The 57,671-nt window shown below is 33.0% G+C and carries 43 protein-coding genes and 1 tRNA gene (1 of these 44 running past the window's edge); 30 read left to right on the top strand and 14 right to left on the bottom strand.

Annotation, left to right across the window (positions count from 1 at the left end; translation table 11 throughout):
* Nucleotides 1–1,693: the 5' portion of a ferrous iron transport protein B gene (gene feoB / locus ACIQZ1_RS00220; RefSeq protein ID WP_396157906.1), read on the bottom strand. It extends 410 nt beyond the left edge of the window; the window shows 1,693 of its 2,103 coding nt (coding positions 1–1,693); it begins with the start codon at nt 1,691–1,693; its stop codon lies beyond the left edge, outside the window.
* Nucleotides 1,694–1,933 carry a FeoA family protein gene (locus ACIQZ1_RS00215; protein WP_291241673.1) on the bottom strand — a complete coding sequence of 80 codons (240 nt, stop codon included), beginning with the start codon at nt 1,931–1,933 and terminating at the stop codon, nt 1,694–1,696.
* Between the two features lie 124 nt (nt 1,934–2,057).
* On the opposite strand from ACIQZ1_RS00215, the gene ACIQZ1_RS00210 reads away from it, so the two are divergent.
* From ACIQZ1_RS00210 to ACIQZ1_RS00195, 4 genes are all read left to right on the top strand, one after another.
* Complete coding sequence (locus ACIQZ1_RS00210; protein WP_396157904.1) at nt 2,058–2,795, top strand: metallophosphoesterase family protein; 738 nt, start codon at nt 2,058–2,060, stop codon at nt 2,793–2,795.
* Nucleotides 2,796–2,849: 54 nt separating this feature from the next.
* The gene (locus ACIQZ1_RS00205) at nt 2,850–3,425 is read left to right on the top strand and encodes a PhnA domain-containing protein (RefSeq protein ID WP_396157902.1); all 576 of its coding nucleotides are present in this window, start codon (nt 2,850–2,852) and stop codon (nt 3,423–3,425) included.
* A gap of 146 nt (nt 3,426–3,571) precedes the next feature.
* A complete protein-coding gene (locus ACIQZ1_RS00200; RefSeq protein WP_396157900.1) occupies nt 3,572–5,380 on the top strand; it encodes a DUF1800 family protein in 1,809 nt (602 codons plus the stop codon).
* Nucleotides 5,381–5,385: 5 nt separating this feature from the next.
* The gene (locus ACIQZ1_RS00195; RefSeq protein ID WP_396157898.1) at nt 5,386–6,999 is read left to right on the top strand and encodes a DUF1501 domain-containing protein; all 1,614 of its coding nucleotides are present in this window, start codon (nt 5,386–5,388) and stop codon (nt 6,997–6,999) included.
* A 108-nt stretch (nt 7,000–7,107) separates the two neighbouring features.
* Here ACIQZ1_RS00195 and ACIQZ1_RS00190 read toward each other — a convergent pair whose 3' ends face one another.
* From ACIQZ1_RS00190 to ACIQZ1_RS00180, 3 genes are all read right to left on the bottom strand, one after another.
* A complete protein-coding gene (locus ACIQZ1_RS00190) occupies nt 7,108–8,661 on the bottom strand; it encodes an aldehyde dehydrogenase family protein (RefSeq protein WP_396157896.1) in 1,554 nt (517 codons plus the stop codon).
* Between the two features lie 70 nt (nt 8,662–8,731).
* Nucleotides 8,732–9,265 (bottom strand): 3-hydroxyanthranilate 3,4-dioxygenase, encoded by a 534-nt coding sequence (locus tag ACIQZ1_RS00185; protein WP_396157893.1) that lies wholly within the window; start codon nt 9,263–9,265, stop codon nt 8,732–8,734.
* A 69-nt stretch (nt 9,266–9,334) separates the two neighbouring features.
* Nucleotides 9,335–10,429, bottom strand: coding sequence for an endonuclease/exonuclease/phosphatase family protein (locus ACIQZ1_RS00180; RefSeq protein ID WP_396157891.1), 1,095 nt, complete (start codon nt 10,427–10,429; stop codon nt 9,335–9,337).
* A gap of 135 nt (nt 10,430–10,564) precedes the next feature.
* Here ACIQZ1_RS00180 and ACIQZ1_RS00175 point away from each other — a divergent pair, with 135 nt between their 5' ends.
* Genes ACIQZ1_RS00175 through ACIQZ1_RS00165 form a run of 3 tightly spaced genes read left to right on the top strand, consistent with a single transcriptional unit; the run spans nt 10,565 to nt 15,358 of the window.
* Nucleotides 10,565–13,330 (top strand): carboxypeptidase-like regulatory domain-containing protein, encoded by a 2,766-nt coding sequence (locus ACIQZ1_RS00175; RefSeq protein WP_396157889.1) that lies wholly within the window; start codon nt 10,565–10,567, stop codon nt 13,328–13,330.
* Between the two features lie 10 nt (nt 13,331–13,340).
* A complete protein-coding gene (locus tag ACIQZ1_RS00170; RefSeq protein ID WP_396157887.1) occupies nt 13,341–13,967 on the top strand; it encodes a choice-of-anchor J domain-containing protein in 627 nt (208 codons plus the stop codon).
* Nucleotides 13,968–13,972: 5 nt separating this feature from the next.
* On the top strand, nt 13,973–15,358 hold the full coding sequence (locus tag ACIQZ1_RS00165; RefSeq protein ID WP_396157885.1) for a DUF5689 domain-containing protein: 1,386 nt from the start codon (nt 13,973–13,975) through the stop codon (nt 15,356–15,358).
* 124 nt (nt 15,359–15,482) lie between these two features.
* On the opposite strand, the gene polA is transcribed toward ACIQZ1_RS00165, so the two are convergent.
* Nucleotides 15,483–18,317: a DNA polymerase I gene (gene polA / locus ACIQZ1_RS00160; RefSeq protein WP_396157883.1), complete on the bottom strand. Its 2,835-nt coding sequence runs from the start codon at nt 18,315–18,317 to the stop codon at nt 15,483–15,485.
* A gap of 124 nt (nt 18,318–18,441) precedes the next feature.
* Between polA and ACIQZ1_RS00155 the strand changes: the two genes are divergently transcribed.
* Nucleotides 18,442–19,671, top strand: coding sequence for a metallophosphoesterase (locus tag ACIQZ1_RS00155; RefSeq protein WP_396157881.1), 1,230 nt, complete (start codon nt 18,442–18,444; stop codon nt 19,669–19,671).
* A gap of 74 nt (nt 19,672–19,745) precedes the next feature.
* Nucleotides 19,746–20,042 (top strand): co-chaperone YbbN, encoded by a 297-nt coding sequence (locus ACIQZ1_RS00150; protein WP_291241685.1) that lies wholly within the window; start codon nt 19,746–19,748, stop codon nt 20,040–20,042.
* Here the strand turns inward: ACIQZ1_RS00150 and ACIQZ1_RS00145 are convergent.
* Nucleotides 20,039–20,668 (bottom strand): polysaccharide deacetylase family protein, encoded by a 630-nt coding sequence (locus ACIQZ1_RS00145; protein WP_396157879.1) that lies wholly within the window; start codon nt 20,666–20,668, stop codon nt 20,039–20,041. The genes ACIQZ1_RS00150 and ACIQZ1_RS00145 overlap by 4 nt on opposite strands.
* Before the next feature lie 37 nt (nt 20,669–20,705).
* Complete coding sequence (locus ACIQZ1_RS00140; protein WP_396157877.1) at nt 20,706–23,933, bottom strand: protein O-mannosyl-transferase family; 3,228 nt, start codon at nt 23,931–23,933, stop codon at nt 20,706–20,708.
* A 140-nt stretch (nt 23,934–24,073) separates the two neighbouring features.
* Here ACIQZ1_RS00140 and ACIQZ1_RS00135 point away from each other — a divergent pair.
* A tRNA-Gln gene (locus ACIQZ1_RS00135) sits at nt 24,074–24,144 on the top strand.
* A 55-nt stretch (nt 24,145–24,199) separates the two neighbouring features.
* On the opposite strand, the gene ACIQZ1_RS00130 is transcribed toward ACIQZ1_RS00135, so the two are convergent.
* Nucleotides 24,200–25,024 carry a universal stress protein gene (locus ACIQZ1_RS00130; protein ID WP_396157875.1) on the bottom strand — a complete coding sequence of 275 codons (825 nt, stop codon included), beginning with the start codon at nt 25,022–25,024 and terminating at the stop codon, nt 24,200–24,202.
* Between the two features lie 178 nt (nt 25,025–25,202).
* Here ACIQZ1_RS00130 and rimP point away from each other — a divergent pair, with 178 nt between their 5' ends.
* The 11 genes from rimP to ACIQZ1_RS00075 all read left to right on the top strand — a co-directional run bounded on the left by rimP (nt 25,203) and on the right by ACIQZ1_RS00075 (nt 38,960).
* Entirely contained in the window at nt 25,203–25,670 is a 468-nt protein-coding gene (gene rimP / locus ACIQZ1_RS00125; RefSeq protein ID WP_396157873.1) for a ribosome assembly cofactor RimP, read from the top strand.
* Between the two features lie 14 nt (nt 25,671–25,684).
* On the top strand, nt 25,685–26,926 hold the full coding sequence (gene nusA / locus ACIQZ1_RS00120) for a transcription termination factor NusA (RefSeq protein ID WP_396148008.1): 1,242 nt from the start codon (nt 25,685–25,687) through the stop codon (nt 26,924–26,926).
* A 52-nt stretch (nt 26,927–26,978) separates the two neighbouring features.
* Nucleotides 26,979–29,819 (top strand): translation initiation factor IF-2, encoded by a 2,841-nt coding sequence (gene infB, locus ACIQZ1_RS00115; protein WP_396157869.1) that lies wholly within the window; start codon nt 26,979–26,981, stop codon nt 29,817–29,819.
* Between the two features lie 184 nt (nt 29,820–30,003).
* Entirely contained in the window at nt 30,004–30,606 is a 603-nt protein-coding gene (locus tag ACIQZ1_RS00110; RefSeq protein ID WP_396157867.1) for a flavin reductase family protein, read from the top strand.
* Nucleotides 30,607–30,645: 39 nt separating this feature from the next.
* Nucleotides 30,646–32,937: a bifunctional salicylyl-CoA 5-hydroxylase/oxidoreductase gene (locus ACIQZ1_RS00105; protein WP_396157865.1), complete on the top strand. Its 2,292-nt coding sequence runs from the start codon at nt 30,646–30,648 to the stop codon at nt 32,935–32,937.
* A 6-nt stretch (nt 32,938–32,943) separates the two neighbouring features.
* Nucleotides 32,944–34,524 carry an AMP-binding protein gene (locus ACIQZ1_RS00100; RefSeq protein WP_396157863.1) on the top strand — a complete coding sequence of 527 codons (1,581 nt, stop codon included), beginning with the start codon at nt 32,944–32,946 and terminating at the stop codon, nt 34,522–34,524.
* A 23-nt stretch (nt 34,525–34,547) separates the two neighbouring features.
* Nucleotides 34,548–34,958, top strand: coding sequence for an acyl-CoA thioesterase (locus ACIQZ1_RS00095; protein ID WP_396157861.1), 411 nt, complete (start codon nt 34,548–34,550; stop codon nt 34,956–34,958).
* Between the two features lie 63 nt (nt 34,959–35,021).
* Nucleotides 35,022–36,002, top strand: coding sequence for a carbon-nitrogen hydrolase family protein (locus ACIQZ1_RS00090; RefSeq protein WP_396157859.1), 981 nt, complete (start codon nt 35,022–35,024; stop codon nt 36,000–36,002).
* A gap of 48 nt (nt 36,003–36,050) precedes the next feature.
* Complete coding sequence (locus ACIQZ1_RS00085; RefSeq protein WP_396157857.1) at nt 36,051–37,163, top strand: cupin domain-containing protein; 1,113 nt, start codon at nt 36,051–36,053, stop codon at nt 37,161–37,163.
* 72 nt (nt 37,164–37,235) lie between these two features.
* On the top strand, nt 37,236–38,144 hold the full coding sequence (locus ACIQZ1_RS00080) for a fumarylacetoacetate hydrolase family protein (RefSeq protein WP_396157855.1): 909 nt from the start codon (nt 37,236–37,238) through the stop codon (nt 38,142–38,144).
* A 69-nt stretch (nt 38,145–38,213) separates the two neighbouring features.
* On the top strand, nt 38,214–38,960 hold the full coding sequence (locus tag ACIQZ1_RS00075) for an Asp/Glu racemase (RefSeq protein ID WP_396157853.1): 747 nt from the start codon (nt 38,214–38,216) through the stop codon (nt 38,958–38,960).
* 73 nt (nt 38,961–39,033) lie between these two features.
* Here ACIQZ1_RS00075 and ACIQZ1_RS00070 read toward each other — a convergent pair whose 3' ends face one another.
* Both ACIQZ1_RS00070 and ACIQZ1_RS00065 read right to left on the bottom strand, forming a co-directional pair.
* Complete coding sequence (locus ACIQZ1_RS00070; protein WP_396157850.1) at nt 39,034–41,232, bottom strand: TonB-dependent receptor plug domain-containing protein; 2,199 nt, start codon at nt 41,230–41,232, stop codon at nt 39,034–39,036.
* Nucleotides 41,233–41,283: 51 nt separating this feature from the next.
* On the bottom strand, nt 41,284–41,676 hold the full coding sequence (locus ACIQZ1_RS00065; RefSeq protein WP_396157848.1) for an SPOR domain-containing protein: 393 nt from the start codon (nt 41,674–41,676) through the stop codon (nt 41,284–41,286).
* Between the two features lie 208 nt (nt 41,677–41,884).
* Between ACIQZ1_RS00065 and ACIQZ1_RS00060 the strand changes: the two genes are divergently transcribed.
* From ACIQZ1_RS00060 to ACIQZ1_RS00025, 8 genes are read left to right on the top strand one after another with little or no spacing between them, the layout of a single operon-like run.
* Nucleotides 41,885–43,216 (top strand): cytochrome c3 family protein, encoded by a 1,332-nt coding sequence (locus ACIQZ1_RS00060; protein ID WP_396157846.1) that lies wholly within the window; start codon nt 41,885–41,887, stop codon nt 43,214–43,216.
* A gap of 31 nt (nt 43,217–43,247) precedes the next feature.
* Nucleotides 43,248–46,313 (top strand): TAT-variant-translocated molybdopterin oxidoreductase, encoded by a 3,066-nt coding sequence (locus tag ACIQZ1_RS00055; protein WP_396157844.1) that lies wholly within the window; start codon nt 43,248–43,250, stop codon nt 46,311–46,313.
* Between the two features lie 24 nt (nt 46,314–46,337).
* Nucleotides 46,338–47,777 carry an NrfD/PsrC family molybdoenzyme membrane anchor subunit gene (gene nrfD / locus ACIQZ1_RS00050; protein ID WP_396158033.1) on the top strand — a complete coding sequence of 480 codons (1,440 nt, stop codon included), beginning with the start codon at nt 46,338–46,340 and terminating at the stop codon, nt 47,775–47,777.
* 11 nt (nt 47,778–47,788) lie between these two features.
* Entirely contained in the window at nt 47,789–48,313 is a 525-nt protein-coding gene (locus tag ACIQZ1_RS00045; protein WP_396157842.1) for a DUF3341 domain-containing protein, read from the top strand.
* A 5-nt stretch (nt 48,314–48,318) separates the two neighbouring features.
* Nucleotides 48,319–48,879, top strand: a complete 561-nt coding sequence (locus tag ACIQZ1_RS00040) for a c-type cytochrome (RefSeq protein WP_396147991.1) — start codon at nt 48,319–48,321, stop codon at nt 48,877–48,879.
* 27 nt (nt 48,880–48,906) lie between these two features.
* Nucleotides 48,907–50,454: a quinol:cytochrome C oxidoreductase gene (locus ACIQZ1_RS00035; RefSeq protein ID WP_396157840.1), complete on the top strand. Its 1,548-nt coding sequence runs from the start codon at nt 48,907–48,909 to the stop codon at nt 50,452–50,454.
* A 23-nt stretch (nt 50,455–50,477) separates the two neighbouring features.
* Nucleotides 50,478–51,638, top strand: a complete 1,161-nt coding sequence (locus ACIQZ1_RS00030) for a cytochrome c oxidase subunit II (RefSeq protein ID WP_396147989.1) — start codon at nt 50,478–50,480, stop codon at nt 51,636–51,638.
* A gap of 29 nt (nt 51,639–51,667) precedes the next feature.
* Nucleotides 51,668–53,434 (top strand): cbb3-type cytochrome c oxidase subunit I, encoded by a 1,767-nt coding sequence (locus ACIQZ1_RS00025; protein ID WP_396157838.1) that lies wholly within the window; start codon nt 51,668–51,670, stop codon nt 53,432–53,434.
* Nucleotides 53,435–53,645: 211 nt separating this feature from the next.
* Here the strand turns inward: ACIQZ1_RS00025 and mgtE are convergent, their stop codons facing one another.
* The 3 genes from mgtE to ACIQZ1_RS00010 are packed head-to-tail and all read right to left on the bottom strand — an operon-like array spanning nt 53,646 to nt 56,145.
* Nucleotides 53,646–54,998 (bottom strand): magnesium transporter, encoded by a 1,353-nt coding sequence (gene mgtE, locus ACIQZ1_RS00020; protein WP_396157836.1) that lies wholly within the window; start codon nt 54,996–54,998, stop codon nt 53,646–53,648.
* The gene (rsmA, locus tag ACIQZ1_RS00015) at nt 54,988–55,764 is read right to left on the bottom strand and encodes a 16S rRNA (adenine(1518)-N(6)/adenine(1519)-N(6))-dimethyltransferase RsmA (RefSeq protein WP_396157834.1); all 777 of its coding nucleotides are present in this window, start codon (nt 55,762–55,764) and stop codon (nt 54,988–54,990) included. Before rsmA ends, mgtE begins: the two co-directional genes overlap by 11 nt.
* Before the next feature lie 54 nt (nt 55,765–55,818).
* On the bottom strand, nt 55,819–56,145 hold the full coding sequence (locus ACIQZ1_RS00010) for a DUF4286 family protein (protein ID WP_396157832.1): 327 nt from the start codon (nt 56,143–56,145) through the stop codon (nt 55,819–55,821).
* 285 nt (nt 56,146–56,430) lie between these two features.
* On the opposite strand from ACIQZ1_RS00010, the gene ruvB reads away from it, so the two are divergent.
* Nucleotides 56,431–57,453: a Holliday junction branch migration DNA helicase RuvB gene (gene ruvB / locus ACIQZ1_RS00005; RefSeq protein ID WP_353078414.1), complete on the top strand. Its 1,023-nt coding sequence runs from the start codon at nt 56,431–56,433 to the stop codon at nt 57,451–57,453.
* Nucleotides 57,454–57,671 lie beyond the last annotated feature (218 nt).

The following is a 57,671-nucleotide window of genomic DNA, read 5'->3' as shown; positions in this document are numbered from 1 at the left end:
AGGCAGAAACATTATTTTCAATCACAGAAGGATTTATTTTTTTTGGGCTAGAATATACTTGCTTTTCAACGATTTCTTGTGCGTTATTAAAATTTTCTCCAGGTCCGTGTGAGCCTAAAAACCATAAAATTACTGATAAAGCTAAAATTATTTTTCCAGCTCCCGTTACAAATGCTTTTGTTTTTTCAAGAACATTTAGGGCTACATTTTTTAATAGAGGCACTTTATAACTCGGCATTTCTACAATAAAATATGATTTGCATTTTAATTTTAGTGCCTTATTTAGCAAATATGCCGATCCAATTGCCACCACAAAAGCCAATAAATATAACGCCATTAAGGTTAAACCTTGTAAACTGAACCCTAAAAACCGTTTTTCTGGAATGATTAATGAAATTAATATGGCGTAAACTGGTAATCTTGCGGAACAAGTAATAAAAGGTGTGATTAAAATTGTAATTAATCGTTCTTTCCAATTTTCAATATTTCGAGCGCTCATAATGGCAGGAATAGCACAAGCCGTTCCAGAAATTAAAGGCACAATACTTTTTCCTGACAAGCCGAATTTTCGCATAATTTTATCCATTAAAAATACCACACGACTCATATATCCGCTTTCCTCTAAAACAGAAATAAACAAGAACAAAAAGGCAATTTGCGGAATAAAAATGATAATGCCTCCAATTCCAGGAATGATTCCGTCAGAAAGTAAATCCGTAAATTTTCCTTTCGGAAGACTTTCTTTCGTTAATGCACTAAATTTTGAAAAAGTAGTATCTATAAAATCCATTGGAATGCTACTCCAATCGAAAATAGATTGAAAAATAAGTAATAATATTCCAAAGAAAATTAAGTAACCAAAGACTTTATGTGTTAAAATATTATCTAATTTACTTTGAAAATCGGTCGCTTTAGATTTGTCAATTTTTTGGGTAATCTTCAGCGTGTCGTTAATAAATTGATACCTTTTTATGGTTTCTTTTTGTTGCAGTTTTTTTAAATCAGAGTGCGATCGGGTAAAATTATTTTCTATTGCGTTTCGCTCTAAATTAAGGAAGTTTACATCTTGCGTAATAACCAGCCATAATTTGTAAAGCAACTGATTTGGGAATGCTTTTTTTAGTCTATTAAAATATTCTTCATCTATAGAACTCGCATTTAAACAAGCTTCTGTAGAAAGATTTTTGTAATTTAAAATTAATTCTTTTATATACTCAATTCCAATATTTTTTCTGGAACTTATTAAGGCAATTTTAGTTTTTAATTCTGTTTCGAGTAACGGAATGTTTAATTCAATTCCTTTTTGTTTCATTCGGTCACTCATATTTATTACAAGCAACGTAGGAATTTCTAAGTCTTTTATTTGTGTAAAAAGTAATAAATTTCGTTTTAAATTTTCCACTTCTGTAACCACAACAGCTACATCTGGAAAATCTTCATCATTTTTATTTAAAAGCAATTCAATTACTACGTTTTCATCAATTGAATTTGCGTTTAAACTATATGTTCCTGGTAAATCTATAATTTTAGCTTTTGTAATTTGATTGAGTTTACAAATGCCCGTTTTTTTATCTACAGTTATTCCAGGATAATTTCCCACTTGCTGATTTAATCCTGTTAACTGATTAAATACAGAAGTTTTTCCCACATTAGGATTCCCTATTAAAGCAACTTTTATGGTATTAGAATACATTTATTGAATAGATTCTTGTAAAATATAAATCTCTTGAGCTGTTTTCTTTCTAATTGCCACTTTTGAATCATTTATATTAAAAAATAAAGGGTCACCCATTGGTGCCACCTGAATTAATTCGATAGTATTACCAGGTAAACATCCCATTTCAATAAGTTTCAATGGAATTTCATCGATATTAATATCTGAAATTTGAGCCATTTGTCCCTTTTTCAATACAGTAGCATTACTATTTTTCACAAACTTATTTAGATTGAATTAAAATACAAAGATAACATATTCCGAAAACAAAAACCTAACAAATATCATGTTTTACAATTGAACAATTATTTGTATATTAGTACTCGTATTTTAAAAGAAATAAATGAGCAGAACATTAGTTATTGGCGACATACATGGCGGATTAAAAGCCTTAATTCAAGTACTACAAAAAGCAGAAATAAAACATAATGATATTTTAATATTTTTAGGCGATTATGTTGACGGTTGGAGCGAATCCCCAGGCGTTTTAGATTATTTAATTGCTTTATCGGAACAGCAAAAATGTATTTTCATTAGAGGAAATCATGACGAATTACTTTTAGATTGGTTAGAAAATAGACATGAAAATATTAAAGAAGAACTATGGTTTAAGCATGGAGGAAAGGCCACTGTTGATGCTTATTTTAATGTTTCAAATGAAACGAAACAAAAACATATTGCCTTTTTGAAATCATTGCGAAATTATTATTTAGATACTGAAAATAGGTTGTTCATTCACGCGGGTTTTACTAATATGAATGGCGTTTCACAGGAGTTTTTTCCAAAATTAATGTATTGGGACAGAACGCTTTGGGAAGTGGCTTTGTGTTTAGATGAAAATATGGATAAAAATTCGCCTTTGTATCCAAAAAGATTAAAAATTTATTCTGAAATATTTATCGGACATACACCTATTTCTAAAACTGAAATAGTCGCACCACTTTGTAAAAATTCTGTTTGGAATTTAGATACTGGCGCCGCTTTTTCAGGTGTATTAACTATAATGGATTGTGCTTCTAAAATGTACTGGCAAAGTAAATTGGTTTCAGAATTGTATCCAAATGAATCGGGAAGAAATTAATTCCTATATTTGCCCAAAATTTAAGAAAAAATAACAGCCATAAAAACAAAAATAATGAGTGTAATTGAAAGAAAATTAAAAGACAGAAGCGAGTCAAAATGTGAAATTAGTGGCGCGGAATTGGATTTAGTGGTGTACACTTTACCACCTTATACAGAAGAAAGTTTAGCACATTCAGTTTTATTGGCGAAACATCTAAAAGATCAAGTAGAAAACCCAGACACAATGAATCCAAATGATTGGAGAGGTTTGTCTGATAGTATGTGGAACGAAAATTTACCAGTTCAAATACTTTCTTGGAGAATGTTAGCACGTTTAAAAAATATTGATACATTAGAAATGATGTACTTAGACGAAGAAGCCTTAGAATGGGCAAAAGCAACTGGTGAAGGAGAAGAGGAAGACGAAAATAAAATTGTACATAAAGACAGCAACGGTGCTATTTTGAAAGATGGCGATTCAGTAGTATTAATTAAAGATTTAGATGTTAAAGGCGCTACGTTTACTGCAAAACGAGGTGCAGCAGTACATAATATAAAAGTAGTTTGGGATGATGCTAACTTGATTGAAGGTAGAGTAGAAAACCAACATATTTATATTTTAACGCAGTATGTGAAGAAAACGAAGTAAATATTCAACAGGTAAAAATAAAAAACCCTGCAAACAATTTATTTGCAGGGTTTTTTATTTTTACATAATTTATTTGTATTTTTATAAAAAATATTAAACCATTTACAGATTTAATAGTCTAATAATTAATGCGTTAAGTATAGTGTATGGAAAAAAAATATTCTAGAAGAAACTTGTTTAAAAAAGTGTTCCTTCGCAGAGAAGAAAGTCAAGATCCTCTTTTTGAAAAATATAAAAGAAAAAATTACGGCTTAAGAAGGTACCAATCTATTGAAGCAACTGCTGTAATCAATAGAATTGGAAACATCACAAGTGGTCTAACTCCCTATACAGGAGCTTGGAATACAGCATCAGTTTTACATTTACTACGAAGAACACAATTTGGTTTTAAATTTTCAGATGTTAATGGGTTAGTACAAGCGGGTTTTAATTCGAGTGTCAATTCGCTATTAACAATTCCAAATACAGTATCAAATCCGCCTGTTAATTATTATCAGAATGTATTTGCTGACGAAGGGAATATCCCTTACGGTAGTGATTGGACACAACACGCATTTAACTCAACCAGTATAGGAAACACTACAAATTTATACAGAATAAATAGTGTTACTTCATGGAATTTGGGCTTAGGATTAAACCAATCGCTAAATATTAGAGAAAAAATGACTTGGTTTTGGTATCATTTCATTCCAGTTGATTTTAATACGGTTAGAGTTTCTCAAAATACCTACTGTAATACAAATTCAGCAAGAATATCTCACGAATACATTCAAAATTTTAGGAATAATGCTTTAGGGAACTTTAAAAACCTAATACGAAATGTTGCTACACAACCTGCGATGATGTATTATTTAAATAATCAAGCTAATACCAGTAGTGCTCCTGATGAAAATTTTGCTCGAGAAATAATGGAGCTTTTTACGCTTGGAAAAGATCCTTTGAGTCAGTTTACAGAAGCCGATGTAGTGGCAGCAGCAAAAATTTTAACGGGTTGGCGTGTTCAAAATCTAAATGCACATCCAACTACAACAAGCTTTGTATCAACGCAACATAATACTAGTGCAAAACAATTTTCAGCTTTTTTTAATAACACTACAATTACAAATAGTGGTAGCGCAGAATTAGATGCTTTTATCGATATGATATTTTCTAAATCGCAAGTCGTATCCGAATACATTTGTAGAAGATTATACCGTTATTTTGTATATTATGATATTGATGCCAATATAGAAGCGAATGTTATTGTGCCATTAGCACAGCATTTTGTTGCCAATAACTGGGAAATAGCTCCGGTCTTAGATAAATTATTTAAAAGTCAGCATTTTTATGATATGGCAAATTATGGGGTATATATCAAATCGCCTTTCGATTTAGTTATTGGTTCGCTTCGTACTTTTAATATCAATTATAACGTAACTGACCAAACAAATTATTATGCACAATATTCTGTTTGGAGCGCAATAAGTAGCCGGTATTTACAAACTATGGATCAAACAATGGGAGCCATTCCTAATGTTGCTGGTTGGCCTGCCTATTATCAAAATCCAAATTTTCACGAGTATTGGATTAATTCAAATACCATTCAAAAAAGAGCTGCATTTATTGATGCCATTTTTAATGGTTTCAACTTAACTTATAGCGGATTAACAACTCGAATTGAAGTTGATGTTATTGCGTGGGTTTCGCAATTTGCACCAGCAGTAATTTCTGATCCAGATTTATTAGTAAACGAATGTGTAAAATATTTATTACCAATAGATTTAAGTACCACAGTAAAAAACAATTTGAAAATACAGAATCTTTTATCAAATCAAATAGAAAATCATTATTGGTCTAGTGCTTGGAATAATTATGTTAACAATCCAACAAATGCAGGTTTTACCAGTATCGTAAAAACAAGATTAAAAAGTTTGTTACTCGCCATTACTCAATTATCTGAATACCAACTAATGTAATTGTTATGAAAAGAAGAAATTTTATAAAAACTACTGCTTTAGCAACAACGCCACTTTTATTTAATGGTATTCCAGTTATGGCATCTTCGGAAGTTGATAGTGTAACATTAGAAAAAATGGCGCTTTCTGCCATAAACTGTGGTAAAATATTAGTTATTATTCAGCAAAATGGTGGTAACGATGGGCTAAATACGGTTTTTCCATTAGACAAATGGAGTAATTTAGTTAATGCGCGTTCTAATATATTAATGCCGGAAAGTAGCGTGTTAACTTTAAATAATAATGCTACAACTGGATTACATCCGGCTATGACAGAAATGAAAAATCTGTACAATAATGGAAAAATGATGATTGTGCAAGGGGTGTCATATCCCAATCCAAATTATAGTCATTTTAGAGCAACTGATATTTGGTTTACGGCATCTGGTAGTAATCAAAACCTAGATAGCGGTTGGCTTGGTAGAGCATTAGACATCAAATATCCAAATTATCCAATGGATTATCCTTCCCCTGAAATGCCGCATCCTTTAGCCATTCAGATTGGGTCAACGTTACCTTTTTCACTACAAGGACCCAATATGAATATGGGATACAGTGCTCCAGATCCGAATGCGTTACTTAATGTGATAAACGGGATAACAGATCCTTCACCAAATTCTGATTATGGTCACGAACTTACTTTTCTTCGATTAATGAAAGATCAAAGTAATGTGTATAGAAATGTCATACAAACCGCCTATAATTTTGCATTAAATTCAGGAGTTACTTATCCAACTAATAACAAATTGGCCGACCAGTTAAAAATTGTTGCCAAACTTATCAATGGAGGATTACAAACACCAGTTTATATTGTAAATCATCCTAATACGCACGACACACACGAAAATCAGGTAGATAGTAATGATAAAACGCAAGGTGCTCAGGCAATTAATTTAACCTTGTTGTCTCAAGCTATTGGCGCGTTTCAACAAGAAATTACCTATATGGGTAAAGATAATGATGTGACTGGAATGACGTTTAGTGAATTTGGTAGAAGAATTAAAAGTAATGCAAGTAAAGGAACAGACCACGGTTCGGCAGCGCCAGTTATTTTCTTTGGTGGCGCTCTAAACACTAGCCCTCATGAAGTAGCAAATACGACGCACCCAATTCCTGGAATGATAGGAACTTCACCTATTTTACCAACAAATGCTGCGGTAAATGATCAAATACCCATGCAGTTTGATTACAGACAAATTTATACCACCGTGATGCAAGATTGGTTGTGTATGTCTGAAAGTGAAGCCGCTGAGGTTTTAGGAGGCAATTATGTAAAATTACCCATATTTGACAAAACGTTAAGTGATAGTATCAATTTTGAAGATGAAAATAATCAAGGTGTACTTTTGTATCCAAATCCATCTACAGACGGAATATTAAAGGTTTTGTTTTCAGATACCGTAAATACTAACGTGCAATTTACAGTGTTTTCAATTAACGGAAGTTTAATTTACAATACTGTAGAATTTATTTTAGAAAATAATAGCACCTTATATTATCAAAATTTATCTTCAGGAATGTACCTATTATCCATTGAGTGGAATAGAAAAAAAGTATATAAGAAATTTATAATTGAATAATTCATTACTAATAAAACAACAAAAAACCCCTGCAAAATATTTGCAGGGGTTTTTCTATATCTTAAAAAGTAACGAATCACTAATCACTTTTCACTAATCACTTCAATGCTACAAATCAAACTTAATGCCTTGCGCTAATGGCAATTGATCCGAATAGTTTACGGTGTTGGTTTGTCTTCTCATATACACTTTCCAAGCATCTGAACCCGATTCTCTTCCACCACCCGTTTCTTTTTCGCCACCAAAAGCACCACCAATTTCTGCACCAGAAGTACCGATATTTACATTTGCAATTCCACAATCGGAACCCGCGAAAGATAAAAATTTCTCTGCTTCTTTGATGCTGTTAGTCATAATGGCTGAAGATAAACCTTGTGCTACACCATTTTGTTTTTCGATCGCGTTTTCCACTTCGCCTTCGTATTTCATTAGATATAAAATGGGAGCAAACGTTTCATGTTGTACAATTTCAAAATGATTTTCTGCTTCAATGATAGCCGGTTTTACATAGCATCCCGATTCGTATCCTTCACCTGATAAAACGCCACCAGCTACTAATACTTTTCCGCCTTCAGCTTTAGCTTTTTCAATAGCGGCTAAATACGTGTTTACCGCATCTGTATCGATAAGTGGTCCAATATGATTTTTTTGATCTAAAGGATTCCCAATAGTTAATTGCCCGTAAGCGCCTACAATAGCATCTCTTACTTTATCGTATACACTTTCGTGAATGATTAATCTTCTTGTAGAAGTACATCTTTGTCCAGCTGTTCCTACCGCACCAAAAACGGCACCAGGAACTACTACTTTTAAATCGGCAGTTGGCGTGATAATAATAGCGTTGTTTCCACCTAATTCTAATAATGATTTACCGAAACGTTGTGCAACAGTAGTACCCACAATTCTTCCCATTCTGGTAGAACCTGTAGCAGAAATTAACGGAATTCTTACGTCTGTAGTCATCATTTCGCCTACTTTGTAATCGCCGTTAATGATACAAGAAATTCCTTCTGGTAACTGATTTGCTTTTAAGATATCTGCAATAATATTCTGACAAGCGATAGAACATAAAGGTGCTTTTTCCGAAGCTTTCCAAACACAAACATCACCACAAATCCAAGCCAATGCTGTATTCCAAGCCCAAACCGCTACTGGAAAATTAAATGCAGAAATAATTCCTACTACTCCAATAGAATGCCATTGTTCTCTCATTACGTGCCCAGGACGTTCGGACGGAATGGTTTGTCCGTTCAATTGTCGAGATAAACCTACGGCGAAATCGCAAATGTCAATCATTTCTTGTACTTCACCGTAACCTTCTTGTAAGGATTTTCCCATTTCATAGGAAACTAATTTTCCAAGAGGTTCTTTTAATTCTCTTAATTTATTTCCAAATTGTCTAACAATTTCGCCACGTTGCGGTGCTGGCATGGCACGAAACGATTTAAAAGCGGTTGTAGCACTTTGCATTACTTTTTCGTAATCTGCTGCTGTGGTTGTTTTAACTTTTCCAATTAATTGACCATCCACTGGTGAATAACTTTCAATAATTTCTCCAGATGAAAAACTGTTAGTACCCGTTGAGGTTCCGTCATTAATTTCTTTTATTCCAAGTGCTTTTAATGCTTCAGGCATTCCAAATTGTGAGGCTATTGTTGACATTTTAACTTTTTTAAATGATTTTGTTATAATTATGCAAATATAATAAATTGAATTCAGAATAAAGAATTAGTTATTTTACAAATTTTGGATTGCTTTCCATAACCATTCCGCATTTTTTACACGTTCTTTTTTCTTCTGAAGCATAAAAATCGTTGAAATGTGTAAGGAAATCATTTTCAATATTATTTAATTCAAAATATACTTCGTGAAGTTTGTGATTGCACGAATCGCAAAACCAAAGCAATCCATCTTTTACATCCAAATGATTTCGTTTTTTTTCAATTACTAAACCAATAGAATTTTCTGTTCTGCTTGGCGAATGTGGTACTTTTGCGGGTAATAAAAACATATCACCAGCTGAAAGATGCATCGCTTTTTTTTCACCATTTTCTTGAATGTACACCGTAATATCACCTTCTAATTGATAAAATAACTCTTCGGTTTCGTTGTAATGAAAGTCTTTCCTTGCATTTGGACCTGCTACAATCATTACAATATAATCGCCAGAATCTACATATAAATTTTTATTTGCAACCGGTGGAACCAGAAGATGTCTGTTTTCTTCTATCCACTTATTCAAGTTAAAAGGTTTTGCAATTGACATAAAAAGAATTTTAAAAGGTAAAGTTACAAAATAAAAAAAGGCACTTTTAATGTACCTTCAATTATTTTTTTATTTTTTTGCTTCTTTTATTATATAAATATAGGATGGGAAATGATCTGAATATCCAGGTCCTAATGCACCATTTCGTAATGCGTATCCCTTATATTGTCCCGTTTGTTGAATCATAAAAGGTGCATTGTAAACTCCTGCTTTCCAATATCTCCAAGAAGAATAATCTTTTCTCAATAAAGGCTCAGAAATGATAATTTGATCGAAAAAATCCCACGAATCTCTAAAAGCTAAGGTTCCAATTCCTTTTTTCATTAATTTTTCGGCAGGATTGTAAAGTCCTAACGGTTGTACTTCTTTTTCATCTCCTTTTGCTCCTAAAACCTGTTTCACACTTTTATTAAAAGGGCCGTCATTCAAATCGCCCATTGTGAAGATTTTCGCATTCGGATTAATAACTTGTAACGAATCGATAATTTTTTTGTTTAGTGCTGCTGCTGCTTCACGAAGTGGGCTACTTCTTTTTTCGCCGCCTCTTCTTGAAGGCCAGTGATTTACAATAAAGTGCATTTCTTCACCGTCTAATAATCCTGTCATTAGAATTTGATCACGTGTGTAAATTCTTTTGGTTTTGATATCTACTACATTATCATCGGTATCTTCAACTTTTTCTTTATCTTTTGCTTTTTTATCTGTTTCATCTTCCGTTACAATTAAGGCATAATTTTTATAACTTGTAGGTTGAAAATGTCCTTTTTGATATAAAAAACCTGTGTCAATTCCACGTCTATCTGGCGAATCGAAATGAATTACCGAATAGCCTTTAGCTGCTAACAAGGGTTGTTTGCAAAGGTCTTCTAATACTTGTCTGTTTTCAATTTCGGCTACGCCTAAAATCACAGGAGAATTTTTTTGTTCACCACTTGTACCTATTTGAGAAATTACTCGTTCTAATTTTTGAAGTTTATCTTTATAATTTTCAGGCGTATAAATAAAATCCTCATCATTTATATTTGGATCATTAACCGTATCAAATAAATTTTCCAAGTTGTAAAAGGCGATTGTATTTACAAGATAATTTTTTTTCTCTTGTGAAAAACTAGTTGAAATAGATAAAAGCAGTGCTAAAGCTGTGAATATAGATTTGATTTTCATTTCCAAGGTTAAGTTATAATTAAATATAGTTCTAAAATAGAAGCCAAAGGTAAATAATTTAATTTATTTTTTTACCTTTGTTAGCTTTTTAGTTTGTTACTAAATTGCTTGTAAGGTATTAATTTAAAATTAAGTATGAAAAAACTTGTATTAAGTCTGTTGTTTTTGTTTCAAGCTATTTTTGTGATGTCTCAAAACCAATCAACTGTAAAAGGAAAGGTAGTTGATTCAAAATCGCAAAGCCCATTGGGTAGTGTTAAAGTTATGCTCCAGTCTAATGAACAATTTGTAACTACAAATAGTTTGGGAGAATTTCAAATTAGTGGTATTTCAGTTGGAAACCAAATTTTAGTAATTTCTGTAGATGGCTACAACACCCAAAATTTCGCAATTGAAGTGGTGGCAAATCAAACGTTAGATGTAGGTTTGTTGTTTTTAGATGAAGATATCACTTCGGAACAACAATTAAGTTTAGTAACCATTACAGAAAACGATTTAGGTGATGATAACAGCGGTTCTGAAAGTACTGCAGGTTTGTTACAATCTTCAAGAGATGCCTATCAACAAGCCGCAGCTTTCAATTGGGGTCAAGCTCGTTTTAGAATGAGAGGCTTAGATAATGAATACGGAGTAACTATGATTAATGGGATTTCTATGAATAAAATCTACGATGGAAGACCACAGTGGAGCAACTGGGGCGGACTAAATGATGCCACAAGAAATCAAGAATTCACTTTAGGTTCTGCACCATCCGATTATACTTTTGGAGGTATTTTAGGGACACAAGAAATTAATACAAGAGCCTCTTTATATAGAAAAGGAACAAGAATTTCTATGGCAGGAACTAATACGAATTATTCTTGGCGTTCTATGGTTACTCATAACTCGGGTTTAATGGAAAATGGTTGGGCATATAGTATTTCTGGATCAAGAAGATGGGCGCAAGAAGGCTATTTTGAAGGTACAGATTACGGAGCTAATTCCTTTTTTGCAAGTGTAGAGAAAAGAATCAATAAAAAACATAGTTTGAATTTTACAGCAATTTATGCTCAAAATACAAGAGGAAAATCGTCTCCAAATACTGATGAGGTAAATAATTTAAAAGGAATTAAATACAACTCATATTGGGGATGGCAAGATGGTAAAAAACGTAATTCAAGAGATAAAGATGTAGAAGAGCCAATTTTAATGTTAAGTCATTATTGGAAAATATCTGATAAAACTACATTAAATACAAATGTTGCTTATCAAACAGGTTCTATTGGAAACAGTAGATTAGATTATCAAACAGCAAATAGTCCAGACCCAACATACTATAAAAATTTACCAAGTTATTTTTTTAATTTAGGTGATTCAGCAGGCGCTACAGCAGCTCAAAATTACTTCTTAAATAACAGTCAAATTAACTGGAATACCATATATTACGCCAACCAAAATAGTAGTGTTAATGCTGGAAAGAGCGTTTATGCGTTGTATGAAGACAGAACGGATGACAAACAAATTACAGCTAACTCCATTTTATTTTCAGATTTATCGGATAACGTAAAATTAAATGCTGGAGCTAGTATTAAAAAATTAAAATCTCATAATTTCCAGAATATGTTGGATTTATTAGGTGGACAATACTTTTCAGATGTTGATCCGTTTTATTCAGGAGATCAAACGCAATCTGACTTAAATAATCCGAACCGACAAATTAAAGTAGGTGACGAATACGGATACAATTATAATTTAAATGCCATTGTTGCAGATGCATTTACACAATTTAAATTTACATACAAAAAAGTAGATTTCTACTTGGCACAATCTTTCTCAAAAACACAATATCAAAGAGAAGGGTTATACAGAAACGGAATTTATGCCAATACCTCTTTTGGAAAAGGATCAAAACAAAATTTTGAAAACTTCGGATTCAAAGGTGGATTGACATATAAAATTACAGGACAGCATTTATTAGATTTCAATGGGGTGTATATGACAAAAGCACCAAATATGAGAAATACTTTTGCTAATGCTCGTATAAATAATAATATTACTCCAGAGTTAACCAGTGAAACAATTGCAAGTTTAGATGCTTCTTATGTAGTAAGAACGCCTAAGTTTAAAGCACGTGTAACAGGATTTGCTTCAAGAGTACAAAATGCAACAGAAATTTCATTCTTTTACGCTGAAGGTATTGGAGAAGATGTAGATGGAAACGATCAAGATTCGTTTATTTCTGAACTTTTAACAGGAATTGAAAAGAGAAATTTTGGAGCTGAAATTGGTTTAGAATATCAGTTTACTTCTACAATTAAAGGTACAGTTGCTGCATCATATGGTCAATATTTGTATGGCGACAATCCAAACTTAAAAATTAATGACGATGCACAAGCTACCTTAACCAACACACAACCAGTTGTTGATTTTGGTAAGGCGTATTTAAAAAATTACAGATTACCAGGTATGCCGCAAACAGCTGCCTCTTTAGGATTAGAATATAGAGATCCAAATTTTTGGTGGGTGGGTGCAAATATTAATTACTTAGCCGATTCATATTTAGATATTTCAAATATTACAAGAACAGATAATTTTTCATTAAATAGTATTGGAATTTCTTATCCTGGTGCTACTGAAGAAGCTGTAAGACAAGCCTTAAAACAGGAAAAATTCGCTAATTTTAATTTATTAAATCTTACAGGTGGAAAATCTTGGCGAATTGATACCACTACAATTGGTTTCTTCGCTTCTATTAATAATGTGTTAGACACAACCTACAAAACAGGCGGTTTTGAACAATCAAGAAAAGCTACTTTTCCAGATTTACAAGCTGATAATGCAAACGGAACACCTTCTTTCGGGTCTAAATATTTTTATGGTTACGGAAGAACTTATTTTATTAATGTATACGTTAACTTTTAATTTTTTAGATATGAAAAATATAGTATTAAAAATTACATTAGCTGTATTCTTTATGACAACTATAATAAGTTGCACAGAAGATGAAACGGCTTTGCCAGCAACTACAGTTACTATTTCAAAAGAAGATTTTCAAACCGCAGTAAATAGTACAGATTTAGATATTGCATCATGGACAAATTTTAATGAAATAGGTACTTGGAAGTGGAGAGAAAAAACCTATACTACTGGTGGTGTAACTAACGGATATGCAGAATTTAGTGCATTTAACTCTGGTAGTGTAAACACGGCTTGGTTAATTTCACCAGAAATTAATTTAGATGTGGCACAAAAAAAAGGAGTAGCATTTGAAGTAGCACAACACCATTTAGATGTTGATTCGCCAAACAATAGTTTACAGGTTTTTATTTCGACAAATTATGATGGAACTAATGTTTTGGCAGCTACTTGGACACCATTACAAGCTAATATTCCTACAAAAAGTATTGCTTGGTATCAGTTTGTAGCTAGCAATGTTGATTTATCTGCTTACAGCGGGAAAGCACATATTGCCTTCAAATTTAAAGGATCTGGAACAGATACTACTTTAGACGGTGCTTTTCAAGTAGATAATTTTTTATTTTATAAATTAAATAATTAAGAATTATGAAAAAATTAAACATATTATTAGTAACGATACTATTTTCAACTCTTTTTAGTTGTATAAATAGTGATAACTATGATGCGCCAAATTTATCAGGTGAATGTAGTGATTTGACAGCAACTATTTCGGTTCCTGCATTAATTGCAACTTCTACAGCAACATATCAAAAATATGTACCTAATGACATTATTGAAGCATTTGTAACTTCAAGTGATGAAGGAGGAAATTTTTATAAATCAATTTCATTAGTATCTGTTGATGGCACAAAAGGATTTAGTATGCCAATAGACGCTTATAATTTATATACCAAATATGAGCCAGGTAGAAAAGTATATGTAAATTTGAAAGACAGATATTTCGTTACAGAAAATGGCGCAATGGTTTTAGGCTCTTTATATAATAACGGAACGCCGACAATTTTAACAGATGATGAAGTAGGCAGAATTTCTGGAGTGGAGTATGAAGGAATTATTAAGCGTGGTTGTACTAAAGTAAATGAAAATACTTTAGTAAATAATTTAACCGTTTTAGCCACATTAAATAATGCCAATTTAAATAAACTTATTGAATTGGATAATGTACAATTTACTGATGCATCAATTGGTAAAAAATATTTTGATGCCACTTTAAATAATTTAGGAGGCGCTACAAATCATGAAATTACAGATCAATTTGGAAATAAAATTATCGTGAGAATTTCTGAATTTGCAAATTTTTCATCAAAACCAGTTTCAAATAAAAGCGGGAAAATACGAGGTGTATTAACCAAATTTGGAAGTACTTTCCAATTTATGGTTCGTACGGAAAATGATATTATGTTAACTAATCCAAGATTAACGGTTGATTTTGCACCGCCCATTGTAGGAACATCATTAACATATGACGCAACTTTAAACGAACCATTTACATCATATACAACAACAAATCAGCAAATATTTCCAAAATATATTAATGATGCTGCAATTGGAACAAGATATTGGCAAGTAAAAACGTTTGGTGGAAATAAATACATTCAAATGACTTCATTTGGAGGAACTGCAGAAGCAAATAGAAGCTTGTTTTTTGTACCTATTAATCTTACGGCTGCCTCAACAGTTTCATTTAAAACCAAAGCAGGTTTTGCAAACGGAGCTTGTTTAAAAGTATATTACACAACAAATTATGTAGCGGGTTCTGATGTAACAACAGCAACATTAACAAATATTACATCAAGTTTTACAATAGATGCTGGTTTGTCTTCAGGATATCCAACAAATTTTACTGATAGTGGAAATTGGGCAATACCGAGTACATTAACAGGAAATGGATTTTTAGTTTTTGAGTATATTGGAAATGGAAGCGGTGGAGTAACTACCACAATGCAAATTGATGATATAGTTATCAACTAAATTCATATAAAACACATAAAAAATGCCTTCTTAACTTTAAGAAGGCATTTTTTTATAAATTAACTGAATACTAAAAACTGAATACTAAAAACTGAACACTAAAAACTGATCACTGAACACTATTCTAATGTGCTTCCAACCAGTTTTTACCACTACCAATTTCCACTTCTAAAGGAACAATCATTTTAAAGGCATTTTCCATTTCGTGTTTAATCATGGGTTGAATTTTTTCTAATTCGCTGTTATGTACATCAAAAACCAATTCATCGTGAACTTGCAATAACATTTTGGATTGCCAATTTTCCGATTTAAGTTTTTTATGGATGTTAATCATCGCAATTTTAATAATATCTGCGGCTGAACCTTGAATCGGAGCATTTACGGCATTTCTTTCCGCGCCACCCCGAACGATTGCATTTGCAGAATTTATATCTTTTAAATAACGTCTTCTTCCTGAAATGGTTTCTACATAACCGTTTTCTCTGGCAAAATCTACTTGATCAGAAATAAATGATTTTAATTTCGGATAGGTTTTGTAATAGGCATCAATCAACTCAGCACTTTCTTTACGTGATAAATTGGTTTGATTGCTCAATCCGAAAGCTGAAACACCATACACAATTCCAAAGTTGACGGTTTTGGCGTGACTTCTTTGCTCTTTTGTTACTTCTTCTAAAGGAATGTTAAACACTTTAGCCGCTGTACTTTTATGAATGTCTTCGTTGTTTTTAAACGCAGCAATCATATTTTCTTCACCACATAAAGCCGCTATAATTCGCAATTCAATTTGAGAATAATCGGCAGAAACTAAGGTGTAATTTTCATCTCTGGCAATAAATGCTTTTCTAATTTGTCTTCCTCTTTCGGTACGAATAGGGATATTCTGTAAATTCGGATTATTTGAGCTCAAACGGCCTGTTGCAGCAACAGTTTGCATGTAATCGGTATGAACACGCCCTGTTTTTGAATCCACTTGATTCGGTAATGCATCTATATAAGTACTTTGTAATTTTACCATTTGACGCCATTCTAAAATGTCTTTTACAATCGGATTGTCGTGGGCTAAATAACTTAATATTTCTTCACCCGTGGCATATTGACCCGTTTTTGTTTTCTTCTGTTTTGCTCCGCCAATTTTCATTTTTTCAAATAAAACGTCACCTAATTGTTTAGGAGACGCTAAATTGAAAGTTTCGCCAGCAGTTTCGTATATTTTTTGTTCTAAAGCTTTACTTTCAGCCGTCATTTCAACGGACATTTTTTGCAAGAAATCGACATCCAAATTAATACCTTCTTTTTCCATATCGGCTAAAACAGGCACTAATGGAATTTCAATTTCATCATATAATTTTTTCGTACCCACTTTTTCTAAAATAGGTAAAAAGTGATTTTTTAATTGAATAGTAACATCAGCATCTTCTACGGCATATTCTTTAATATCATCCAAAGGAATATCGCGCATATTGCCCTGATTCTTCCCTTTTTTACCAATTAATTCGGTAATAGATTTTGGCGAATATTTCAAATAGGTTTCACTCAATACATCCATATTATGACGCATATCTGGATTAATCAAATAATGCGCAATCATCGTATCGAATAAATTTCCTTTAACTTCAATTCCGTATTGTGAAAGAATTTTTAAATCGTATTTAATATTTTGCCCTACTTTTTCAATAGTTTCATTTTCGAAAAACGGCTTGAATTTATCAATTAAAGCCTGAGCTTCTTCTCTGTTTTCTGGAAACGGCACATAAAATCCTTTTCCTTTTTCCCAAGAAAAGGCCAAACCTACTAATTCTGAATTTAAAGCATCTAAACCTGTGGTTTCTGTATCAAAACAAACGGAAGTTTGATTCAATAAATTTTGTATGAACATTTTTGTAGGTAAATCGCCCTGAACGTTTTGATAAAAATGTTCCGTATTTTCTAAAGTAGCATAATACGATGTGTGCTTTTCGGCTGCATCATCAGCATCGGAAAAACCAAATAAATCATATTGTTCATCTGTAGTTTTCTTAACTGGTGCTTTCTTTAAAACTGGAATCTCAGAATTTGTTACTTCAGCATTCGCCGCTGGATTGTATAATTTATCGAATTGCGCTTTCATTTGTCGGAATTCTAATTCCATAAATAAAGCATCTGTTTTTTCAACATCTGGTGTAGATAATTCGTAATCTTTTTCATTAAAAGTTACTGGGCAATCTAATAAAATCGTAGCTAATTTTTTAGATAAAATTCCTTGTGCTTTATTGGCTTCAATTTTGTCTTTTAAAGCACCTTTTAATTTGTCTGTATTGTCTAAAAGGTTCTCCATTGAACCAAATTCGGCCAATAATTTTTTTGCTGTTTTTTCTCCAACTCCTGGTAAACCAGGAATATTATCTACGGCATCGCCCATCATTCCAAGATAATCTATAACTTGCAGTGGATGATCTACTTCAAATTTTGCTTGAACTTCTGGAATTCCCCAAATTTCAATATCATTCCCCATTCTGGCAGGACGATACATAAAAATGTTTTCCGAAACCAATTGTGCAAAATCTTTATCTGGTGTAACCATAAAGACTTTGTAATTTTCTTTTTCAGCTTGTTTGGCAATCGTTCCAATTAAATCATCGGCTTCAAAACCAGCAACTTCTATAATTGGAATGTGCATAGCGCGCAATAAATCTTGAATGTATGGCACCGCAATTTTTATAGCTTCAGGTGTAGCATCTCGGTTGGCTTTATATTGTTCAAACATTTCCAAACGAAACGTACTACCGCCTTTATCAAAAGCAACCGCTAAATGATCTGGTTTTTCACGTTTAATTACATCCATTAAGGCATTCATAAATCCCATAATGGCAGAAGTATCCATACCTTTAGAATTGATTCTTGGGTTTTTTATAAAAGCATAGTAGCCTCGAAAAATTAATGCATAAGCGTCTAAAAGAAATAAGCGTTTTTGTGACATAAATCGATTTTTATCTATTCGTTTGTAAAAATACAATACTTTAAATAAAAAATCTTTGTTAAATTTCAATAAATATTTATGTTAATTGTGAACTTGTTAGTTACTTTGTAAAAATTTTACAAATATGAAAGGTTTAATACCGTTGATTATACTGTTAATTGTTGAATTCTATTCGTTTCAAGCAATTAAAACCATAACCAAAAACAAGTGGGTTTTATTGATTTATTTAGTCATTTCTATCGTTTTGATGCTTTTTATCGTGTATTCATTTATGAATTTTGATAGAGGTAAAGGTCAAAATAAATCAAGTTTACTTGTAATTGGGTTGACATTACTTATTTATGTGCCTAAAATTTTAGTTTTTTTAATTTTATTTATAGAAGACTTGTCACGCTTGGTAGAAGCCTCGATTATGAGTTTTGTTGATGAAAATAGAGAACAATTTTTTAGTCCAAGAAGACGTTTTGTAAGTCAGATTGCCTTGGGTATTGCGACTATTCCTTTTGCGTCTTTACTTTACGGGATGACCATTGGGAAATATAATTTTAAAGTACTCCGACAAAAAATCTTTTTCGACGATTTACCAGAAGAATTTGATGGTATGACAATTACTCAAATTTCAGATATTCATAGCGGTAGTTTTGATGAAAATACAGATAAAATCAAATACGCGGTAGATTTAATTAACCAACAAAATTCAGATTTATTATTGTTTACAGGTGATATCGTAAATACGCACGCCAAAGAAATGGATCCGTGGATTGATACGTTTAAAGGATTGTATCAACCTAAGTTAGGTAAATTTTCCATTTTAGGAAATCATGATTATGGGAAGTATTTCGATTGGGATTCGGAAAAAGAAGAAATTCAAAATTTTGAAGATGTAAAAAGCATTCATAAAAAATTAGATTTTACCTTGTTAATGAATGAAAATGTAAAGTTAAAAAAAGGTTCTTCCGAAATTGTTTTGGTTGGTGTAGAAAATTGGGGCGTACATTTTGGCAAAAAAGGCGATTTAAAAAAGGCTACATCAGGTGTTAATCCAGAAGACTTTAAAATATTGATGAGTCACGATCCAAGTCATTGGGAAAATGAAATAAAAAATCACGAGACTCATTATCATTTAACCTTATCAGGTCATACGCATGGATTGCAATTTGGAATTGAAATTCCGGGTTGGTTCAAATGGAGTCCTGTGCAGTATGTATACAAACAATGGGCAGGTTTGTATGAAAATGCTGGAAGATATATTTACGTAAATAGAGGATTTGGCTTTCACGCTTATCCAGGTAGAGTAGGAATTATGCCCGAAATTACCGTAATTGAGTTAAAAAAAACCAAAAAAGAGGCGTAATTGCTTAAAAAATGTGGTTTTTTGTTTGATATATTAAAAAAATATATACATTTGTTTAATAAACAATTCGGTCTATGTCGAAATTTGGAGAACTTATAGATGCACAAGTGCCAGTATTAATTGATTTTTTTACGGAATGGCACGAACAGTCTATTATTATGAATGAAACAATTCGTCACGTTGCGGCTGCCTTAGGCGACAAAGCAAAAGTGATTAAAATTGATGTAGATAAAAACAAAGAATTAGCGGAAGCACTTCGTATTAAAGGTCTACCAACTTTTATGATTTACAAAGATGGTCAAATGGTTTGGAGACAAAGTGGTGAATTTGATGCCAATACTTTAATTTCTCTTATTCAAGAACAAGCTTAGGCGATTTTTTCAAAATTAAAACCTTTATTTTTTAATGTTTCAATGGCTTTTTCTAAGCTATTGAGAATATTTTCTTTTGCCTTATTGCTATCGTGAAACACAATAATACTTCCAGAAGAAACATTTTTTATTACATTTTCATAACATTTTTCTGCTGAAATACTTGCGTCATAATCTTTACTTAATACATCCCACATAATTATTTTATAACCTAACTTTCTAAGCTTGTAGGATTGCCACGGAGTAATTTTACCATAAGGCGGACGAAATAATTTCGAATTTCGAATTTTGAATAACGAGTTCAATTTGATTTCGCAAGCTTCTGTATTACTTATGTATGTTTTTGTTTTTGTTTTCCAGCCCTTTAAATGGCTATAGGTATGATTTCCTACAGAATGCTGTTTAGAAATAATTTTCTGAACAATTTCTGGGTGTTTTCTTACGTTATCCCCAATGCAAAAAAAGGTAGCTTTGATGTGATGATTGTCTAAAATTTCTAAAACTCTTTCCGTGATTTCTGGCGTTGGTCCGTCATCAAAAGTTAAATAAATACTATTTTCAGTATTCGGAATATTCCAAACCTGATTAAAAAATAAGAGCTTTATTATTTTAGGAACTTTTATCATAAAAAAAGCCATTCAAAGGAATGGCTTATGTATTTTTTTATTCAATTTCTCTTTTATATTCGCCCATCATGTTATTGAAGTTATTGAATTTCACGCGTTGTAAATTATAAAACTCTAAATCTCCATTTTCCTGAGCTAATAATAATAACGAACGATAAATTTCAATTTCTCTATAAATTTCCATGCGATAAAACGCTTTCTGTTTTTCAGATTGCGAATGAAAGAAAGTTATTTTTTCTTGATATTTTTTAATCAGTTGATTTAAGATTTTTCTCGCTTCTTCTATTTTACCAATTTTATAATATCCTTCTGCAAACGGTTCAACAGTAGAATAATATTCAAAGTAATCAATTGGCATGTTTTTCATAGCAATTTTAATTACTTTTTCTGCTTTATCAAATTTCTTTTCTTCAATTAATGCGGTCATTAATCGAGAAAGATTGTTTCTGTAAGATAAGGCATTTTTGCGCGTTTCTGGATCGTGATAAATTTTATCGCTTCCCGCATTACCCCAAGTCCATCGGTTGATGATTTTGAAGGTTTTTTCAGTATCAATATAACCCATATCGTAAGAATTTCCTTCTTTTAGTTTGGTTCTTACTGGAACTAATTTGTAAACCATACCATCTAACTGTAGGTATTCTTTCATCCAAATATAATCGTCGGCACCAAAACTTCCTGGAGAGAAATATATAGGTCGTTTCCAGTTGTTTTCGTTAAAAATATCTAACATTAAAATTCTGTTTTTGTAAATGGCACCGCCTTTTAATTTTAAATTAATTTGTGGTACAATAGAATCGTAATATTTTTTATCTACAACTTTATTTTTGATAATGTTTTGCTTGTCAATTTTAACTTTTAAATGTTCGCTTGGATAAAAATGCACGAATTGACCATTTTTCATTTCTCTTTTAGAACGATCGTCTTTTAAGAAATCTAAAGTTAAACCTAAATCTAATGTATCGGTTGTTCTTTCGTCAAATAAACAGTAATTTCTTTTGTCTCCAACATATTGATCATGTGTAAACGAAATAGGCACTGCATCTGATTTATTCGATTTTACCTTCATCTCATCAATATACCAATCTGTTGCTAACAAACTGGTGTTTACAATTCTAACATCCGTTCTGTATCCTTCAATTTCTTGCAAATACCACATTGGAAAGGTGTCATTATCGCCAATTGTAAATAATATAGCATTGGGTTCACAGGAATCTAAATAGGCTTTTGCCATCGCTACAGCAGTGTATTTTCCGCTTCTATCATGGTCATCCCAGTTTTCTGATGCCAAAAGTACTGGTGAAGCTAACAAAGTAGTGGCTAATACGGCTGGAAGGGCTACTTTAGGCGATACATATTTTAAAATATATTGATAAATGGCATAAATTCCTACGCCAATCCACATCGCAAAAATATAAAACGAACCTACTAAAGCATAATCTCTTTCTCTTGGTTCGAAAGGTCTTTCGTTTAAGTAAATTTTCAACACTAAACCAGTGAATAAATATAATAGTAATAAAACATAAAACGATTTCCATTCTTTTTGTGCATGATACACCATTCCGATAATAGCTAATATGAAAGGTAAAAAGAAATACGTATTTCTACCTTTATTGTTTTTCATATCGGTAGTTAATTCACTTTGATTGTCTAAATGTAAGTTATCAATAAAGCTTATTCCGCTTAACCAATTTCCTTCTAAACTTTCATAATTTCCTTGTAAATCATTTTGTCTTCCAACGAAATTCCACATTAAATATCGGAAATACATATAGCCAAATTGGTATTCAAACATAAATTTCATATTGTCTGAAAACGAAGGTTTTTCAATCGTTAAATAATCGCCATAGGTTTTTAAAAATTCCTCGTATTCGTCTAATCCAAGTTTGTTCGATGCAAATTGACTTCTAAAATCAGAAACAATTTCGGTAAACTGTCCTAATTTATCTTCATCCGTTTCGCCAGTTTCTTCATCATAAAACGCTTCATGATTTACACTAAATTCAAGCGGTTTGGTAAAAGTCATGTAGTTTTTGGCGTGTTCTTCACTCCAAAGTCTTGGTAAAAACGCATTGTGTTTTGAGTTTGGATTATGATTGGCGTTTTTATAATTATTGGTAATAATATATTTACCTGTTTTCTCGTCTCTTTCGTAGTTTGGCTTATCATCAGAATACGGGTTTTCTTCATCAGCTCCAGCATAAGCATTGGAATACTGAGGACCATAAAACAATTTTGTTTCTCCGTATTGTTCTCTATTGTAATACGCTAAAACTTCGGCAGCGTCACTTGGTTTGTTCTCGTTTATGTTAATATTTGAATTCGCTCTAACTGGAAGCATTATCCATGTTGAAAATCCAATTAAAATAAATAGTATACTTAATAATAGTGTATTAAACTTTACTAATTCTTTTTTCTTAGTATATGTTAAACCAAAATAAAAACCAGCTACAATTAGTAAAAAGGCAATAATAGTTCCAGAATTAAAAGGCAATCCCATTGAATTTACCGCGAAAATTTCTGTTTTTGCAAAAAACGATAACGTGTAAGGTAATAGAAATTTAAAAATAAACATCAAAATCGCTACTATTACTACATTGGCAATAATAAAGTTTTTAACTGTAATATTTTTTTGAGTTTTAAAGAAATATAACATTCCAATTGATGGTAAAGCTAATAAGGCCAAAAAGTGAACCCCAAAAGAAAGTCCAATAACCAATGAAATTAAAATTACCCATTTATTTCCTCTTTCTGTTTCCAGCTCTTCTTCCCATTTTAATCCCAACCAAAATAATAAAGCAATAAACAAAGAAGCCATAGAATATACTTCAGCTTCTACTGCATTAAACCAAAAACTATCTGTAAATGTATAGGATAAGGCAGCAATTAATGATGCACCAAGTGTAAGTTTTGAAGTTTCATTGTTCCATTCAGAGGTTGCGACAACAATTTTTCGTATAATTTTAGATGCAGACCAAAACATAAATAAAATGGTAAAAGCACTTGAAAACACAGATACCATATTAACCATCAAAGCAATTTGACTATTATCTGTGGCAAACATGGCAAAAAACGCACCTATCATTTGATATAATGGCGCTCCTGGCGGATGTCCAACTTCTAATTTGGCAGCTGTGGCAATATATTCGCCACAATCCCAAAAACTCATTGTTGGTTCTACTGTTAAAGTATAGGTAACTAATGCAATTATAAAAGCAAACCAACCCATGTAGGTGTTCCATTTGCTGTAATTAAATAAAGTCATAAATATGCTAAATTAATTTAGATTACAAAGAAACTATTTATTGGAGAGATTACCAATTTATTTTTTCTTAAAAATTATTTAAAAATTATTTGCAGAGTATAAAATATATATTACATTTGCACTCGCAATTGCAAAATAATTGGTTCATGGTGTAATGGTAACACTACTGTTTTTGGTGCAGTCATTCAAGGTTCGAGTCCTTGTGAACCAACAAAAAATCCCGTTTGAAAAAGCGGGATTTTTTTATTTCTATTATATAAAATTACTTATATTTTAAATGCAATAACAGGTCTTTTTGCGTGGTTTACTAAATCCTCCGAAATACTTCCGTTTAAAAAGTGAGAAATTCCTTTTCTCCCATGCGTACAAACGGCTATAATATCAGAATTTGAATCTTTTGCAAAATGTAAAATTCCTTTTTCCACATTAATGTCATTATAAATGTGAGTTGAATAATCAGAAAAGTGAAATTCTTCAATAAAGTTTTTTACTTTTTCTTCAGAAGCTCTTGTTGTACTGAAATTATTTGGAGTAATTACATGTAATAAATTAATATGAGCGCCAAAATATTTAGCAAAATCAACTACTTTTTCAAAAGGTTTTTTAATTTCATCTGAAAAATTAGAAGCAAATGTAAGTGTGTCAACTTTAAAATCCGCATCTTCTTTTTTAATAACTAATACTGGAATTTCTGAATTTCTAACTACTTTTTCTGCATTTGAGCCTACAAACATTTCGTGAAATCCGCTAGCACCGTGAGAGCCCATAACTACTAAATCAGCATGATGTTTTTTTCCGTTTTCAATAATTCCTTCAAAAGCCATATTAAACTGCACGATACTCGAAACTTTAATATCATCTAAAAAACTTGCGTTTTCTAATTCTTCTAATTTGGCTACAGCTGCATTTTTAAAGAACATTAATTCAGGTATTTCATGCGAAGTATTAAGTGCGTCATTTCCTGAACTTGATAATTCTAGCATATGTAATAAAATTATTTCGCCATTATTTTTTTTGGCAATTTGCGCAGCAACTTTTAAAGCATTTTCGGCATGTTTTGAAAAATCGGTAGGGACTAAAATTGTTTTCATTTGTTTAAATTTAATTACTATTTATTATAGTATAAAGTTACGATTTTTTTTTGAATTGTTTAACTTTTTCGGAAAAATGAAATATTTGTACATTTAAAAAAAAATGTTGTATATTTGCCAAGTTATTTAGTAAACAACCAAATAATGAGGCACGCATTGCGTGCCTCTTTTTATAAAGATGACATTTAAAGAAAAAGTAAAAAACTTGCTTGACAAAGCGTTAGAAGAGAACACACAATTGTTTCTGATAGATTTAGATTTCTCAGAATCAAATAAAATTTCCGTGATTTTAGATGGCGATTCTGGTGTAAATTTACAAGATTGTATCAATGTAAATAAGTTTTTAGATAGCGGTTTAGAAGTAGAAGAGGTAGAATATTCTATTGAGGTTGCCTCGGCAGGTGTATCTTCGCCTTTAAAATTAGTTAGACAATATAAAAAAAATATAGGAAGAACAGTAAAAGTAAAAACCATTTCTCAAGGCGATTTTGAGGCTACATTATCTGATGCAGATGAACAAACAGCTACATTATCTTGGAGTGCAAGAGAACCAAAAGAAATAGGTAAAGGAAAAGTAACCGTTCAAAAAACAATTACAATTCCTTATTCAGACATAAAAGAAGCAGTAGTAATAATATCATTTTAAAAATAAAGCATACCATGGAGAATATTGCATTAATAGATTCATTTTCAGAATTTAAAGACGACAAACTAATCGACAGAGTAACCCTTATGGCTATTTTGGAAGATGTGTTTAGAAATGCGTTGAAAAAGAAATATGGTTCAGATGACAATTTCGATATTATCATAAATCCAGATAAAGGAGATATGGAAATTTGGAGAAACCGTGTAGTTGTAGCTGATGAAGATTTAGATCTTGAAAACGAAGAAATTACATTAACAGAAGCCAGAAAAATCGAACCTGATTTTGAAATTGGAGAAGAAGTATCTGAAGAAGTAAAATTAATCGATTTAGGTAGAAGAGCTATTTTAGCCTTACGCCAAAATTTGATTTCAAAAATTCATGAACACGATAATACGAATCTTTACAAACAATTTAAAGATTTAATTGGCGATATTTATACTGCCGAAGTACACCATGTACGACCTAAAATGGTAGTATTAATGGATGATGATGGTAACGAAATTATCTTACCTAAAGAAAAACAAATTCCTAACGATTTCTTTAAAAAAGGAGAAAATGTAAGAGGTATTATCGAAAGCGTTGAGCTTAAAGGTAATAAACCTCAAATTATAATGTCAAGAACAGCACCTAGTTTCTTAGAGAAATTATTCGAACAAGAAATTCCTGAAGTTTTTGATGGTTTAATTACCATTAAAAAAGTAGTTAGAATTCCTGGTGAAAAAGCAAAAGTTGCTGTTGATTCTTATGATGATAGAATTGACCCAGTTGGTGCTTGTGTAGGTATGAAAGGATCTCGTATTCACGGAATTGTTCGTGAACTAGGAAACGAAAACATTGATGTAATTAATTACACACAAAACACACAATTATTTATTACAAGAGCGCTTAGCCCAGCAAAAGTTTCTACAGTAAAAATTGATGAAGAAAATAAAAAAGCAGAAGTTTTCTTAAAAATTGAAGAAGTTTCAAAAGCCATTGGTAGAAACGGACAAAACATTAAATTAGCAAGTCAATTAACTGGATACGAATTAGATGTAATTCGCGAAGGAATTGTTCAAGAAGAAGATGATGTGGAATTAAGAGAATTTAGTGATGAAATTGAAGAATGGATTATTGAAGAATTCGAAAAAATTGGTTTAGATACCGCTAGAAGTATTATCGATAAAGATGTTGCAGATTTAGTTAGAAGAACAGATTTAGAAGAAGAAACCATTTTAGATGTTATCAATATCCTAAAACAAGAATTAGATAGCTAATTCATAATAATTTAGCATCACAATCACAAAGAAAATTAAGCAAAAAACAAATATGTCTGAAGAAAGAGTAATACGAATAAGTAAAGTTTTAAAAGAATTCAACATTTCACTTGATAGAGCTGTTGACACCTTAAAAGAGAAGGGTCATACCATTGAGCACAGTCCCAATGCAAAAGTTTCTCAATTGGAATTCGACGTCTTGTGCGATATTTTTTCGGCCGATAAAGGGAATAAAGTAGCTTCGAAAGAAGTTGGCGAAGAAAAGAAAAAAGAAAAAGAAGCACTAAAACGTGAAATCGAAAAAGAACTCGAAATAAAACGTCTTGCAGATGAGGAAAGACAAAAACAAGAAATAATAAAAGCAAAAGCAGTTGTTACCGCTCCAGTTTCTTTAGGAAAAATTGATTTAAATCCAAAAAAACAAGAAGCAACTAAAGCGGATAAACCTACTGCAGCTAAAGAAAATAATGTTGTTTCAAAAGAAAAAACAGTTGTTGCAGAAAATACTTCAGACAAACCTGCAGAAACTACAAAAAAAGCTGTTGAAAAAACAAAAGCTAAAACAGAAGATCCCTCAGTTCAACCACAAGAATTTAATGTGGATGGCACACCTATTGAAGTTCGTTTAGATACTCAATACACCAAACTTTCAGGAGCTACTTTCACGGGTCAAACAATTGATTTATCTCAATTTAATAAACCTAAGAAAAAGAAAGAAGAAATAAAAAAACCAGGAACTCCAGGTGCTGCTGTAAGTAAACCAGGAACTCCAGGAACTCCAGGAACTCCAGGTTCAGCAGCTAATAAAAGAAAAAGAATTGTTAAGCCAGGAACGCCAAACACAGGTGGTACTACAGGAAATACACAAGGTGGAGGTCAAGGTGGTTTTGTAAAAAGACCCTACCAAGGCGGACAAGGTGGACAAGGTGGTGGAGGTTTTAAAAAACCAGGTTTTAACAAATCAACACCAATTGTAAAAGTTGAGCCAACGGAGGAAGAAGTAAAAAATCAAATTAAAGAAACTTTAGAAAGATTACAAGGGAAAGGTAATAAATCTAAAGCGGCAAAATATAGAAGAGATAAAAGAGATACACACCGTCAACGTACTGATGACGATTTAGCACAACAAGATTTAGAAAGCAAAATCCTTAAAGTAACAGAATTTGTTACGGTTGGTGAAATTGCAACTATGATGGATGTGCCAATTACAAAAGTAATCGGAACGTGTATGTCTCTTGGGATTATGGTAACCATGAACCAACGTTTAGATGCTGAAACTTTGACTATAGTTGCAGATGAATTTGGTTACGAAATGCAATTTATCACAACCGATATTGAAGAAAATGCAGTAATTATTGAAGACACTGAAGAAGAATTAGAATTCAGAGCACCAATTGTTACCGTTATGGGTCACGTCGATCATGGTAAAACATCGTTACTAGATTACATTCGTAAAGCAAACGTTATTGCTGGAGAATCTGGAGGAATTACGCAGCATATTGGTGCCTACGGAGTAACTTTAGATGGTGGTCAAAAAATCGCATTCCTTGATACTCCTGGTCACGAAGCCTTTACTGCGATGCGTGCTCGTGGAGCTCAAGTTACCGATATTGCAATTATTGTAGTAGCGGCTGACGATGATATCATGCCTCAAACAAAAGAGGCAATTTCTCACGCACAAGCAGCAGGTGTTCCAATGATTTTTGCAATCAATAAAGTGGATAAACCAAATGCGAATCCTGAAAAAATTAAAGAACAATTAGCAGGTATGAATTTACTTGTAGAAGATTGGGGTGGAAAATACCAATCACATGATATCTCTGCAAAATTCGGACAAGGAATTCCTGAATTATTAGAAAAAGTATTATTAGAAGCTGAGGTTCTTGAACTAAAAGCAAATCCAAATAAACCTGCACAAGGAACTGTAGTAGAAGCACAATTAGACAAAGGTCGTGGTTACGTTTCTACAATATTAGTACAAGCAGGAACATTAAAAATTGGTGACTACATGTTGGCTGGTAAAAATCATGGTAAAATTCGTGCCATGTTTGATGAAAGAGGAAACAATGTAAAAATTGCAGGACCTTCAACACCAGTTTCTGTTTTAGGTTTAGACGGAGCGCCAACAGCAGGAGACAAGTTTAATGTGTATGAAGACGAAAGAGAAGCAAAACAAATTGCAACAAAACGTGCACAATTAGCTCGTGAGCAATCGGTTCGTACACAAAAGCATATTACACTTTCAGAAATTGGACGTCGTATTGCTTTAGGACAATTTAAAGAATTAAACATTATCCTTAAAGGAGACGTGGATGGTTCTGTAGAAGCACTTTCTGATTCATTCTCTAAATTATCTACAGAAGAAATTCAAATTAACATCATTCATAAAGGAGTGGGAGCAATTACAGAATCTGACGTATTATTAGCTTCTGCTTCTGATGCGATTATTATCGGATTTAACGTTCGTCCTGCAGGAAATGCAAAAGCTTTAGCAGATAAAGAAGAAATTGATATCCGTAATTATTCTATTATTTACGCTGCAATCGACGATTTAAAAGATGCAATGGAAGGTATGCTTTCTCCAGAATTGAAAGAAGAAATTACCGGAACCGCTGAAATTAGAGAATTGTTTAAAGTTTCTAAAGTTGGGACAATTGCTGGATGTATGATTACAGATGGTAAAGTAATCCGCAGCAACAGAATCCGATTAATTAGAGAAGGTGTTGTTATTTTTACAGGTGAATTAGTGGCTTTAAAACGTTTCAAAGACGACGTAAAAGAAGTGTCTAAAGGATACGATTGTGGTATGCAAATTAAAGGTTACAATGATATTAAGGAATACGATATTATTGAAAGTTTCCACGAAATTGAAATCAAAAAGAAATTAAAATAAAATTTCTTTAAAATATAAAATCCCAATGAAAATTGGGATTTTTTTTGTTCTATTATTTTTTCACTTCTTATTTTAAATGAAAAAATAGAACATAAATTAGTAGAAAATCTTTATATATTAAACGTAAAAAAATATAATAATTTGTTTTTTTTAACTTATTTTTGAAGATACTAAAATACTTCAAATGCAATTCGACATTCAAAACACCGAATCTTCGGCTTTATATAAATTATTGACAGGAACTGTCATTCCAAGACCTATCGCTTGGGTAGCCACTATCGATGATAATGGAATTGATAATTTGGCTCCGTTTTCCTTTTTTAATGTCGTTAGCGAAGACCCGCCTCATATTATGTTTTCAACGGTTCGAACGGGTAATAAAAATAAAGACACATTAAATAATATTCTCGCCAATCAGCAATTTGTAGTCAATTTAGTTACGGAAGATGTTGTAGATCAAATGAATACTACTTCACAATCCGTTGCGGCTGATATCAATGAATTTGAATTGGCAAACGTAACTCCAATAGAATCCATTTACATCAAACCAAAACGAGTAAAAGAAAGTTTGGTGCAATTTGAGTGCGAAATGGTACATCATTATTTTATCGAAAAGCATCAAAATGGAGGCGCTTGTATTATCATTGGAAAAATTATTACCATGCATATAGATGATTCCATTTTGATGGAAAACCATAAAATAGATTTAGAAAAATACAAACCTGTCGCACGTTTAGCAGGTTCAAATTATAGTAAATTAGGAGAAATATTCTCAATTAAAAGATAAATTAATTATCAATTATCCATTGTTAATTATCCATAAAATATGAAAATAACAGTTATAGGTGGTGGTCCAGGCGGACTTTACTTTTCGATATTAACCAAAAAAGCAATGCCACATTGCGAAATCGATATTTACGAAAGAAACAAACCCGATGATAGTTTTGGTTTCGGGGTAGTGTTTTCAGATGAAACCTTAGGCGAATTCTTAAAACGCGACATGAAATCGTATGAATTAATCCGAAGTAAATTTGCCTACTGGGATGATATTATTATTGCGAGAGATGCTGAATCCGTGACTATTGCTGGAAATGGTTTTTGCGGTTGTTCCAGAAAAACACTACTTCAATTACTGCAACAACGTTGTGTAGAAGAAGGTGTGAATTTGCATTTCGAACAGAATGTAGAGGACCTATCACAATTTGCAGATTCCGATATTATTCTGGCAACAGACGGAATTTCAAGTACCATTCGTACTCAATATCAAAAGGAATTTGGAACAAAAATCGAATTAAAAAAGAACCGCTTTGTGTGGTTAGGCTCTACAAAACCGCTTGATGCTTTTACCTATTTTTTCAGAAGTACACCTCATGGAACCATTGTAGCGCATTCGTATCAATACGAAGAAGGCATGAGTACTTGGATTTTTGAATGTAGCGATGAAACTTGGCAAAAACATGGTTTTGAAGTTACCAACGAAGCCGATACTATGGCAAAAATTGCCGAAATCTTCAAAGATGAATTAGATGGACATCCCTTGATTTCAAATAAATCACATTGGCGTCAGTTTCCGCATGTTACCAACAAAAATTGGTATCATAATAACATTGTTTTATTAGGCGATGCCAAAGCTACAGCCCACTATTCTATTGGTTCGGGAACAAAATTAGCCATGGATAGCGCTATTGGATTATCCGACGCGGTGATTGCTAACCCAAATGATGTACAAGCCGCTTTTGCCCAATACGATAAAACCCGAAGAAATACGGTTGAAATGATTCAGTATGCCGCCATCGTTTCATTAGATTGGTTTGAAAATATGGATCGTCACATGCAACATTCGTTTCAGCAATTCGCCTTTGGTTGCATGACGCGTTCCAAAAAAGTAACGTATGAAAATTTACGATTAAGAGATAGTTCTTTTACCGATAAGGTTTTGGTTGAGTTTAATGACAATTGCAATGTCAATATCAAAAATCAATCGACTGCATTTTCAAGTTTCAAATTAAGAGATTTAGAATTGCAAAACCGTATCGTAATGTCGTCAATGGGGCAATATGTAGCCGAAAACGGATTGGTAAACGATTGGCATTTTCAGCATTATACATCAAGAGCAGTCGGCGGTTTAGGATTAATTCTTACCGAGATGACAGCTGTTTCTGACACAGGAAGAATTACAGAAGGTTGCGCAGGTATTTACACCGAAAATCAAGTAAACGCTTGGAAACGAATTACTGATTTTATTCATAAATATACCCAAACTAAAATCGGAATTCAATTAGGATATTCAGGAAGAAAAGGTTGTTCAAAAATTCCTTGGGATGAACAATTTCAGGGTAAAAAATGGGAGTTGCTTTCGGCTTCTGCCATTTCGTTTAATGAAAATTCATCTTGTCCGAAAGAGATGACTTTAGCAGATATGCAATTGGTTAAAAATCAATTTGTGCAAGCCTCAAAAAATGCTAATGAAGCTGGTTTTGATATGATTGAATTACAAGCACATCACGGCTTTTTATTAGCATCTTTTTTGTCACCGTTAACTAATATTCGCACCGATGAATTTGGCGGAAGTGTTCAAAATCGTTTGAAATATCCACTAGAAGTTTTTACAGCCATTCGTGAAGTATTTCCAAAAGAAATGCCAATCTCTGTAAGAATATCGGCAACCGATTGGGCAGAAAACGGAATTTCAGAGCAAGATGTTTTGGTAATTTCAGAAGCGTTTAAAAAAGCTGGTGCCGATATTATTAATGTTTCCACAGGAAATACGGTTGCTGACCAAAAACCACAAACTGGCAGAATGTGGCAAACGCCATTTTCAGATACTGTACGAAATACGGTACATATTCCAACAATAACAGCCGGATATATTCAAGATATTGATCAAATTAATACGATTATTTTAAACGGAAGAGCCGATTTAGTAGCACTTGGAAGACCTTTGTTATTAGATGCTAATTTTGTAAGAAATGCGCAAGCGTATGAACAATTTCAAGCAACAGATATTCCAAATTCCTATAAAATGGGCATTTCACATTTGTATCCATTAAAAGCTGCCGAAAGAAAACAAGCAGAAGGCATGAAAAAAGCATTGAAACCGAAGAGTAACAAGAAGTAATAAATAATGAAGGATAATTTTACTCAAATAAATTTACCTAATCTGGAATTTCAACCAGAATATACCTTTTTGGATTTACCACAATTCCAACAACCTGAACTATTGAATTGCGTCGAAAAACTATTAGATTTTCACATCAAAGAAGGTCGAGGAAATACCATTTGCATTCGAACCTTTGAGGAAACCTGGACGTATCAAGATTTGTATGAAAAAGCCAATCAAATTGCGCATGTTTTAGTCGAAGATTTGGGCTTACAATCCGGAAATCGCGTGTTATTACGTTCGGCGAATAACCCAATGATGGTCGCGTGTTGGTTTGCCGTTTTAAAAGCAGGAGGAATTGTAGTGGCAACTATGCCGCTTCTACGAGCAAAAGAACTATCCACTATTATTGATTGTGCTGAAATTTCTCAAGCCTTTTGCGACAGCGATTTAGCTGAAGAAATGAATTTAGTACAATCAAATTTTCTAAAAAAAGTAAGTTTTTACAGAAATTCTGATTTAGAAAATTTAATGGCATCCAAACCAAAAACATTCGACAATTATCCGTCAAAATCAGAAGATGTGGCTTTGATTGGATTTACTTCGGGAACCACTGGTTTACCAAAAATGACCGCACATTATCACAAAGATATTTTAAATATTTGTGAAGCATTTCCAAACTATTCGTTGCAACCTACTTCAACTGATATTTTTATAGGAAGTCCGCCTATTGGTTTTACTTTTGGTTTAGGCGGATTGGTGTTGTTTCCCATGTATTTTGGTGCTTCCACTTTTTTAATCGAAAAGCCAAGTCCAGACGTCTTGTTACAAGCCATTCAAGAGTATAAAATCACGATTTGTTTTACCGCTCCAACCGCTTGGCGTGTTATTACAACAAAAATTCAAGATTACGATATTTCGAGTTTAAGAAAATGTGTTTCGGCAGGTGAAACATTACCGTTAAAAGTTTGGCAAGATTGGTATGATGCCACAGGGCTAAAAATTATTGATGGCATTGGCGCTACCGAAATGCTACATATTTTTATTTCGTCCAATGAAGAGAATATCAAACCTGGCGCAACTGGAAAAGCCATAACGGGTTACGAAGCAAAAATTATTGACCAACAAGGCAACGAATTACCAAGAAATGAAGCTGGAAGATTGGCGGTGCGAGGAATAACAGGTTGTAAATATTTGAATCGAGAAGAAAAACAAAAGGAATACGTTGAAAACGGCTGGAACATCACAGGCGATATTTTCCGTCAAGATGAAGAAGGGTATTTTCATTTTGTGGCTCGTGGCGATGATATGATTATTTCTTCTGGTTATAATATTGCGGCAATTGAAGTAGAATCCGTACTTTTAACTCATGAAAATATTTTAGAATGTGCCGTTGTGGGTTTACCCGATGAAGAACGAGGCATGTTGGTTTGTGCACATATTGTTTTAAAAGAGCAAGCAACGGCAGATGAGGCCTTAAAAATTCAGATTCAAAATTGGTTTAAAAACACGGCAGCACCTTATAAATATCCAAGAGTAATCCATTTTGTGGATTGTTTGCCAAAAACAGAGACAGGGAAAATTCAACGATTTAAGTTAAAATAATTAGTGTTTAAAATAACAGAAATATGCAATTTATAAAACAAGAAAAAGTTCGTTTTCAACATATTGATTATGCCGGAATAGTTTTCTATCCGAGATTTTTAGAAATGCTCAACGGTTTAGTTGAAGATTGGTTTGAAGAAGCTTTAGACCGACCTTTTTCAAAAATGCACGAAACCAATGGTATTCCAACAGTTGATTTAAAAATTCAATTCAAAAATGCGGCACGTTTAGGCGAAATCTTAACTAAAAAACTTTGGGTAAAAGAGTTAAAAAACTCGTCTATTCTTTGTGGATTTGAGTTTGAAAACGAAAGCAATAGTATAGTTTTAGAAGGCGAAGTTACCTTAGTAAATGTAGCTTTCAACCCAGAAAGAAACGGCATCAAAGCAGAACCTTTTTCAGAAGAAATGAAAGAAAAAATCAAAAAATATTAAAATTCATAAAAACTTAGCGAAACTCTGTGAAAACTTAGTGAAACTTTGTGTAACAATATAACTATGGAATTCAAAAAATTCAAAGCCGCTACTGTTCAAACGTCACCAGTATTTCTAAATGTAGAAAGAACAGTTGATAAAGCGATTTCTTTTATTAAAGAAGCGGCCTCAAACCAAGCAAAACTTATTGCTTTTCCTGAAGTATTTATTTCTGGATATCCTTATTGGAATTGGATTATGACGCCTGTTCAAGGGAGTAAATGGTACGAAGAATTATATAAAAATTCGGTAGATATTTCTGGACCTGAAATCAAGAAATTATGCTTGGCTGCTAAAGAAAATGATATGCATATCGTGATGGGAATCAACGAACGAGGCAAAAGCTATGGCGAAATTTACAATACCAATTTAATCATTGATAATAAAGGCGTTATCATTGGAAAGCATAGAAAGTTAGTGCCAACATGGGCTGAAAAGTTGACTTGGACTTCTGGTGATGGTTCTTCCTTGAAGGTATATAATACTGAAATAGGTCCTATCGGAACCTTAGCGTGTGGCGAAAATACCAATACATTAGCCCGTTTTACGCTACTTTCGCAAGGCGAATTGATTCACATTGCCAACTATATTTCATTACCCGTTGCGCCACCAGATTATGATATGGCTGAAGCGATAAAAATTCGTGCTGCCGCGCATTCTTTTGAAGGTAAATTATTTACAATTGTTTCGTGTTCAACAGTTTCTCAAGAAATAAAAGATGCCTTACGTGCCGATGTGCCGAATGTAGATGAATTATTAGATCGAAAAAGCTCAGCATTTTCTGGATTTATAGGTCCAAATGGTGCTGTAATCGGTTCACCTTTAATTGATGAAGAAGGAATAGTATATGCTGAAATTGATTTGGAAAAATGCATCCAACCGAAACAAATGCACGATATTTTAGGCCATTACAACCGATTTGATATTTTCGATTTGAGAGTGAACACCGCTCCCACACGAAAAATCACATTTATTGACAATCACGAAGAATTTAATAAACGATAAATAATTGTTGACTGAGGCATTCGAAGTCAACAATTTAAAATAAAAATTATGGAAGAAAACAACTTTTCAGATGACCAAATCGGTCGTGCAAGAGTACAAGATTCACCAGAATTAGTTGCCTATTACAAAGAATTGGAAACATTAGGTGCGGGTGCTTTATGGACAGTAGCAAATGACATAGAACCTTGGGAACCGCGTTCGTCATCCGTACCCATGCTATGGAAATATGATGATTTACGCGATTTAGTTTTAAAATCTTCCGACTTAGTAACACCTGAACAAGCTGGAAGACGTGTCGTATATTTGGTAAACGACAAACGTAAGGACGTTTCGGCAGCCGTGGGTTGGTTGTACACTGGAATTCAAGTTACGCGTCCAGGCGAAAGTACTTCTGCGCACCGTCATAAGGCATCGGCATTGCGATTTATTATGGAAGGCGAAAAAGGCTATACTGTTGTGGATGGTAATAAAATTATGCTTGAAGTGAATGATTTTGTTATTACACCTAATTCCACTTGGCACGAACACGGCGTGGAAGAAGGCGGGAAAACCTGTATTTGGCAAGATGGTTTAGATATTCCTTTAGTAAATGCTTTAGAGGCTAATGATTATGCCGTTTATGATGGCAAGCAGCCTTTGGTGAAGCCTTTAAATTATTCACCTATTGTCTATGGCTGTGCAGGATTAATTCCAGCTGATAAAACGTGGGACAAACCCTATTCGCCATTATTCAAATATTCCTGGAAAAATGTGTATCCAGCACTTTTAAAAGCTCAAAAAGTGAACGATGTTAATCCGTTTGATGGTATTTTTATGCAATATTCGAATCCGTTAACAGGCGGACACGTGATGCAAACGATGGGAGCCGCGATGCAATTATTACCAGCTGGTTTCAAAGGAAAAGCACACAAGCATACAGGTTCTTTCGTATATCAATGTGCAAAAGGAAAAGGTTTTTCTATCATCAACGGACAACGTTTCGATTGGAAGGAAAGAGATATTTTCTGTGTTCCGAGTTGGGCTTGGCACGAACATCACAACCTTTCTGAAACCGAAGATGCTTGCTTATTTCAGTTCAACGATTTACCTGTAATTGAAAGTTTAGGACTTTTTCAATCAAGAGAATTGCAAGAAAACAATGGACATCAGCCAATTCAATAACAATATCAAATTCAAAAATCATTAAAAAACTTTGCTGCTTTGTAACTTAGCAACTTTGAAACTTAATAAAATATGAAACTACTTACCTACAAAACACAAGACACTGAGCCTCGTTTGGGCTTCCTTCATAACAATCAAGTCATTGACATGGAAGATTTTGGAGAAATATCTAATTTTCCATTACCTAATGATATGTTAGATTTAATTGATATGGGATTTGAAATTATTGCTGAAATAAGCGAATTAATTTCGGAAACACCAGAAAATTTCTTCGAAGAAATCGCTTATGAAATGAACGAAGTTACGATTTTAGCGCCCATCGAAAAACCAAGAAAAAACATTATTGGTATTGGATTAAATTACACCGAACACGTGGCAGAAAGTGCTCGTGGATTAGATACCACAGGAAAATTACCAACGAAGCCAATTATTTTTTCAAAGCCACCTACAACGGTTACAGGAACAAATACGGAAATAATAAAAAACACAAAATTAACCTCACAATTGGATTGGGAATGTGAATTAGCAGTTGTTGTTTCTAAAAAAGGGAAATATGTAACCAAAGAAAATGCGATGGATTATGTGTTTGGCTACACAGTAATTAATGATATTTCTGCTCGCGATTGTCGTAGAGAAGGACAATGGATTGTATCTAAAGGACAAGATACTTTTGCACCAATGGGACCATTTTTAGTTACGAAAGACGAAATTGAAAACCCGCACAACTTGAATTTATCATTAAAAGTAAACGGAGTTGAAAAACAAAATTCCAACACAAAATTTATGTTGTTTAACATCAATGATTTAATTGAAGACTTAAGTATCGTGTTTACTTTAGAACCAGGCGACATCATCGCAACAGGAACTCCTGCAGGTGTTGGCGCAGGAAGAAACCCACAAGAATGGATGCATAATGGTGATGTGGTAGAAGCTACAGTGGAAGGCATAGGAACGATTGTGAATACGATTAAAGAAATTTAAAAAAGTTTTCAGTCTCAGTTTTCAGTATTCAAACTGTTAACTGCGACTGCGACTGTAAACTATATAAAAATGAAATACAGAATAGGACAAATAGTTCCATCTTCAAACGTAACGATGGAAACCGAAATACCAGCCATTTTTCGTTCACGAGAAACCATTTTACCTGAGCGTTTTACGTTTCACAGCAGTAGAATGCGAATGAAAAAAGTAACCAAAGAAGAACTCGAAGCAATGGATGCGATGAGTTTGAAATGTGCTCAAGAATTATCAGATGCTCACGTAGATGTTATGGGTTATGCCTGTTTGGTGGCGATTATGAGTATGGGACGTGGTTATCATTGTGTGTCGGAAGTAAATTTGCACCAAGAAACAGTGGCTAATGATTTTCCAACGCCTATTGTTACTTCTGCAGGCGCATTAATTAACGGATTAAAGGTTTTGGGTGCGAAACAAATTTCGATTATTACGCCTTATATGCGACCATTAACCGATATGGTGGTGGATTATATTGAACATCAAGGCATCAAAGTAAAACAAAGTATTGCTTTAGAAATTCCAGACAACTTAGAAGTGGCAGCTCAAAACCCAATGAATTTATTGGAAATCTATAAACAATTGGATTTAACAGATGTCGATGTTTTAGTCGCTTCAGCTTGTGTGCAAATGCCATCGTTGGAAGCCATCGATTTAATTCAAGCCGAATGTGGTATTCCAGTAACATCAGCTGCGGTTTGTACCACGTATGAAATGATGAAAAAAATTGGAATCGAAGCTAAATCAGCTATTGGTGGTGAATTATTAAGCGGGAAATATTAAATTCAATCAAAATCATAAAAAAATGCGTTCTGAAAATTAATCAGAACGCATTTTGCATATTATATAGAATATTTTAAAAACTATATTTTGCTCCGCCGTATATATTTCTTCCTGCAGCATTAATCCCTGATGCAAAATTTCTATATTGCGTATCTAAAATATTTTCTATTCCTGTAAATAAAGTAAACCCTTCTATTGATTTCGTTGCCGCTTTAAAATTATACGTCTCCCACGCTGGCATACCATTTGCTGGTGCATAATTTAAATTGTCTTCACCACTTGTAGAATAATCACTTAACGGTTTTTTTCCGTTGAACAACATATAAGCTTCAAAAGTGGCCCACTTAGGCGCATAATTAATTCCTAATTTTCCAAAATAAGGCGGAATATGATCTAAAGGTCTTTTGTTTCCATCAGTAGTAACTCTTCCTAAAGTAATATTATACGAACCATTAAATTGCACGTTTTTAGCCAAAGTTGTTTTAATATTTCCGTTGACTCCAGTTACAAATGCTTTTCCTAAATTTTGATTGGCCACTACGTTTCTTACATCGCCACCACCAAAATCATAGGTGTTTTGCCCATTAAAAGTAAATTTATCTGTTACAATAGCATCGTATAATTGCGTGTAAAAATAAGTAACATCAAATTGATGTTTGTTCGATTTAGATTTTAAAACAAATCCAAAATCTCCAGTAATTGTTTGTTCTGGTTTCAACTCTTTATTAGGAACAATTAAAGTTCCAACGCCAGATTCAAATATTTTTGCTAAATCATCAATATTTGGCACTCTGAAACCAGAGCTTACATTGGTTTTTAATATAAAATTTTCCGAAGCGTTATGTACCAATCCTATGTTTCCACTATAGGTAAAGTTTTGTTGTTTTATTTCATTAAAAGGTAAAGGCATTATTGTATTATCAGCAATTGTACTATTTAGAGTGGCATATCCAACTCTTGCACCCATAGAAAAATTAGTAGCCACATATCTTTTAGAAGTATAAGAAACATAAATATCATTTCGCATCATGTTATTTTTTCCATTCGGATATCTTGTGTCTAATGGAACTACTACGCCCGTATTTATGTTGTTTTTAAAGGCGGTTGATTTCAAATCATCATAGTAATTTTCCATACCATAATATATATTTCCTTTTTTTAATTTAGTTTCAAAATTCGCAGCTAATGAATATATATTTACATTTTCTATTCTATTTTGTAGGTTGTAATTTCCAAAATTTCTATTTACACGGCTTTCTTCCACATTTTGATAACCCGCATCTAATTTAAAATCTGTATTTGCGAATACATTTTCTTTTTCTAAACTGTACACCCCTAAAAGTCTTTTTTGTGGGCCGTAGTACCATTCGGCGCTTTTTAAACCTGAAGAAGATGGATCGGTTAATCTGTCGTATCTATTAATGTTTGAAGATGTTGAGTATTGAAAATTGGCATTATGAATAAACCCACTTTTAGATGTATAAACTAATTTTTGCATGAAGTTGTACTGTTTAAAAGCACTTCCAATTTGTATATATTTATTGTCATTTTGAGTTAAAATATCAATTCCATTTATCGTTTTAACATATTTTGTTCTTTCTCCAAAGAAATCGCCGTTATGATTTTTAGATTTTCCCATTTTCAAATCACCAAAGTCATTATATGAAAAAGCAGTTAAAGATGCAAAATTCTTGCCTCCGTAATTAATGTCAAAATATCCTGATTTTTCTTGGTTTACAGAAGAATATCTTGTATTAAAATTTCCAGTAAAACCTTCAATAAATTTTGCATTTTTCGTAATCATATTTACCGAGCCTCCAAGCGCGTCACTTCCGTATAATGATGAGGTTGGACCATATTGTACTAAAGCCGCTTCTAGGAAATTTTCATCTACAGTTATTACATTTTGTAAGTGACCTGATCTGAAAATTAGATTGTTCATACGTACACCATCTACTAAAAGTAATATTCGGCTAGATTCAAACCCTCTAATTACCGGACTTCCTCCGCCTTGCTGCGATTTTTGAACAAATAAAGCACCAGAGTTTGCCAACATATCGGCTGTGCTTTGAAAGTTTTGAAATTCTATTTTTTCTTTAGAAAAAATTTCAATTTGTGAAGGTGTTTGATTTTTATCAATTGTAATTTTCTTAGAATTGATTTTTATCTCTTCTATGTTTTGTGCTTTTATAGTATCTGTAACTTCTTGACTAAAAGATAATTGTGAGTTTGTTAGCAGAAAAAAGAAAAAAAATGCGAAGTTTTTTAACATGAAAAATTTATTTAAAAATAACACATCAAAAATTATGCCATATGATTGTCGTTATTTTTTATTAGGTTCAATTATTACGGCACTTGGATATCTCTTTTTAATATTAATTAAAGACTTTTCGGCTTCAATTTTACTTTTAAAGCTACCCACCCAAACTTTGTATGACGGATTACTAAAAACAATAGTTCCGTCCAATAAAGAAAATTCTTTTTTAAAGGCAAGCAATGTTTTTTTGGATTCTTCTATATTACCAAAAAATATTTGAATTTTAAATTTGTCATTTATTGTAATGCCTGAATTGTTTTTTCTTTTTTCTTGAAGCAATTTTTCGATTTTTTCATCTTGTTCAATAATCGTTTTCGTAGTTTGTGAAAAAATATTTTGTGAGAACAAAATCGTAAATATTAAGATTGAAAATGGAGTAATTTTTTTTAAAGTCTTCATAATGAATGATATTTAATGCAAATTTATTACTTAGAATTAAATAATTGCCCTTTATCTTATTTAGAATTAAAATAAATTACATTTTAAGATAAATTTAGGGTTTTTATAATTATTGTAATGTTGTATTTTTGTCCAAGTTTTTAAAAAAGTATGATGAAGCATTAGCTAAAACCATACCAAAAAATAAGTTTGATAATTAATTTTTAATATGAAAAAGTTGGGTAACCCTAAATCGTTTTCAAAAACTATCTTTTCTTTAGCGCTTTCTGCATTTTTTGCAGTAGGTGTTTCTGCGCAAGAAGCTGTTGCAGCTGCTGCGCCTGCTGCAACAGCGGCGGCACCAGCAACTGGTTCAGGTGATCCAGTAAAAGGAAAAGAATTGTTTAACACTAATTGTGCCGCTTGTCACAAATTAGATGCAAAAATGACTGGTCCTGCATTGAGAGGTGTTGGCGATAAGTATGACAAAGAATGGTTGTACAAATGGATTAAAAATAGTTCAGACCTTATTAAGTCTGGTGATGCTAAAGCAGTAAAAGTCTACGAAGAATTTGCGAAAGCAAATATGACCGCTTTTCCTCAATTATCTAATGGCGACATTGATAATATTATAGCATATACTATGGAAGTGGCTCCGGCTGCTGAAACTCCAAAATCTGCAACAGGTGGAACTGCTGAAAAATCTGAAGGTGGTATCTCAAATAACTTAATATTAGGTGTGTTAGCATTTGTGTTAGGTATTTTGGTATTCATGTTGGTTACTGTTAAAAGATTATTGAAAAATGTAATTGAATCGAAAGGTCTTGAAGTTGCTGAAGCACCAAAAGGATTGCCTTTCTGGAAAGCATTTGTTAAAAATCAGTTTTTAATGGTAGTAACCGCAATTTTGTTTCTTTTAATTTCTGCTTATTTTATGTATGGGTATTTCATGCAAATTGGGGTAGATAAAGGATATGAGCCAATTCAGCTAATTCATTATTCACACAAAATTCACGCTGGTGAAAACGGTATCGATTGTAAATACTGTCACTCATCTGCAAGAGTTTCTAAAAATGCTGGTATTCCTTCATTAAATGTGTGTATGAATTGCCATAAAAACATTGCTGAATTCCAAGGTTCTAAAGATTCAACTTATGTGGAATACACTAAAGAATTTTACACAGGAGAAATTCAAAAATTGTATGATGCAGTGGGTTGGGATAAAGCCACTCAGAAATACACAGGAAAAACGAAACCAGTGAAATGGGTTAGAATTCATAATTTACCAGATTTTGTTTACTTTAATCACTCACAACACGTAACTGTTGGTGGTATTGAATGTCAAAAATGTCACGGTAAAGTAGAATCGTTTGAAGTAATGAAACAAGACCAACCATTAACAATGGGATGGTGTATTAACTGTCACAGAGAAACAAATGTGAAAGTTGAAGACAATGGTTATTACAAAAAAATCCACGAACAATTATCTAAAAAATTAGGTGTTGATAAGCTTACAGCTGCTCAAATGGGTGGTTTAGAGTGTGGAAAATGTCACTATTAATAATAATATAAGAAGTTAATATCTATATACAATGGCATCAAACAAAAAATACTGGAAAAGTGTTGAAGAACTAAATGAAAATAGTTCTATTGTTGAGGCGTTACAAAGCAACGAATTTGTAGAGCAAATTCCTGTTGATGAGTTTCTAGGTGATAAAGAAAATCTTTCAAATTCATCTACTTCGCGTCGTGACTTTTTAAAGTACGTTGGTTTCAGTACAGCTGCAGCATCATTAGCGGCTTGTGAAGGTCCAGTAATTAAGTCAATTCCTTATGTGGTTCAACCAGAAGAAATTATCCCAGGTGTAGCAGATTATTATGCTACTACTATTGCGGATGGTTATGATTTTGCGAATATTTTAATTAAAACTCGTGAAGGGCGTCCCATTAAAGTTGAAAACAATACTTCAGCAGGAGCTGTAACAGGAGCTAATGCAAGAGTTCATGCTTCCGTTTTGTCTTTATATGATAATTTAAGATTGAAAAATCCTAAAATTGATAAAAAAGAGGCATCTTGGAATGATGTACATGCTAAAGTAAAAGCTAGTTTAGCTGAAGCTAAAGCTAAAGGCGGACAAGTTGTAGTTTTAACGAATACAACAGCAAGTCCTTCAACTGATAAATTAATTTCAGATTTAGCAACTAAATATACAAATGTTAAACACATTATATATGATGCAATTTCTGATTCAAATGCTTTAGATGCTTTTCAAGCGGTTTATGGTTTCAGAGGTTTAGCAAATTATAACTTCGCTAATGCAGATACAATTGTTTCTGTTGGTGCAGATTTCCTAGGAGATTGGCAAGGTGGAGGTTTTGATGCTGGTTATGCGAAAGGACGTATTCCGAAAAACGGAAAAATGTCTAAACACATTCAAATTGAAGCAAATATGTCATTAGCAGGAGCTAATGCAGATAAAAGAATTCCATTAACTATTGCTGGTCAAAAATTAGCTTTAGTGAAATTATATAATGCAGTTACAGGATCAAATGTTTCTGTTGCTAGTGTGGGTGCTTTAGATAAAGATGTAGAAAAAGCAGCACAACAATTAAAAGCTGCTGGTTCAAAAGGAGTTGTGGTTACAGGTTTAGATGATTTTGATGCACAATATTTAGTATTAGGCATCAATTTAGCTTTAAAATCTGAAGCTTTTAATCCTTCTGATGCTAAGTTAACCAGAAAAGGCGATGCTAAAGCGGTTGCTCAATTAGTAGCAGATATGAACGCTGGTAAAGTTCACACATTAATTATGAGTGGAGTAAATCCAGTTTATACTTTAGCCAATTCAAAAGAATTTGTTGCTGGTTTAGGAAAAGTAAAATTATCAGTATCATTTTCTACTAAAGAAGATGAGACAGCTGTTAAGACTACAATCGCTGCTGCAGCAAGTCATTATTTAGAATCTTGGAATGATGTTGCAATTACACGTTCAAATTATAGTATTGCTCAGCCAACAATTAGACCTTTATTCAATACGAAACAATTTCAAGAAGCTTTATTATCTTGGAATGATAATGCTACTCCATATTATGATTTCTTAAAAGGTTTTGCTGCTGCTAATTTAGGTGGAAAATCATGGAATCAAGCTGTTCATGATGGTTTTGTTGTAACTGCTGTTGGAAATGTAGCTGCTCAAGCAGGTAATTTTGGAGCTTCAGCTACGAAACTTTCTGCTGCAAAATCGAATGGTTTAGACTTAGTTTTATACAGTAAAGTTGGAATGGGAGATGGACAACAGGCAAACAATCCTTGGTTGCAAGAGTTTCCAGATCCAATTACAAGAGTATCTTGGGATAACTATGTAACAGTATCTAAAGCAGATGCTGAAAAATATAAATTAGAAAACTTTAATGTAGCAAACGGAGGTTTAAACGGAAGTTATGTTTCAATTAAAGTTGGTAACGCTACTTTAGAAAACGTACCAGTGATTATTCAACCAGGTCAAGCTGCTGGAACAATTGGTTTGGCATTTGGATATGGTAGAAAAGAAGCATTAAAAGACGAAATGCAAACAGGCGTTAATGCTTATACTTTATATGCAAACGGCAATGCAAATCAAACGGCTTCGGTTACTTTAACTGATGGTGAGCACGAATTTGCTTGCGTACAATTACAAAGAACATTAATGGGTAGAGGAGATATCGTTAAAGATACTACTTTATCTATTTTCAATAAAGCAAATGAAGCTGGTGATAAAGAAATTTATAATCCAACACCGGTTGTATCATTAGATCATAAAGAAGTTGCTGCTACATCAGTAGATTTATGGGCTTCTTTTGACAGAACTACAGGACACCATTTCAATTTATCTATCGATTTAAATGCTTGTACAGGTTGTGGCGCATGTGTTATCGCATGTCACGCTGAAAATAATGTACCAGTTGTAGGAAAAACGGAAATAAGAAGAAGTCGTGATATGCATTGGTTAAGAATCGACAGATATTATTCATCTGAAGAAACTTTCGCAGGAGATATTACAACTAAAAACAGTTCTGAAGGTTTAACAGGGACTATTTCAACTTTCCAAGAATTAGAAGACCCTTCTGCTAATCCACAAGTTGTTTTCCAACCTGTAATGTGTCAGCACTGTAACCACGCTCCTTGTGAAACGGTTTGTCCAGTTGCAGCTACATCTCACTCTCGTCAAGGTCAAAACCATATGGCTTACAACAGATGTGTTGGTACGCGTTACTGTGCTAATAACTGTCCGTATAAAGTTCGTCGTTTCAACTGGTTCTTGTATAACAAAAATGATGAATTTGATTACCACATGAATGATGATTTAGGTCGTATGGTGTTAAATCCAGATGTGAATGTACGTTCTCGTGGGGTTATGGAAAAATGTTCTATGTGTATCCAAATGACTCAAGCTACCATATTAAAAGCTAAGAAAGAAGGAAAAGAAGTTGGTAAAGATGATTTCCAAACGGCTTGTTCTGCAGCTTGTACTTCTGGAGCTATGATTTTTGGAGATGTTAATAATGCAGAATCAGATGTTGCGCAACTTTTAGAAGACGACAGAATGTATCATTTATTAGAAAGCATTGGAACAAAACCAAACGTGATGTATCATGTTAAGGTAAGAAACGATAAATAATTATTAATTGAAACAATATAAAGGATTATGTCTCATTACGAAGCACCCATTAGAAAACCTTTGGTTATTGGTGATAAATCTTATCACGATATAACTGTAGATGTAGCTCGTCCAGTAGAAGGAAGAGCTAACAAATTATGGTGGACAGTATTTTCAATAGCATTAGCTGCGTTCCTTTGGGGACTTGGTTGTATGGTATACACAATTTCAACAGGTATTGGTACTTGGGGTTTAAATAAAACAATTGGATGGGCTTGGGATATTACCAACTTCGTTTGGTGGGTAGGTATTGGTCACGCAGGAACACTTATTTCTGCAGTACTTTTATTATTCCGTCAAAAATGGAGAATGGCGATTAACCGTTCAGCAGAGGCAATGACTATTTTCTCTGTAGTTCAAGCTGGTTTGTTCCCAATTATTCACATGGGTCGTCCATGGTTAGCATATTGGGTATTACCAATTCCAAATCAATTTGGATCATTATGGGTGAATTTTAACTCACCATTATTATGGGACGTATTTGCAATTTCAACCTATTTATCTGTATCATTGGTGTTCTGGTGGACAGGTTTATTACCAGATTTTGCAATGCTTAGAGATAGAGCAATCACACCATTTAATAAAAGAGTATATTCTATCCTTTCTTTTGGATGGAGTGGAAGAGCAAAAGACTGGCAACGTTTTGAAGAAGTATCTTTAGTGTTGGCTGGTTTGGCAACACCTCTTGTACTTTCTGTTCACACAATTGTATCTTTTGACTTTGCTACTTCGGTAATTCCAGGTTGGCATACAACCATCTTACCACCATATTTTGTGGCAGGTGCTGTATTCTCTGGTTTTGCGATGGTAAATACATTATTAATTGTAATGCGTAAAGTATCAGGTTTAGAAGATTATATTACCGTACAACACATTGAATTAATGAACATCATTATTATGATTACGGGTTCAATTGTGGGATGTGCTTATATTACAGAGTTATTTGTAGCTTGGTATTCAGGAGTAGAGTATGAACAATATGCGTTCCTTAATAGAGCTACTGGACCTTACTGGTGGTCATATTGGTTAATGATGACTTGTAACGTGTTCTCTCCACAATTTATGTGGTTCAAAAAATTAAGAACAAGTATTGCCTTTTCTTTCATTATTTCTATTGTAGTAAACATTGGTATGTGGTTTGAACGTTTCGTAATTATCGTAACTTCATTACACAGAGATTATTTACCATCATCTTGGACCATGTTCCAACCAACTTTTGTTGACGCAGGTATATTTATTGGAACTATTGGATTCTTCTTCGTATTGTTCTTATTATATTCAAGAAGTTTCCCAGTAATTGCTCAAGCAGAGGTAAAAACAATCTTAAAATCATCTGGAGATAATTTCAAAAGAGAAAGAGGAGATAGTAAACCACATCATGATCATCACGGACATGATGCTCACGAAGGACACGATCATCATTAATATAAAGAATTATGAGTAATAAAGTAGTACACGCTATATATAACGACGATGATATTTTGTTAGCAGCAGTTCATAAAACTAAAGCTGCACATTATCATATTGAAGAAGTTTACACGCCATTTCCAGTTCACGGACTAGATAAGGCTATGGGTTTACCGGCAACACGACTTGCAATTTGTGCATTTCTATATGGTTTAACAGGACTATTTGTATATTTTAATCTGTTAAGATATATAATGATTAAAGATTGGCCTCAAGATATTGGTGGAAAGCCATCTTTTGAATTTATCCAAAATATGCCTGCATTCGTTCCTGTTTTATTTGAAGGAACCGTATTTTTTGCAGCTCACTTAATGGTTATTACTTTTTATATGAGAAGTAAATTATGGCCATTTAAAAAAGCAGAAAATCCAGATGTTAGAACTACAGATGACCATTTCTTAATGGAAGTGGGTGTTCATGATAATGAAGAAGAATTGGTTTCATTCTTCAAAAACACTGGGGCAGTAGAAGTAAAAGTAATTGATAAGCATTAATAGGTATGAAAAGTATTTTAAATATATTGACATTAGTTGGAGCATCTTTGCTAATGACATCTTGTTTTGATAAATCTGCGCCTAATTATCAGCTTTTTCCAAACATGTACGAACCAATTTCTTACGAAACATATGGAGAATCAGACGTTTTCAATTCACCTACTGGTGAAAAAGGAAAAGTTAGTCAAATTCCACCAGCAGGAACAATTAAACAAGGGTTTGTTCCTTATGAAATTCCAAATACTCCAGAAGGGTATATAGCTTCTAAAAATAATGTGTCACCATTAGCTGCTGATCAAGTTGATGCAGAAAAAGGAAAAGAATTATTTACTATTTATTGTGCTATTTGTCACGGTGAAGGTGGAGATGGAAAAGGGAATTTAGTAAAGAGAGAAAAATTTCTAGGGGTTCCTAGTTATAAAGATAGAGTAATTACTACAGGTAGCGTATTTCACGTGGTTACTTATGGTTTAAACTCAATGGGTTCTCATGCAAATCAATTGTCAAAAGAAGAAAGATGGCAAGTTGCTGATTATGTTATGAAACTTAAATCAGAATTAAAATAGTATTACTTTTTAGAAAAAAATAAAAATATGTACCAGTTTTCTAGTAGATTAAAAAGCTTTTCATTCGCCTTAATGGTTTTAGGTATTTTAGGAATCGGTTACGGTTTCTGGTCAGCACCTAAAACTGATGAAGATGTTGAAGCAATCTTAAAAGAGCAAGAAGCTCATCATGGTGGTGCACACCACGATACTCATTCTGAAGCAACACATTCTGATGCTTCTCATGAGGAACATGCTAATGCAGAAGCACACACTTCTCACGAAGCTTCAACTCATAAAGTTGAAAGTGCAGATTCAGTTAGCCATGAAGTAGCCCATGTAGCAGTTGATTCTGCTGCACATTCAACACACGACTCTACAATTGTAGCTATTGCTCCTGTTGTGACTAATTCTAAAAGTGATATTTACGTAAGTAAGTTTCATAAAGAAATTGTTGATCACGAAGCTGAGCACAAAGAACATGTAGCACATGTAAAACATCAATTGCAAAATAAACCATGGTCTGCATTATATGTAGCTTGTATTTTCTTTATGCTAATTGCAGTTGGGGCCTTAGCTTTTTATGCAATCCAATGGGTAGCACAAGCAGGTTGGTCGCCAATTTTGTTTAGAGTAATGGAAGGAATTACAGCCTATGTGTTGCCAGGTTCAATTATTTTCTTTATTTTATTAGCTTTATCAGGTTTCCATTTTAATCATATGTTTACATGGATGGCTGATGGTGTTACAGACCCTAATAGTTCAAATTATGATCATATTATTGCAGGTAAATCTGGTTTCTTAAATGTGCCTTTTTTCTTAATTAGAGCAGCAATTTTCTTAATTGGTTGGAATTTATTTAGATATGTTTCTAGAAAAAATTCAATCAAATTAGATGAAACAAAAGATATGTCTTTCTTTAAGAAAAATTATAATGCTGCGGCAATGTTCTTAGTATTCTTCATTATTTCTGAGTCTATGATGTCTTGGGATTGGATTATGTCTGTAGATCCTCACTGGTATAGTACATTATTCGGTTGGTATGTTTTTGCAAGTTTCTTTGTAAGTGGTATCACTATTATTACTTTAACAACTATTTATTTGAAAAATAAAGGTTTATTACCAGAAGTTAATAAATCGCATTTACATGATTTAGCTAAATTTATGTTTGGTATCAGTGTATTCTGGACGTACTTATGGTTTTCTCAATTTATGTTAATGTGGTATTCTAATATTCCTGAAGAAGTTACTTATTTTGTAACGCGCATAGAGAACTATAATTTACCTTTCTTTGGAATGGTTGTTATGAATTTCGTATTCCCTTTATTAATATTAATGAATGCCGACTTTAAACGCCTTCAGTGGGTTGTTGTTATGGCTGGTATCGTAATATTAGCAGGTCATTATGTTGATTTCTTTAACATGATTATGCCTGCAACTGTTGGTGATCAATGGTTTATTGGGGTATCAGAAATTAGTTCGGTACTTTTCTTCGCAGGATTATTTATTTTTGTTGTTTTCACGGCATTAACAAAAGCACCATTAGCTTCTGAAGGAAATCCTTACATAGAAGAAAGCAAACATTTTCATTATTAATAATTAATTAACGAAATAAACAAATGAACGGTTTATTGATACTTTTAATCATAGTTTTATTAGGTGTTGCAGCATGGCAATTATCTAAGATATTTAGTCTAACACAAATTGGTACTGCAAAAGATGATTCTGCAATAGCTACAGATAAAGACAACAATATAAATGGATATTTAATGTTTGCATTCGTAGCATTTATATACATTTTTACAATTTATTCATTTGTTAAATGGGGTAGTTTTGTATTAGATACGCCAGCATCATTACACGGTAAAGATGTTGATAATTTGATGAATATCTCAATGGCAATTATCTTTTTTGTACAAACATTAACACAATTTTTATTGCATTATTTTGCTTTTAAATACAGAGGTAAAGAAGGTCAAAAAGCCTTGTACTTTGCTGATAATAATAAATTAGAGGCAGTTTGGACAATTATTCCTGTAATTGTATTAGCCGTTTTAATTCTTTATGGATTATATACTTGGAATCAAATTATGTATGTAAACGAAGATGAAGAAGTAATTAATGTAGAGCTTTACGCGAAACAATTTGCTTGGGAAGCACGTTATGCAGGTGAAGATAATACGTTAGGAAAAGCAAATGTACGTTATATTAAAGATGTAAATACACTTGGTGTTGATATGTCTGATCCAGCATCACAAGATGATAAAGTAGTAGCTGAAATTCATTTACCTGTTGGTAAGAAAATTCATTTCAGAATGCGTTCTCAAGATGTATTACACTCAGCTTACATGCCTCACTTTAGAGCGCAAATGAACTGTGTTCCTGGTATGGTTACTGAATTTGCTTTTGTTCCAACATTAACAACAGCTGAAATGCGTGGAACAGCTATGATGATGAAAAAAGTTGACGGTATTAATAAAATTAGAGCTAAAAAATCAGAAGCATTAGTTGCCGAAGGAAAACCTGCTTTAGAGCCTTATACTTTTGACTATTTATTATTGTGTAACAAAATTTGTGGTGCCTCTCATTACAATATGCAATTAAAAATTATTGTAGAGTCTGAAGCAGATTACAAAAAATGGTTAAAAGAACAAAAAACAATTTCTGTTGCAGTAAAAGAAGCCAATGCTCCTAAAGTAGATCCTGCAATTAATCCTGCTGATGCAAAAGTAGTTGTAGATTCTACTAAAACATTAGCACAAGTTGTAACAAAAAAATAAATTAAGATTCAAAAAATAATATAATTATTATGTCACACGATCACGGTCATCATAAAGATACTTTCATTACTAAATACATTTTTAGTATTGATCATAAAATGATTGCTAAGCAATACTTAATTTCAGGTTTGTTGATGGGAATTATAGGGGTAGTATTATCTTTATTCTTCAGAATGCAAATTGCTTGGCCAGAAGAATCTTTTGAAATTTTTAAAGTATTCTTAGGGGAAAGAATGGCTCCAGGTGGAGTTATGAGAAATGATATTTACTTGGCTTTAGTTACCATACATGGTACAATCATGGTCTTCTTTGTATTAACTGCAGGATTGTCGGGGACGTTTAGTAACTTATTAATTCCATTGCAAATTGGTGCTCGAGATATGGCTTCAGGCTTCATGAATATGTTGTCTTTTTGGATGTTCTTTATTTCTTGTGTGATTATGATTGCCTCTTTATTTGTTGAATCGGGTCCTGCATCAGCGGGTTGGACAATTTATCCACCACTTTCTGCAATTGAAGAAGCGATACCAGGTTCTGGAATGGGAATGACTTTATGGTTAGTTTCAATGGCTATTTTCATTGCGTCTTCATTAATGGGTTCTTTAAATTATATTGTAACCGTTATTAATTTAAGAACAGAAGGTATGACGATGACAAGATTGCCACTTACAGTTTGGGCTTTCTTTGTAACTGCAATTATTGGAGTTATTTCATTCCCAGTATTGTTTTCTGCGGCTTTATTGTTAATTTTTGATAGAAGTTTTGGTACATCTTTTTACTTATCAGATATTTTTATTAAAGGTGAAGTATTACATTACCAAGGAGGTTCGCCAGTTTTATTCGAACACTTATTTTGGTTCTTAGGACACCCAGAAGTATATATTGTATTATTACCAGCTTTAGGTATTACATCTGAAGTAATTGCAACAAATTCAAGAAAACCAATTTTTGGATACCGTGCTATGATTGCATCAATTATAGCTATTGCATTCTTATCTACAATTGTTTGGGGTCACCATATGTTTATCTCAGGAATGAATCCTTTCTTAGGTTCGGTATTTACATTCACAACTCTATTAATCGCAATTCCATCTGCTGTAAAAGCATTTAACTATATTACAACACTTTGGAAAGGTAACTTACAATTAAATCCAGGGATGTTATTCTCTATTGGTTTGGTTTCAACTTTCATTACTGGAGGTTTAACAGGAATCATTTTAGGAGATAGTACATTGGATATTAACGTGCATGATACATATTTCGTTGTTGCGCATTTCCACTTAGTAATGGGTATTTCAGCATTATACGGATTCTTTGCTGGGGTGTACCACTGGTTCCCAAGAATGTTCGGAAGAATGATGAACAAAACACAAGGTTATATTCACTTTTGGGTAACTGCAGTTTGTGCTTACGGAGTTTTCTTCCCAATGCACTTTATTGGAATGGCAGGTTTACCAAGAAGATATTATACCAACTCTAACTTTCCTTTATTTGACGAGTTAGCAGATACTAACGTATTAATTACTGTTTTTGCATTAGTTGGAGCAGCATTCCAATTGGTTTTCTTCTGGAATTTCTTCTACAGTATTTTCAAAGGTAAAAAAGCACCAATGAATCCTTGGCGTTCTAATACTTTAGAATGGACTGCACCAGTAGAGCATATGCATGGTAACTGGCCAGGAGATATCCCAGCTGTTCACCGTTGGCCATATGACTACAGTAAACCAGGTCATGATGAAGATTTTGTACCTCAAAACGTACCAATGAAAGATGGTGAAGTTGAATTACATCACTAAAATATATAAAAAAAGTCCTAACGAAAATTAGGACTTTTTTTGTGAATACTATTTAGATATTTCATTGTTTAAACTATTTACATAACTAGTAATAAGATTCTAATTCACAACACTTTTTATTTGATGCACAATTCTTCCAATAAATTATCCAAATACATAACCCAGCCAAGCCTAGGTTATATTGTATTATATATACTCTGAAAAAAGTAAATTATATTCCCAACACCAATTTAGCGATAGTAAAATAAATAATAATACCTATAATGTCATTACTAGTGGTAATAAAAGGACCAGTGGCTAATGCAGGATCCACACCATATTTATCTAAAACAATCGGAATAAATGTTCCGATTAATGAGGCGATAACAATTACACTTAATAATGCTATAGAAACGGTGATGCCAATGATAAATTCGTAGCCAAGTAGAAAATGACTACCAAGAATTAAAATTCCAGCTAAAATACTTCCGTTTAATAAACTTAATGATAATTCTTTAAGTAATCGGTTCCATAAACTTCCTGTGATGGAGTTGTTTGCCAAACCTTGCACCACAATAGCACTTGATTGCACTCCTACATTTCCTGCCATAGCAGCAATAAGTGGCGTAAAGAATAACAACATTCTGTGACTTTCCATCATAGGTTCGAAAATACCCAACACTTTTACGGAAATAAAACCACCAAATAAAGCTAAAACCAACCAAGGCAAACGTGCTTTGGTTAGTTCCAAAATACTATCATCTGCCTCAACGTCTTGCGAGATACCGGCAGCTAACTGGTAATCTTTATCCGCTTCATCTTTTATAATATCAATAATATCGTCAATCGTTACTCGACCTACTAATCTGCCTAATTCATCTACAACTGGAATGGCTTCCAGGTCATATTTCTGCATAATTCGGGCTACTTCTACGTCTTTAGTTTCCACTCTAACGTAATCTACTTTTTTGATGTATATATCGCTAATTTGAGTTTTTGTCGATGTGGTCAATAAATCTTTTAACGACAAACGACCTTTCAAACGGTCTTCGTCATCTACCACATAAATCGAATGCACTCTGGTAACATTTTCTGCTTGAAGTCGCATTTCTTTCACGCAGGTTAATACGTTCCAGTTTTCGTTTACTCGTACTAATTCTTTTGCCATAATACCTCCTGCGGTATTTTCGTCATATCGTAAAAGGTCAACAATGTCTTTGGCGTGCTCTACATCTTCAAGCTCCGAAATTACTTGTGCTTTTTTAGATTGAGGTAACTCGGCAATAATATCTGCCGCATCATCGGTGTCTAATTCATCAAGTTCTTCGGCAATTTCTTTTGCAGATAAGGTGCTTAAAATAGTTTCACGAACTTCTTCATCAAGTTCAAGAAGAATTTCAGCAGTAATTTCAGAATCTAATAAATTGAAAATATAAATGGCTTCGGACGTATCCAAATCATTCATAATTTCAGCAATATCAGCAAAGTGAATTTCGTGCAAAATAGTTTCCAACTCAACAATATTATTTTGCTGAATTAAATTTTCAATTTGCGTGATAAGTTCTTTACTGATTTTAAATTCCATCTGCCGCTATTTTTTGTGTTAAAGAAATAAAATCTTCTACAGATAATTGTTCAGGTCGTTGTGCAAAGATAGTATCTTCTTGTAATTTATCGGATAAATTTAAACTTTTTAAACTATTTCTTAATGTTTTTCTTCTTTGTTGAAATGCTGTTTTTACCACTTTAAATAATAATTTTTCATCGCAAGGCAATTCGTAATTTTCTTTTCGTGTCATACGCATCACACCTGAATCGACTTTCGGTGGCGGATTAAAAACCGTTGGCGGTACCGTAAATAAGTATTCAACATCGTAAAATGCTTGAGCCAAAACGGATAAAATACCATATACTTTACTCCCTTTTTTACTACAAATTCGTTCTGCCACTTCTTTTTGGAACATTCCTGAAAATTCTGGAATAAATTGACGTAATTCTAAGGTTTTAAAAACAATTTGAGTGGAAATATTATAAGGAAAGTTCCCAATTATAGCAAATTGTTCATCTTTAAAAGCGGCTTGCCAATCGTGACGTAAAAAATCTAATGAGAAAATGTTATTCGCTAATTTTAAATAATGGGCTTGTAAGTATGCAACGGATTCAGTGTCAATTTCAACAACAAACGTTTCGTAAGGTTTTTCTAATAAATATTTTGTTAAAACACCCATTCCGGGACCAATTTCTAACACTTTTTTGTAGTTAGTACCTACCAACGAATCGGCAATTTGCTGTGCAATGCCTTCATCTGTAAGAAAATGTTGCCCTAAATGTTTTTTTGCTTTAACTGACATATATTTTATTTAAATTTCAAATTCGTAAATCCCAATTCGTAATTCGTAAATGAATTAGTTTTCATTACTGAAAAACTCGTTTAATACTTCTAATTCGGTTCTAAAAGCTAACATTTTATCACCAAATAAACGAAGACCTTCCTCTCGCAAAGCTGGCGCGAAAGTTTTATAATATTGTTGAAGTTTTTCATTACTTTCTGCAGAATATTGAATGGAATACGTAGTTCCTCCCATTTCTTCTTCAACTAAAACTTTTGAAAGTTTCGCTTTATAAAAACAGCCAGTAGCTAAAACATCTCCAATATGTTTTGTCTTTAACCAATTTAACCATTTGTCGTGAGCACTATCGTCTATATTTATGGTAACATTATATATAATCATTTGTTTAATTTTTTTTACAAAGATACTTTTTTAATAGCAATGACAATAGCAATGCTAAAATTCAATTATTTTTAATTTGGGCGTGCCCCTATGGGTCGGGCTTTCCGTTCCCGCTTTTTTTGTGCCGAAGAAAAATCGGAACAAAAAAGAGCTCCACTGCAATCCCTCACGCAAGAAACCGGTAATTACAATACCTAAGAAATGCAGAGATTTCTAAATTATAATAATTTCTTCAATCTGTGTTTAAAAACAAAAAAACTCCCAACTAAATATTATATTTGTAACATGAATGAAAATTTAGATCCCAACAAAGAGCGTTTTACGCCACAAGAATTAGATATTGAAAAAGCACTGCGACCGTTAAGTTTTGATGATTTTGCAGGACAAGACCACGTGCTTGAAAATTTAAAAGTATTTGTGGCAGCAGCAAACCAGCGAGGTGAAGCGCTTGACCACGCGCTGTTTCACGGTCCTCCAGGATTAGGAAAAACAACTTTAGCGAGTATTTTAGCTAACGAATTGGGTGTTGGAATCAAAATCACATCAGGTCCAGTATTGGATAAACCAGGCGATTTAGCAGGTTTGTTAACCAATTTAGAAGAACGTGATGTGTTGTTCATTGACGAAATACATCGCTTATCGCCAATAGTAGAAGAATATTTGTATTCTGCTATGGAAGACTATAAAATTGACATCATGATTGAATCGGGTCCGAATGCCCGTTCGGTACAAATTAATTTAAATCCGTTTACCTTAGTAGGTGCCACTACACGTTCTGGATTATTAACCGCACCGATGCGCGCGCGTTTCGGAATCCAAAGTCGTTTACATTATTATAATACCGAATTATTAGCCACAATTATCGAAAGAAGTTCTGGAATTTTAAACGTGCCTATCGACTTAGAAGCCGCTATAGAAATCGCAGGAAGAAGTAGAGGAACACCTCGTATCGCTAATGCTTTATTACGAAGAGTTAGAGATTTTGCGCAAATAAAAGGAAACGGAAGTATCGATATAGAAATAGCGCGTTACGCCCTAAAAGCCCTAAATGTAGATGCCAATGGTTTAGACGAAATGGATAATAAAATTTTAACTACTTTAATTGACAAATTCAAAGGCGGCCCTGTAGGATTAACCACTTTAGCCACAGCCGTGTCAGAAAACGGAGAAACTATTGAAGAAGTATACGAACCTTTTTTAATCCAAGAAGGCTTTTTAATGCGAACACCCAGAGGTCGTGAAGCTACCGAAAAAGCCTACAAACATTTAGGAAGAATAAAAGGACTAAACCAAGGGGAACTTTTTTAGGGTTTATTTAGAAACTAATGACACGATTGCAAATCCTAGATCTGATGCTTATTTGGCAACTCAAGCAATTACTGAAAAATCAATAACAGAAAATTGATATGACGATTAAATAATAAAATATGTACGGAAAACTTTATTATAACTTTTATTCATATTTAAAAAAAAAGAATAATCAAGACCCCACTTTTAATGCTGCATGCATACTATTTATAGCTCAA

This window comes from Flavobacterium sp. (assembly GCF_044341185.1).
Lineage (GTDB): Bacteria > Bacteroidota > Bacteroidia > Flavobacteriales > Flavobacteriaceae > Flavobacterium.
The sequence above is the reverse complement of the archived record's forward strand: the minus strand, read 5'-3'. Positions and strand labels throughout refer to the sequence as shown.

Coding starts and splice junctions, on each gene's coding strand:
- ACIQZ1_RS00105 (WP_396157865.1), top strand. CDS start 30,646: ATGAAAATAACAGTTATAGGTGGTGGTCCAGGCGGACTTTACTTTTCG.
- ACIQZ1_RS00090 (WP_396157859.1), top strand. CDS start 35,022: ATGGAATTCAAAAAATTCAAAGCCGCTACTGTTCAAACGTCACCAGTA.
- ACIQZ1_RS00155 (WP_396157881.1), top strand. CDS start 18,442: ATGAAAGGTTTAATACCGTTGATTATACTGTTAATTGTTGAATTCTAT.
- ACIQZ1_RS00195 (WP_396157898.1), top strand. CDS start 5,386: ATGAAAAGAAGAAATTTTATAAAAACTACTGCTTTAGCAACAACGCCA.
- nusA (WP_396148008.1), top strand. CDS start 25,685: ATGGAGAATATTGCATTAATAGATTCATTTTCAGAATTTAAAGACGAC.
- ACIQZ1_RS00060 (WP_396157846.1), top strand. CDS start 41,885: ATGAAAAAGTTGGGTAACCCTAAATCGTTTTCAAAAACTATCTTTTCT.
- ACIQZ1_RS00205 (WP_396157902.1), top strand. CDS start 2,850: ATGAGTGTAATTGAAAGAAAATTAAAAGACAGAAGCGAGTCAAAATGT.
- ACIQZ1_RS00035 (WP_396157840.1), top strand. CDS start 48,907: ATGTACCAGTTTTCTAGTAGATTAAAAAGCTTTTCATTCGCCTTAATG.
- ACIQZ1_RS00045 (WP_396157842.1), top strand. CDS start 47,789: ATGAGTAATAAAGTAGTACACGCTATATATAACGACGATGATATTTTG.
- ACIQZ1_RS00095 (WP_396157861.1), top strand. CDS start 34,548: ATGCAATTTATAAAACAAGAAAAAGTTCGTTTTCAACATATTGATTAT.
- ACIQZ1_RS00070 (WP_396157850.1), bottom strand. CDS start 41,232: ATGTTAAAAAACTTCGCATTTTTTTTCTTTTTTCTGCTAACAAACTCA.
- ACIQZ1_RS00025 (WP_396157838.1), top strand. CDS start 51,668: ATGTCACACGATCACGGTCATCATAAAGATACTTTCATTACTAAATAC.
- ACIQZ1_RS00080 (WP_396157855.1), top strand. CDS start 37,236: ATGAAACTACTTACCTACAAAACACAAGACACTGAGCCTCGTTTGGGC.
- rsmA (WP_396157834.1), bottom strand. CDS start 55,764: ATGTCAGTTAAAGCAAAAAAACATTTAGGGCAACATTTTCTTACAGAT.
- ACIQZ1_RS00210 (WP_396157904.1), top strand. CDS start 2,058: ATGAGCAGAACATTAGTTATTGGCGACATACATGGCGGATTAAAAGCC.
- ACIQZ1_RS00130 (WP_396157875.1), bottom strand. CDS start 25,024: ATGAAAACAATTTTAGTCCCTACCGATTTTTCAAAACATGCCGAAAAT.
- ACIQZ1_RS00010 (WP_396157832.1), bottom strand. CDS start 56,145: ATGATTATATATAATGTTACCATAAATATAGACGATAGTGCTCACGAC.
- infB (WP_396157869.1), top strand. CDS start 26,979: ATGTCTGAAGAAAGAGTAATACGAATAAGTAAAGTTTTAAAAGAATTC.
- ACIQZ1_RS00180 (WP_396157891.1), bottom strand. CDS start 10,429: ATGAAAATCAAATCTATATTCACAGCTTTAGCACTGCTTTTATCTATT.
- ACIQZ1_RS00140 (WP_396157877.1), bottom strand. CDS start 23,933: ATGACTTTATTTAATTACAGCAAATGGAACACCTACATGGGTTGGTTT.
- ACIQZ1_RS00185 (WP_396157893.1), bottom strand. CDS start 9,265: ATGTCAATTGCAAAACCTTTTAACTTGAATAAGTGGATAGAAGAAAAC.
- ACIQZ1_RS00175 (WP_396157889.1), top strand. CDS start 10,565: ATGAAAAAACTTGTATTAAGTCTGTTGTTTTTGTTTCAAGCTATTTTT.
- ACIQZ1_RS00085 (WP_396157857.1), top strand. CDS start 36,051: ATGGAAGAAAACAACTTTTCAGATGACCAAATCGGTCGTGCAAGAGTA.
- ACIQZ1_RS00170 (WP_396157887.1), top strand. CDS start 13,341: ATGAAAAATATAGTATTAAAAATTACATTAGCTGTATTCTTTATGACA.
- polA (WP_396157883.1), bottom strand. CDS start 18,317: ATGTCACAAAAACGCTTATTTCTTTTAGACGCTTATGCATTAATTTTT.
- ACIQZ1_RS00165 (WP_396157885.1), top strand. CDS start 13,973: ATGAAAAAATTAAACATATTATTAGTAACGATACTATTTTCAACTCTT.
- ruvB (WP_353078414.1), top strand. CDS start 56,431: ATGAATGAAAATTTAGATCCCAACAAAGAGCGTTTTACGCCACAAGAA.
- ACIQZ1_RS00110 (WP_396157867.1), top strand. CDS start 30,004: ATGCAATTCGACATTCAAAACACCGAATCTTCGGCTTTATATAAATTA.
- ACIQZ1_RS00150 (WP_291241685.1), top strand. CDS start 19,746: ATGTCGAAATTTGGAGAACTTATAGATGCACAAGTGCCAGTATTAATT.
- ACIQZ1_RS00075 (WP_396157853.1), top strand. CDS start 38,214: ATGAAATACAGAATAGGACAAATAGTTCCATCTTCAAACGTAACGATG.
- ACIQZ1_RS00200 (WP_396157900.1), top strand. CDS start 3,572: ATGGAAAAAAAATATTCTAGAAGAAACTTGTTTAAAAAAGTGTTCCTT.
- ACIQZ1_RS00030 (WP_396147989.1), top strand. CDS start 50,478: ATGAACGGTTTATTGATACTTTTAATCATAGTTTTATTAGGTGTTGCA.
- ACIQZ1_RS00065 (WP_396157848.1), bottom strand. CDS start 41,676: ATGAAGACTTTAAAAAAAATTACTCCATTTTCAATCTTAATATTTACG.
- ACIQZ1_RS00145 (WP_396157879.1), bottom strand. CDS start 20,668: ATGATAAAAGTTCCTAAAATAATAAAGCTCTTATTTTTTAATCAGGTT.
- ACIQZ1_RS00055 (WP_396157844.1), top strand. CDS start 43,248: ATGGCATCAAACAAAAAATACTGGAAAAGTGTTGAAGAACTAAATGAA.
- mgtE (WP_396157836.1), bottom strand. CDS start 54,998: ATGGAATTTAAAATCAGTAAAGAACTTATCACGCAAATTGAAAATTTA.
- ACIQZ1_RS00040 (WP_396147991.1), top strand. CDS start 48,319: ATGAAAAGTATTTTAAATATATTGACATTAGTTGGAGCATCTTTGCTA.
- ACIQZ1_RS00190 (WP_396157896.1), bottom strand. CDS start 8,661: ATGTCAACAATAGCCTCACAATTTGGAATGCCTGAAGCATTAAAAGCA.
- rimP (WP_396157873.1), top strand. CDS start 25,203: ATGACATTTAAAGAAAAAGTAAAAAACTTGCTTGACAAAGCGTTAGAA.
- ACIQZ1_RS00100 (WP_396157863.1), top strand. CDS start 32,944: ATGAAGGATAATTTTACTCAAATAAATTTACCTAATCTGGAATTTCAA.